The 57,671-nt window shown below is 61.0% G+C and carries 42 protein-coding genes and 1 other RNA gene (1 of these 43 running past the window's edge); 26 read left to right on the forward strand and 17 right to left on the reverse strand.

The window, feature by feature from the left end; translation table 11 throughout:
- Positions 1-423: 423 nt before the first annotated feature.
- Positions 424-1,242 carry a posphoenolpyruvate synthetase regulatory kinase/phosphorylase PpsR gene (ppsR, locus tag AC4IHP_RS21270; RefSeq protein WP_016773826.1) on the reverse strand — a complete coding sequence of 273 codons (819 nt, stop codon included), beginning with the start codon at positions 1,240-1,242 and terminating at the stop codon, positions 424-426.
- 174 nt (positions 1,243-1,416) lie between these two features.
- Between ppsR and ppsA the strand changes: the two genes are divergently transcribed.
- The 8 genes from ppsA to AC4IHP_RS21310 all read left to right on the forward strand — a co-directional run bounded on the left by ppsA (position 1,417) and on the right by AC4IHP_RS21310 (position 9,649).
- Positions 1,417-3,792 carry a phosphoenolpyruvate synthase gene (gene ppsA / locus AC4IHP_RS21275; RefSeq protein WP_042608450.1) on the forward strand — a complete coding sequence of 792 codons (2,376 nt, stop codon included), beginning with the start codon at positions 1,417-1,419 and terminating at the stop codon, positions 3,790-3,792.
- A gap of 185 nt (positions 3,793-3,977) precedes the next feature.
- On the forward strand, positions 3,978-4,967 hold the full coding sequence (locus tag AC4IHP_RS21280; RefSeq protein WP_460117770.1) for an alpha/beta fold hydrolase: 990 nt from the start codon (positions 3,978-3,980) through the stop codon (positions 4,965-4,967).
- Between the two features lie 211 nt (positions 4,968-5,178).
- Positions 5,179-5,670: a ribonuclease E activity regulator RraA gene (gene rraA / locus AC4IHP_RS21285; protein ID WP_460117772.1), complete on the forward strand. Its 492-nt coding sequence runs from the start codon at positions 5,179-5,181 to the stop codon at positions 5,668-5,670.
- A gap of 21 nt (positions 5,671-5,691) precedes the next feature.
- Positions 5,692-6,687, forward strand: coding sequence for a zinc transporter ZntB (locus AC4IHP_RS21290; protein ID WP_460117774.1), 996 nt, complete (start codon positions 5,692-5,694; stop codon positions 6,685-6,687).
- Between the two features lie 63 nt (positions 6,688-6,750).
- Positions 6,751-6,999 carry a hypothetical protein gene (locus tag AC4IHP_RS21295; protein WP_003223293.1) on the forward strand — a complete coding sequence of 83 codons (249 nt, stop codon included), beginning with the start codon at positions 6,751-6,753 and terminating at the stop codon, positions 6,997-6,999.
- 2 nt (positions 7,000-7,001) lie between these two features.
- Complete coding sequence (locus AC4IHP_RS21300; protein WP_016773831.1) at positions 7,002-7,826, forward strand: mechanosensitive ion channel family protein; 825 nt, start codon at positions 7,002-7,004, stop codon at positions 7,824-7,826.
- A 90-nt stretch (positions 7,827-7,916) separates the two neighbouring features.
- Complete coding sequence (sigX, locus tag AC4IHP_RS21305; protein ID WP_016773832.1) at positions 7,917-8,507, forward strand: RNA polymerase sigma factor SigX; 591 nt, start codon at positions 7,917-7,919, stop codon at positions 8,505-8,507.
- Positions 8,508-8,614: 107 nt separating this feature from the next.
- A complete protein-coding gene (locus tag AC4IHP_RS21310; protein WP_016773833.1) occupies positions 8,615-9,649 on the forward strand; it encodes an OmpA family protein in 1,035 nt (344 codons plus the stop codon).
- Positions 9,650-9,736: 87 nt separating this feature from the next.
- Here the strand turns inward: AC4IHP_RS21310 and cobA are convergent, their stop codons facing one another.
- The 8 genes from cobA to AC4IHP_RS21350 all read right to left on the reverse strand — a co-directional run bounded on the left by cobA (position 9,737) and on the right by AC4IHP_RS21350 (position 21,413).
- Entirely contained in the window at positions 9,737-10,489 is a 753-nt protein-coding gene (gene cobA, locus AC4IHP_RS21315; RefSeq protein WP_490832676.1) for a uroporphyrinogen-III C-methyltransferase, read from the reverse strand.
- A 13-nt stretch (positions 10,490-10,502) separates the two neighbouring features.
- The gene (locus tag AC4IHP_RS21320) at positions 10,503-13,214 is read right to left on the reverse strand and encodes a nitrate reductase (RefSeq protein WP_490832677.1); all 2,712 of its coding nucleotides are present in this window, start codon (positions 13,212-13,214) and stop codon (positions 10,503-10,505) included.
- Positions 13,214-13,531, reverse strand: coding sequence for a nitrite reductase small subunit NirD (nirD, locus tag AC4IHP_RS21325; protein WP_016773836.1), 318 nt, complete (start codon positions 13,529-13,531; stop codon positions 13,214-13,216). The genes AC4IHP_RS21320 and nirD overlap by 1 nt, the downstream gene beginning before the upstream one ends.
- Positions 13,528-15,981 (reverse strand): nitrite reductase large subunit NirB, encoded by a 2,454-nt coding sequence (gene nirB / locus AC4IHP_RS21330; RefSeq protein WP_490832678.1) that lies wholly within the window; start codon positions 15,979-15,981, stop codon positions 13,528-13,530. The genes nirD and nirB overlap by 4 nt, the downstream gene beginning before the upstream one ends.
- 418 nt (positions 15,982-16,399) lie before the next feature.
- On the reverse strand, positions 16,400-18,070 hold the full coding sequence (locus AC4IHP_RS21335) for a bifunctional protein-serine/threonine kinase/phosphatase (protein WP_490832679.1): 1,671 nt from the start codon (positions 18,068-18,070) through the stop codon (positions 16,400-16,402).
- A 7-nt stretch (positions 18,071-18,077) separates the two neighbouring features.
- On the reverse strand, positions 18,078-19,289 hold the full coding sequence (locus AC4IHP_RS21340; RefSeq protein WP_490817408.1) for a nitrate/nitrite transporter: 1,212 nt from the start codon (positions 19,287-19,289) through the stop codon (positions 18,078-18,080).
- Between the two features lie 321 nt (positions 19,290-19,610).
- Entirely contained in the window at positions 19,611-20,186 is a 576-nt protein-coding gene (locus AC4IHP_RS21345; RefSeq protein ID WP_460117785.1) for an ANTAR domain-containing response regulator, read from the reverse strand.
- A 15-nt stretch (positions 20,187-20,201) separates the two neighbouring features.
- Positions 20,202-21,413: a CmpA/NrtA family ABC transporter substrate-binding protein gene (locus AC4IHP_RS21350; RefSeq protein WP_490832680.1), complete on the reverse strand. Its 1,212-nt coding sequence runs from the start codon at positions 21,411-21,413 to the stop codon at positions 20,202-20,204.
- A 218-nt stretch (positions 21,414-21,631) separates the two neighbouring features.
- Here AC4IHP_RS21350 and AC4IHP_RS21355 point away from each other — a divergent pair, with 218 nt between their 5' ends.
- Positions 21,632-22,654 carry a quinone-dependent dihydroorotate dehydrogenase gene (locus tag AC4IHP_RS21355; RefSeq protein ID WP_490832681.1) on the forward strand — a complete coding sequence of 341 codons (1,023 nt, stop codon included), beginning with the start codon at positions 21,632-21,634 and terminating at the stop codon, positions 22,652-22,654.
- Between the two features lie 239 nt (positions 22,655-22,893).
- Here AC4IHP_RS21355 and rmf read toward each other — a convergent pair whose 3' ends face one another.
- Entirely contained in the window at positions 22,894-23,109 is a 216-nt protein-coding gene (gene rmf / locus AC4IHP_RS21360) for a ribosome modulation factor (RefSeq protein WP_003223300.1), read from the reverse strand.
- Between the two features lie 530 nt (positions 23,110-23,639).
- Between rmf and rlmKL the strand changes: the two genes are divergently transcribed.
- Both rlmKL and AC4IHP_RS21370 read left to right on the forward strand, forming a co-directional pair.
- Positions 23,640-25,910: a bifunctional 23S rRNA (guanine(2069)-N(7))-methyltransferase RlmK/23S rRNA (guanine(2445)-N(2))-methyltransferase RlmL gene (rlmKL, locus tag AC4IHP_RS21365; RefSeq protein WP_039763005.1), complete on the forward strand. Its 2,271-nt coding sequence runs from the start codon at positions 23,640-23,642 to the stop codon at positions 25,908-25,910.
- A gap of 145 nt (positions 25,911-26,055) precedes the next feature.
- A complete protein-coding gene (locus tag AC4IHP_RS21370; protein ID WP_490832682.1) occupies positions 26,056-28,440 on the forward strand; it encodes a sensor domain-containing diguanylate cyclase in 2,385 nt (794 codons plus the stop codon).
- Positions 28,441-28,530: 90 nt separating this feature from the next.
- On the opposite strand, the gene dacB is transcribed toward AC4IHP_RS21370, so the two are convergent.
- Complete coding sequence (dacB, locus tag AC4IHP_RS21375) at positions 28,531-29,991, reverse strand: D-alanyl-D-alanine carboxypeptidase/D-alanyl-D-alanine endopeptidase (RefSeq protein ID WP_073473982.1); 1,461 nt, start codon at positions 29,989-29,991, stop codon at positions 28,531-28,533.
- Positions 29,992-30,225: 234 nt separating this feature from the next.
- On the opposite strand from dacB, the gene AC4IHP_RS21380 reads away from it, so the two are divergent.
- The gene (locus tag AC4IHP_RS21380) at positions 30,226-30,570 is read left to right on the forward strand and encodes a YggL family protein (RefSeq protein WP_016773843.1); all 345 of its coding nucleotides are present in this window, start codon (positions 30,226-30,228) and stop codon (positions 30,568-30,570) included.
- Between the two features lie 134 nt (positions 30,571-30,704).
- Here the strand turns inward: AC4IHP_RS21380 and AC4IHP_RS21385 are convergent, their stop codons facing one another.
- Positions 30,705-31,895 carry a benzoate/H(+) symporter BenE family transporter gene (locus tag AC4IHP_RS21385; RefSeq protein WP_490832683.1) on the reverse strand — a complete coding sequence of 397 codons (1,191 nt, stop codon included), beginning with the start codon at positions 31,893-31,895 and terminating at the stop codon, positions 30,705-30,707.
- A gap of 353 nt (positions 31,896-32,248) precedes the next feature.
- On the opposite strand from AC4IHP_RS21385, the gene AC4IHP_RS21390 reads away from it, so the two are divergent.
- A complete protein-coding gene (locus AC4IHP_RS21390; protein ID WP_007918375.1) occupies positions 32,249-33,013 on the forward strand; it encodes a GntR family transcriptional regulator in 765 nt (254 codons plus the stop codon).
- Between the two features lie 156 nt (positions 33,014-33,169).
- Here AC4IHP_RS21390 and guaD read toward each other — a convergent pair whose 3' ends face one another.
- The 4 genes from guaD to xdhA all read right to left on the reverse strand — a co-directional run bounded on the left by guaD (position 33,170) and on the right by xdhA (position 39,311).
- Positions 33,170-34,474, reverse strand: a complete 1,305-nt coding sequence (guaD, locus tag AC4IHP_RS21395) for a guanine deaminase (protein ID WP_490832684.1) — start codon at positions 34,472-34,474, stop codon at positions 33,170-33,172.
- 13 nt (positions 34,475-34,487) lie between these two features.
- Positions 34,488-35,345 (reverse strand): xanthine dehydrogenase accessory protein XdhC, encoded by an 858-nt coding sequence (gene xdhC / locus AC4IHP_RS21400; RefSeq protein ID WP_073473987.1) that lies wholly within the window; start codon positions 35,343-35,345, stop codon positions 34,488-34,490.
- Between the two features lie 119 nt (positions 35,346-35,464).
- Positions 35,465-37,864: a xanthine dehydrogenase molybdopterin binding subunit gene (gene xdhB, locus AC4IHP_RS21405; RefSeq protein WP_460117803.1), complete on the reverse strand. Its 2,400-nt coding sequence runs from the start codon at positions 37,862-37,864 to the stop codon at positions 35,465-35,467.
- Entirely contained in the window at positions 37,857-39,311 is a 1,455-nt protein-coding gene (gene xdhA, locus AC4IHP_RS21410; RefSeq protein ID WP_490832685.1) for a xanthine dehydrogenase small subunit, read from the reverse strand. Before xdhA ends, xdhB begins: the two co-directional genes overlap by 8 nt.
- 268 nt (positions 39,312-39,579) lie before the next feature.
- On the opposite strand from xdhA, the gene AC4IHP_RS21415 reads away from it, so the two are divergent.
- The 8 genes from AC4IHP_RS21415 (at position 39,580) to AC4IHP_RS21450 (ending at position 51,585) form a co-directional block, all read left to right on the forward strand.
- Entirely contained in the window at positions 39,580-40,239 is a 660-nt protein-coding gene (locus tag AC4IHP_RS21415; protein ID WP_039763015.1) for a GntR family transcriptional regulator, read from the forward strand.
- A gap of 2 nt (positions 40,240-40,241) precedes the next feature.
- Complete coding sequence (gene smc / locus AC4IHP_RS21420) at positions 40,242-43,730, forward strand: chromosome segregation protein SMC (protein WP_460117807.1); 3,489 nt, start codon at positions 40,242-40,244, stop codon at positions 43,728-43,730.
- 225 nt (positions 43,731-43,955) lie between these two features.
- The gene (gene zipA / locus AC4IHP_RS21425) at positions 43,956-44,819 is read left to right on the forward strand and encodes a cell division protein ZipA (protein WP_016773851.1); all 864 of its coding nucleotides are present in this window, start codon (positions 43,956-43,958) and stop codon (positions 44,817-44,819) included.
- Positions 44,820-44,959: 140 nt separating this feature from the next.
- Positions 44,960-47,317 carry an NAD-dependent DNA ligase LigA gene (ligA, locus tag AC4IHP_RS21430; RefSeq protein WP_490832686.1) on the forward strand — a complete coding sequence of 786 codons (2,358 nt, stop codon included), beginning with the start codon at positions 44,960-44,962 and terminating at the stop codon, positions 47,315-47,317.
- 170 nt (positions 47,318-47,487) lie between these two features.
- Positions 47,488-48,651, forward strand: a complete 1,164-nt coding sequence (locus tag AC4IHP_RS21435; protein ID WP_490832687.1) for a zinc-binding metallopeptidase family protein — start codon at positions 47,488-47,490, stop codon at positions 48,649-48,651.
- 146 nt (positions 48,652-48,797) lie between these two features.
- An RNA gene (gene ffs, locus AC4IHP_RS21440) (signal recognition particle sRNA small type) lies at positions 48,798-48,894 on the forward strand.
- Between the two features lie 204 nt (positions 48,895-49,098).
- Positions 49,099-49,587, forward strand: a complete 489-nt coding sequence (locus AC4IHP_RS21445; RefSeq protein ID WP_490832688.1) for a hypothetical protein — start codon at positions 49,099-49,101, stop codon at positions 49,585-49,587.
- A gap of 36 nt (positions 49,588-49,623) precedes the next feature.
- Positions 49,624-51,585 (forward strand): hypothetical protein, encoded by a 1,962-nt coding sequence (locus tag AC4IHP_RS21450; protein ID WP_460117815.1) that lies wholly within the window; start codon positions 49,624-49,626, stop codon positions 51,583-51,585.
- Positions 51,586-51,689: 104 nt separating this feature from the next.
- On the opposite strand, the gene AC4IHP_RS21455 is transcribed toward AC4IHP_RS21450, so the two are convergent.
- The gene (locus tag AC4IHP_RS21455) at positions 51,690-52,439 is read right to left on the reverse strand and encodes a substrate-binding periplasmic protein (protein WP_490832689.1); all 750 of its coding nucleotides are present in this window, start codon (positions 52,437-52,439) and stop codon (positions 51,690-51,692) included.
- A 145-nt stretch (positions 52,440-52,584) separates the two neighbouring features.
- Here AC4IHP_RS21455 and dnaX point away from each other — a divergent pair, with 145 nt between their 5' ends.
- The 5 genes from dnaX to AC4IHP_RS21480 form a co-directional block, all read left to right on the forward strand.
- The gene (gene dnaX / locus AC4IHP_RS21460) at positions 52,585-54,669 is read left to right on the forward strand and encodes a DNA polymerase III subunit gamma/tau (protein ID WP_490832690.1); all 2,085 of its coding nucleotides are present in this window, start codon (positions 52,585-52,587) and stop codon (positions 54,667-54,669) included.
- Positions 54,670-54,735: 66 nt separating this feature from the next.
- Positions 54,736-55,074, forward strand: coding sequence for a YbaB/EbfC family nucleoid-associated protein (locus AC4IHP_RS21465; RefSeq protein ID WP_003223337.1), 339 nt, complete (start codon positions 54,736-54,738; stop codon positions 55,072-55,074).
- A 262-nt stretch (positions 55,075-55,336) separates the two neighbouring features.
- A complete protein-coding gene (locus AC4IHP_RS21470; RefSeq protein ID WP_490832691.1) occupies positions 55,337-56,371 on the forward strand; it encodes an NADP-dependent oxidoreductase in 1,035 nt (344 codons plus the stop codon).
- A 66-nt stretch (positions 56,372-56,437) separates the two neighbouring features.
- The gene (gene recR / locus AC4IHP_RS21475; RefSeq protein ID WP_016773861.1) at positions 56,438-57,040 is read left to right on the forward strand and encodes a recombination mediator RecR; all 603 of its coding nucleotides are present in this window, start codon (positions 56,438-56,440) and stop codon (positions 57,038-57,040) included.
- Between the two features lie 192 nt (positions 57,041-57,232).
- A protein-coding gene (locus AC4IHP_RS21480; protein ID WP_490832692.1) for an acyl-CoA dehydrogenase family protein crosses the window boundary here: on the forward strand, positions 57,233-57,671 show its beginning. It continues 710 nt past the right edge of the window; 439 of the gene's 1,149 nt are visible here — the first part of the coding sequence; its start codon is at positions 57,233-57,235; the stop codon falls past the right edge of the window.

Consider the following 57,671-nt stretch of genomic DNA (forward strand, 5'->3'; position numbering starts at 1 on the left):
CGGTGTGTCAGACACCATTGATGCTGAATGTGCCATCACCTTCGCGGGCAAGCCCGCTCCCACAGGTTTTTCAGGCTGATTGCAATGTTGTATCCACCACCAAACCCTGTGGGAGCGAGCCTGCTCGCGATAGCGGTGTGTCAGACACCATTGATGCTGAATGTGCCATCACCTTCGCGGGCAAGCCCGCTCCCACAGGTTTTTCAGGCTCATTGCAATGTTGTATCCACCACAAAACCCTGTGGGAGCGAGCCTGCTCGCGATAGCGGTGTGTCAGAGACCATTGATGCTGAATGTGCCACCACCTTCGCGTGGGTAAGCCCGCTCCCACAGGTTTTTCAGGCTGATTGCAATGTTGTATCCACCACCAAACCCTGTGGGAGCGGGCTTGCCCGCGAAGGCGTCAGTTCAGGCACCGCAAAACTACTTGAACCGCCGCTCGACGCCTTTTTCCACCAGAATCTTCGCCGAAATCTCTTCCACGGAAAAATGCGTGGAATTGATGTGCGGGATGTTCTCGCGGCGGAACAGGTTTTCCACTTCGCGCACTTCGAATTCGCACTGGGCGTAGCTCGAATAGCGGCTGTTGGGCTTGCGCTCGTTGCGGATCGCGGTCAGGCGATCCGGGTCGATGGTCAGCCCGAACAGCTTGTGCTGATGGGCGCGCAGGGCGGTGGGCAGGGTCAGGCGTTCCATGTCGTCTTCGGTCAGCGGATAGTTGGCCGCGCGGATACCGAACTGCATGGCCATGTACAGACACGTCGGCGTTTTGCCGCATCGCGACACGCCCACTAGTATCAGATCGGCTTTGTCGTAATAGTGGGTGCGTGCGCCGTCATCGTTGTCGAGGGCGAAGTTCACTGCCTCGATGCGCTCCATGTAATTGGAGTTGTGCCCGATGGAATGGGATTTGCCGACGGTGTAGGAAGAATGCTCGGTGAGCTCCTGTTCGAGCGGCGCGAGGAAGGTCGAGAAAATGTCGATCATGAAACCATTGGACGTTGCGAGAATCTCACGGATGTCCTGATTGACGATGGTGTCGAAGATGATCGGGCGAAAGCCGTCGGTTTCAGCGGCTTTGTTGATTTGTTGTACCATGGCCCGCGCTTTTTCCACGCTGTCGATGTAAGGCCGCGTGAATTTGCTGAAGGTAATGTTTTCGAACTGCGCCAGCAGGCTTTGACCCAGGGTTTCGGCGGTAATGCCGGTGCCATCGGAGATGAAGAAAGCAGATCGTTTCATTTGCACCTTGGGCCTTAAGCTGATGAGCATTTCTGGATATGATAGGCGCGATTTGCCGGCCGCCATTGGCCCGCATTCTCACTTATTTTCCAGGTCCAGGCCATACAACCGGCCAAGGCTCCCCCGGGCCGCCGGTTTCTGAGCTTTTCCAACACAGTTAGTGGAGAGATCACCTTGGTAGAGTACGTAGTTTCCCTCGATAAGCTCGGCAAACACGATGTTGAGCATGTGGGGGGCAAGAACGCATCCCTGGGCGAGATGATCAGTAACCTGGCAGGCGCCGGTGTTTCGGTCCCCGGCGGCTTCGCCACGACGGCTCAGGCCTATCGTGACTTCCTCGAACTGAGCGGCCTGAACGAGCAGATCCACAAGGCCCTCGACGCGCTCGACGTCGACGACGTCAATGCCCTGGCCAAGACCGGCGCGCAGATCCGCCAATGGATCATGGACGCCGAATTCCCGGAAAAGCTCAACACCGAGATCCGCACCGCGTTCGCCGCGCTGTCGGCGGGCAATCCTGATGTGGCTGTGGCCGTGCGCTCTTCCGCCACCGCCGAAGACCTGCCGGACGCATCCTTCGCCGGTCAGCAGGAAACCTTCCTGAACATCCGTGGTGTGGAAAACGTAATCCGCGCCGCCAAAGAGGTGTTCGCTTCGCTGTTCAACGACCGTGCAATTTCCTACCGCGTGCACCAGGGCTTCGACCACAAACTGGTCGCCCTGTCGGCTGGCGTGCAGCGCATGGTGCGTTCCGAAACCGGCACCGCCGGCGTGATGTTCACCCTCGATACCGAATCGGGTTTCCGTGACGTGGTGTTCATCACCGGCGCTTATGGCCTGGGCGAAACCGTCGTACAAGGCGCGGTCAACCCGGATGAGTTCTACGTACACAAAGGCACGCTGGAGGCCGGTCGTCCGGCGATCCTGCGGCGCAACCTGGGCAGCAAAGCCATCAAGATGATCTACGGCGACGAGGCCAAGGCTGGTCGTTCGGTCAAGACCGTCGATGTCGACAAAGCCGAACGCGCGCGTTTCTGCCTGACCGACGCCGAAGTCAGCGAACTGGCCAAGCAGGCGATGATCATCGAAAAACACTACGGCTGCCCGATGGACATCGAGTGGGCCAAAGACGGTGACGACGGCAAGCTGTACATCGTCCAGGCGCGTCCGGAAACCGTGAAAAGCCGCACCCAGGCCAACGTCATGGAACGTTACCTGCTGAAAGAAACCGGCACCGTGCTGGTGGAAGGTCGCGCAATCGGCCAGCGCATCGGCGCCGGTAAAGTACGGATCATCAAAGACGTCTCGGAAATGGACAAAGTCCAGCCGGGGGACGTGCTGGTATCCGACATGACCGACCCGGACTGGGAACCGGTCATGAAGCGCGCCAGCGCCATTGTCACCAACCGTGGCGGGCGTACCTGCCACGCGGCGATCATCGCCCGCGAGCTGGGCATTCCGGCAGTCGTCGGGTGCGGCAACGCCACCCAGCTGCTGAAGGATGGCCAGGGCGTGACCGTATCCTGCGCCGAAGGCGACACCGGTTACATCTTCGAAGGCGAACTGGGCTTCGACATCAAGAAGAACTCCGTCGACGCCATGCCGGAGCTGCCGTTCAAGATCATGATGAACGTCGGCAACCCGGATCGCGCCTTCGACTTCGCCCAGTTGCCGAACGCCGGCGTCGGTCTGGCGCGTCTGGAATTCATCATCAACCGCATGATCGGCGTGCACCCGAAAGCGCTGTTGAACTACGACGGTCTGCCGCAGGACATCAAAGACAGCGTCGACAAGCGTATTGCCGGTTACAGCGACCCGGTCGACTTCTACGTCGACAAACTGGTGGAAGGCATCAGCACCCTGGCTGCAGCGTTTACACCGAAGAAAGTCATCGTGCGTTTGTCGGACTTCAAGTCCAACGAATACGCCAACCTGATCGGCGGCAAGCTCTACGAGCCGGAAGAAGAAAACCCGATGCTGGGCTTCCGTGGTGCTTCGCGTTACATCAGCGAATCGTTCCGCGACTGCTTCGAACTCGAATGCCGCGCGCTGAAACGCGTGCGCAACGAGATGGGCCTGACCAACGTCGAAATCATGGTGCCGTTCGTCCGTACTCTTGGCGAAGCCAGCCAAGTGGTCGATCTGCTCGCCGAAAACGGCTTGAAGCGCGGCGAGAACGGTCTGCGCGTGATCATGATGTGCGAACTGCCATCCAACGCGATTCTGGCTGAGGAATTCCTCGAATTTTTCGACGGTTTCTCGATCGGCTCCAACGACCTGACCCAACTGACGCTGGGTCTGGACCGCGACTCGGGGATCATCGCGCACCTGTTTGACGAGCGTAATCCGGCGGTGAAGAAGCTGTTGGCCAACGCCATTCAGGCGTGCAACAAGGCTGGCAAGTACATCGGTATCTGCGGTCAGGGTCCTTCGGACCACCCGGATCTGGCCAAGTGGCTGATGGAACAGGGCATCGAAAGCGTGTCGCTGAACCCGGACACCGTGCTGGAAACCTGGTTCTTCCTCGCCGAAGGCCAGGCGCAGGCTTGATCAACATGTGAACGATGGCCTGACCCTGTGGGAGCGAGCCTGCTCGCGAAGACGGAGCAACATCCGCCATGGATGTTCGCTGACACTCCGCTTTCGCGAGCAGGCTCGCTCCCACATGGGCCGGGCCTTGAGATTGAAGTAGGGCGGGCTCCATCGGATGCCGCCCTTTTTTGTGCAAGAGCATTATGCAAAGCAGCAGCAACCTGTTTCCTGTCGCACTGATCAGCGCCGAGCGGCGCGGCGATCTGAGCGAAGACGTCTATCGATTGAAACCCGGCAACAGCCCGGACTGGTCCGTGGAAATCGCTGTCACCCGCCTGGGCATGGCCGATGACACGGCGCCACGCGGCGTGCCGGTGATTCTGCTGCACGGCAGCTTTTCCAATCGGCGCTTCTGGTTTTCTCCCAAAGGCCTCGGGCTCGGCGCGTATCTGACGCGGCTGGGCTTCGACGTGTGGATTCCGGAAATGCGCGGTCACGGCCTGTCCCAGCGCAATGAGGACTACCGGCGCAACCGCGTCGCCGATTACGCCCGTTACGATCTGCCGGCGATTGCCGCGTTCGTGCGTGAGCAAAGCGGACAGATCCCGCACTGGATCGGCCACTCGTTGGGGGGAATCACCTTGGCGGCGGCGCTCGGCGGCCAATACCTCGGCGAACCGGCCGTGGCCTCGGCGGCGTTTTTCGGCACTCAGGTCAGTCGCACTTACTGGCCGTTGAAAATCCCACCGGTGGAGTGGGGCGGGCGCTTTATTCTCAAGCGTTTCGCGCAATTGTCCGGCTCACGCCTCAAGCGCGGCCCGGAAGACGAGCCGATTGGCCTGGCCATCGAAAGCATGCGCTGGTACGGCTTGTTCGGCCGCTTCGGCGACAAGGACAAGGACTGGTGGGCCGGGCTTGCCGAGGTGCAGGTGCCGGTGTTGGCCGTGACGGCAGCGGGCGATCACCAGGACCCGGCATGGGCCTGCCGCAAGCTGTTCGAGCAGATCGGCTCCGAGCACAAGCAGTTCATCAACCTCGGCCGCGAGCAAGGCTTCTCGGATAATTTCGGTCATGTCGAAATGTTGGTGAGCAAAGCAGCGCAGGCGGAGGTGTGGCCGCTGGTGGCGCGCTGGTTGGACGATCAGCAGACGCCATTGCTGGCGCAGACGGCGGATCTGGCCGCTGCAGGCTGAGGGGCGTTCCGTTCAGCCTGGCTTGCGGCTAAGATATGACGCATTGTGCGGTTCTGGTCATATTTCGTGACTGTTTAGCGATTACGTTTCAGGGTTTGTTCAGGTTGCGTCAGCGACCATGGCATGGACTAAGGTAAACAGCGACCGCCGGAACTCGTCTCATCAGAATGCGGCATCCCTTGATCGTCTTCCTTGTTACAGGAGTTTTTCGATGGAACATTACCTTACGCCTGATCTGTGCGACGCCTACCCGGAGCTGGTGCAGGTGCTGGAACCGATGTTCAGCAATTTCGGCGGCCGTGATTCCTTCGGCGGCGAAATCGTGACCATCAAGTGCTTCGAAGACAACTCGCTGGTCAAGGAACAGGCCGAACTCAACGGCAAAGGCAAAGTGCTGGTCGTCGATGGTGGCGGTTCGCTGCGTCGCGCCCTGCTGGGCGACATGATCGCCGCCAAGGCCGCGCAGAACGGTTGGGAGGGGCTGGTGATCTACGGGTGCATCCGCGACGTTGACGTCATTGCGCAGACCGATCTCGGCGTGCAGGCGCTTGCCAGCCATCCGATGAAAACCGACAAGCGCGGCATTGGCGACCTCAATGTTGCGGTGACTTTCGCCGGCGTGACGTTTCACCCGGGCCAGTACATTTATGCGGACAACAACGGCGTGATCGTTTCGCCGACTCCGCTGAAAATGCCTGAATAAGCTTTTCGACAAGGGATGCGGATGTTCGAGGAAGAAAACGCGCAATGGGGGCTGGTGCATGCCCTGGTGCTGGACGGCAAGGGCGGCGCGCGTTCGATAGTCCGGACTGAACTCGACCAATTGCAGCTGCAGGCCCATGAAAGCCTGTGGCTGCACTGGGACCGCAGCCATCCGCAGACCCAGACCTGGCTGCGTAAATCCAGCGGGCTCAACGAATTCACCTGTGACCTGCTGCTGGAAGAGAACACCCGGCCGCGTCTGTTGCCGTTGCCCGACTCCGAGCTGCTGTTGTTTTTGCGCGGGGTCAATCTCAACCCCGGGGCCGAGCCGGAAGACATGGTCTCGGTGCGGATTTTCGCCTCGGCTCAGCGAGTGATTTCCCTGCGCTTGCGTCCGTTGCGCGCCACTGATGAGCTGATGACGCTGCTCGGCGAGGGCAAAGGACCAAGAACGTCCTCCGAATTGATGCTGTATCTGGCGCAGTTCCTCACCAATAAAGTGCAGGATCTGGTCACATGCCTGTCGGAAGTGGTCGATGAAGAGGAAGAGAAACTCGATGCCGACGAACGGTATACACCCGAGCACGGGGCCATTTTGCACATCCGCCGTCGAGCCGCAGGGCTGAAGCGTTTTCTTGCGCCGCAGCGGGACATTTTCGGACAACTGACGCGGATAAAACTGCCGTGGTTCGTCGAAGACGACGCCGACTACTGGAACGAATTGAACAACAGCCTGACCCGTTATCTGGAAGAGCTCGAATTGACCCGAGAGCGCGTCGGGCTTGTGCTGGAGGCCGAAGACCGGCGTTTGAGCGTGCACATGAATCGCACCATGTACCGCTTCGGCATCATTACCTGCATCTTTTTGCCGATGAGTTTCATCACTGGTCTGCTGGGCATCAATGTCGGTGGGATTCCGTTCGCCGAAAGCCCGTATGGGTTCCTGATTGCCTGCCTGACCGTGCTCGCCCTGGCGTTCGGCCAGTGGTGGTTGTTCCGTCGATTGCGCTGGGTGTGAACATGGCGCATGTGACCCAAGCAAATCTGCCCGCGTCTTTCACAGACATCACGAGAGGTGCGTATGCACGATCCGTTTGAACAGTCTTTGCGCGACATGCTCAACGCTTCGCCGTCCAGCCGCGACGACGATGCGTGTCTTGGCCGCGTACTCAAAACCGCCAACCGCCAGGTTGGCGCCGGTGATCTGTTCAGCCTGCTGGGCCGCTGGCTGCCCGCGCTGATGATCGCCCTGAACAATGGCTCGGCGCATGTCTCGCCGGTTTCCCGTCTTCGTAAAACCACTGCTCGCACTGCTGATAAGGCTGATTGAATATGGAACTTGATCTCTGGACTCAGAGCCTCGTCACTGCAATGACTGCGTTGTGGACCAAAGTCGCTAATTTCATTCCGAACCTGTTCGGCGCACTGGTTGTGCTGCTGTTGGGTTTCGTCGTGGCCAAACTGCTCGACACCTTGCTCTCCAAACTGCTGGCCAAACTGGGCCTCGATCGCCTGATGGGCGGCACCGGGTTGACCAAGTTGATGTCGCGCGCCGGGCTGCAGGTACCGATCTCGACGCTGATCGGTAAAATCGTCTACTGGTTCGTTCTGCTGATTTTTCTGGTTTCTGCAGCAGAATCCCTTGGCCTTGAGCGAGTTTCAGCTACGCTGGACATGCTGGCGTTGTATCTGCCGAAAGTATTCGGTGCCGCGCTGGTGTTGCTGGTCGGTGTCTTGCTGGCGCAATTGGCCAACGGGCTGGTGCGCGGAGCGGCAGAAGGCGTAGGCCTGGACTACGCTTCCGGGTTGGGGCGGATCGCCCAAGGGCTGGTGATCATCATCAGCATCTCGGTTGCGATCAGCCAGCTCGAGGTCAAGACCGACCTGCTGAACCATGTGATTGTCATCGTATTGATTACCGTTGGTCTGGCAGTTGCGCTGGCCATGGGTTTGGGAAGCCGGGAAATTGCCGGTCAGATTCTTGCGGGAATCTATGTGCGTGAGCTGTATGAGGTTGGGCAACAAGTGCGTGTTGGCGAGGTCGAAGGCCAGATCGAAGAGATCGGCACGGTTAAAACCACATTGCTGACCGATGAGGGTGAGCTAGTCTCACTCTCCAATCGGATCCTGCTGGAACAGCATGTGAGTAGCCGCTAAACCGGCAAACCCTGCTAATGTATGCCGCCGCAAAATGCCAGCCGAGGCTGGTTGTGGCGGACATTGACCTGACTGTCGGCACGACTTGTTTTGAATAAAGCCCAACCGCTATCCACGCGCTACGACCCCCGCGAGCTCTCTGATGAGGAGTTGGTCGCGCGCTCGCATACCGAGCTGTTTCACGTAACGCGCGCCTACGAAGAGTTGATGCGGCGTTACCAGCGAACATTATTTAACGTCTGCGCGAGATATCTTGGGAACGATCGCGACGCAGACGATGTCTGTCAGGAAGTGATGCTGAAGGTGCTGTACGGCCTGAAGAACTTCGAGGGGAAATCGAAGTTCAAAACCTGGCTTTACAGCATCACTTACAACGAATGCATCACGCAGTATCGGAAGGAACGGCGTAAGCGTCGCTTGATGGACGCTCTCAGTCTGGACCCTCTTGAAGAAGCGTCTGAAGAAAAGGCGCCGAAGCCGGAGGAGAAGGGTGGGCTTGATCGCTGGCTGGTGTATGTGAATCCGATTGACCGCGAAATTCTGGTGCTACGATTTGTCGCAGAGCTGGAGTTTCAGGAGATCGCAGACATCATGCACATGGGTTTGAGTGCGACAAAAATGCGTTACAAACGCGCTCTAGATAAATTGCGTGAGAAATTTGCAGGCATTGCTGAAACTTAGTTCAGCGCAAATATCTCTTACGTGTAGGCAAGTTCTGATAGACTTGCCGCCGAGTTGTCCCCCGGTTTGCGGGACTGCTTCACAATCACCAGATGGGGATTTAACGGATGAAACTGAAAAACACCTTGGGCTTGGCCATTGGTTCTCTGATTGCCGCCACTTCGTTCGGCGCTCTGGCACAAGGCCAAGGCGCAGTTGAAATCGAAGGCTTCGCTAAGAAAGAACAATTCGACAGCGCTCGTAACTTCAAGAACAACGGCAACCTGTTCGGCGGTTCGATCGGTTACTTCCTGACCGACGACGTTGAACTGCGTCTGGGCTACGACGAAGTGCACAACGTACGTGCCGACGATGGCAAGAACGTCAAAGGCGCTAACACCGCTCTGGACGCTCTGTACCACTTCAACAACCCAGGCGACATGATTCGTCCATACGTTTCGGCCGGTTTCTCTGACCAGAGCATCGACCAGAACGGTTCGAACGGTCGTAACCGTTCCACCTTCGCCAACGTTGGCGGCGGTGCCAAGCTGTACTTCACCGAGAACTTCTACGCCCGTGCCGGCGTTGAAGCTCAGTACAACATCGACCAGGGCGACACCGAGTGGGCTCCTAGCGTCGGTATCGGTGTGAACTTCGGTGGCGGCTCCAAGCCAGCTGCTGCTCCAGTTCCAGCACCTGCTGAAGTCTGCTCCGACAGCGACAACGATGGCGTTTGCGACAACGTTGACAAGTGCCCGGACACCCCAGCCAACGTAACCGTTGACGCTGATGGCTGCCCAGCAGTTGCTGAAGTTGTTCGTGTTGAGCTGGACGTGAAATTCGACTTCGACAAGTCGGTAGTCAAGCCAAACAGCTACGGCGACATCAAAAACCTGGCTGACTTCATGAAGCAGTACCCATCCACCACCACTACTGTTGAAGGTCACACTGACTCCGTCGGTCCTGACGCTTACAACCAGAAACTGTCCGAGCGTCGTGCAAACGCCGTTAAGCAAGTTCTGACCAACCAGTACGGTGTTGAATCGTCCCGCGTTCAGTCTGTTGGCTACGGCGAATCCCGCCCAGTTGCTGACAACAAAACTGACGCTGGCCGTGCTGTAAACCGTCGCGTAGAAGCGCAGGTTGAAGCTCAAGCTAAGTAATTAGCTGCCGCTGATGGAAAAGCCCGGCTCAGGCCGGGCTTTTCTTTGTCTGCGATTTGGCTACGGTGCTTAAAGCGCTTGCAGGCCTTACGCCGTGCAGGAGCTGCCGAAGGCTGCGATCTTTTGCTCTTCAACAACAGCCGCCACCGCACCAATCACCAGAATCGCCGGGCTTTTCAACTCAAACGCGGATGCATCCTCAGCCATCCCGCTCAAATCACTGCGACACTCACGCTGATGCGCCAAAGAGGCGTTTTCGATCATTGCCACTGGCGTATCCGCCGCCATCCCTCCAGCCAACAGCTGATCACGAATCTCGCTCAGTTTTGCCACGCCCATGTAGATCACCAGCGTCGTCCCGCCTTGCGCCAACGCCTGCCAGTTCAGCTGACTGTCATCCTGAGTGTGCGCAGTCACCAACGTCACCCCGCGCGCGACGCCACGCAACGTCAGCGGAATATCGCATTGCGTCGCCCCGGCGAGCCCGGCGGTGATGCCATTGACCAATTCCACCTCAACGCCACGCTCGCGCAACCACTGCGCTTCTTCGCCTCCGCGCCCGAAAATGCACGGATCGCCGCCCTTTAGCCGCACCACGCATTTGCCCTGGCGCGCATAACGCAGCATCAGGCGATGAATGAACGCCTGCGGCGTCGAACGGCAGCCGCCGCGCTTGCCGACAGGAATGATCCGCGCATCGGGGCAGTGCTCCAGCACTGCGTCATTGACCAGATCATCGATCATCACCACATCGGCCTCGCGCAACGCCCGCACCGCTTTGAGCGTCAGCAACTCCGGATCGCCAGGGCCTGCGCCCACCAGCCAGACTTTCGCATTCATGGTGTTGTCCTCGTTAAATGACCGCGGCCGGCCGCGCTTCGGCAGCCAGCAGACGCTTGATTTCCGGCACGCAGGAACCGCATTGCGTGCCGCAGCGGAGAGTGTTTTTCAGACCTTGCAGATCCAGGCCCTGGCGAATGCCGGCGCAGACTGCGTTGAGGCTGACGTTTTCGCAATTGCACAAGGTCTTGTCGGTCGCAATGGCGCCGACAGCGCCCGGCGGCGCGCTCATCGGCGCGAGCAGCCAGCGCCGCAGTTGTTGGTCGGCGCGGCCCTCGAGCCACAGGCTCTGCAACCAGTGTTGCGCAAGGGTTTCGCCGGCCAGGCGAATCGCGGTGATACGGCCGTTTTCGATGCGCACCCGCTTGCCAATGGCGCGACGCGGATCGTCGTAGGCCAGAACCGGGCCATCCAGCAGTGACAGGCACAGGTCGATCTCACCCAGCAGCTGTGGATCCGGCGCCTCGGCGTGTGCAGCGCGTATCAGCAACGCTGGCCGCTCACGACCGACGAGGCTGAGGCTGACGTAGGAAAATGCCTCGCATAGCGGTCGTAGCGTCTCGAAATGCCGTTGAACATCACCCTCGATCAAGGCGAACAGCTGCCACGGCAGGTTGACTGCTTCCAGACGCACGCCGCTGTGCTTGAGCTCCGGTTGCCTGGACAGCGGATCAAACGCCGGCAAGGTCAGCGTGTTAACGCCGCCCTTGAGATAGCGATCGCCCCAGTGCATCGGCAGAAACGCCTGGCCCGGACGCACGCTGTCGTCGCTGCCGACCGCAACAATCAGGGCACCACGGCGGCTTTTCAGATTGACCAGATCGCCGGGCTGCAAGCGCTGCCGACGCATTTCGTCAGGGTGCAGGCTCAGCACGGCTTCGCTGACGTGGCCGAACAATTGCGCGGCGGTGCCGGTGCGGCTCATGCCGTGCCACTGATCACGCAGGCGACCGGTGATCAAGGTCAGCGGGAAGCGCGCGTCGCGTTGTTCCTTGGCGGCGCGATACGGATCGGCAATGAACTGCGCGCGGCCATTGGCTGTAGGAAAAATGCCGTCGCCGTACAAGCGTGGCGTGCCTTGCCGGGCGCCGGTAGGGAAGGGCCATTGCTGCGGGCCGATCTCGTCGATCAAGGCATGGCTGATACCGGACAAGTCCAGATCTCGCCCACGGGTCAGCGCTTTGAATTCATCAAACAACTGCGAAGGTTGATCGAAAGCGAACAGGCTTGGCTGTTTGGGGCGCAGACGTTTCTCCAGACGCTGTGCGAAATCCACCGTGATGGCCCAGTCCGGCCGCGCTTCGCCCGGTGCGACAACCGCTTTGCGCACGTGGGAAATGCGCCGCTCGGAGTTGGTCGCCGAACCTTCCTTCTCGCCCCAACTGGCGGCCGGCAACAGCAGGTCGGCAAATACAGCGGTTTCGGTGGTGCGAAAAGCTTCCTGCAATACCACAAAAGGGCAGGCCTCAAGCGCTGCGCGGACTGCGCTCTGGTCTGGCATCGATTGCGCAGGGTTGGTACAGGCGATCCACAGCGCTTTGATCTTGCCGCTGCGCAGGTTTTCGAACAGTTCGATGGCGCTCAGGCCCGGCGCCTCGGGCAAGCTCTCCACGCCCCAGTGCGCCGCCACCTCGGCGCGATGTTCCGCATTGCCGGCATCGCGGTGACCGGGCAGCAGATTGGACAGACTGCCGGTTTCCCGCCCGCCCATGGCGTTCGGCTGACCGGTAAGTGAGAAAGGTCCTGCACCGGGACGGCCAATTTGCCCGGTGGCCAGGTGCAGATTGATCAGCGCGCTGTTCTTTGCGCTGCCGGCGGTGGATTGATTCAGGCCCATGCACCACAGCGACAGGAAGCTCGGCGCCGTGCCGACCCATTCTGCGCATTGCTGCAGTTGTTCGATGCTGATGCCGCACAGTTGCGAAACCATCTGCGGGGTGTAATCGCGTACCAGGGTTTTGAGTTCGGCGAGGCCTTCGGTGTGCGCCTTGATGAAATCGCGATCGACCCAGTCTTCCCACAGCAGCAGGTGCAAAATTCCATGGAACAAGGCGACATCGGTGCCGGGAAGAATCGCCAGATGCAGGTCGGCCAAATCGCAGGTGTCGGTGCGACGCGGGTCGATAACGATGACTTTCATCTGCGGACGACGAGATTTGGCTTCTTCAAGTCGACGGAAAAGTACCGGATGGGCGTAGGCCATATTACTGCCGACGATCATCACGCAGTCGCTCAGCTCCAGGTCTTCGTAACTGCACGGCGGTGCGTCGGCACCGAGGCTGCGCTTGTAGCCGACCACCGCTGAGGACATGCACAGCCGCGAATTGCTGTCGATGTTGTTGGTGCCGACCAGCGCCCGCGCCAGTTTGTTGAAAGCGTAGTAGTCCTCGGTGAGCAACTGCCCGGAGATGTAGAACGCGACGCTGTCCGGGCCGTGTTCGGCGATGGTCTCGGCAAACACGTTGGCGGCGTGTTCCAGCGCTGTATCCCAGTCAGTGCGGCCGCGCGCCAGGCCTTTGCCCAGACGCAGTTCCGGGTACAAGGCGCGGGCGGCGAGGTCGCCGGTCAGGTGCAGGGTCGAGCCTTTGCTGCATAGTTTGCCGAAGTTGGCCGGGTGCGCCGGATCGCCGCTGACGCCGAGGATGCGCTCGCCGTCATGCTCGATCAGTACGCCGCAGCCGACCCCGCAGTAACAGCAGGTCGAGGCGGTCGTCTGGCGGTTCATCAGATGGCGTCCCGCAGGGCCAGTTGCACCCGGCCATTCTCGACCCGCGCCGGATGATGGTGCGCACAGCCGATGTCCGGCGCCTGAGCTTCGCCGGTTTCGAGGTCGATCTGCCAGTTGTGCAGCGGGCAGGCCACGCGCTTGCCGTAGATCAGGCCTTGCGACAGCGGCCCGCCCTTGTGCGGGCAACGGTCATCGAGGGCGAAAACCTCGTCGTCGCTTGTACGAAAAATCGCGATGTCACCTTTCGGCCCGGCAATGATCCGCGAACCGAGGGCGTTGATTTCTTCCAGCGCACAGATATCCAGCCAATTCATGCCGGCACCTCCAGATTTTTCACGGGGATCACGTCGAATTCTTTCTTCAGTTGCGGCTGCGCCAGACGTTCTTTCCATGGGTCCTGTTCGAACGACAGGGAGAATTGCAGGCGCTCGTTCAAGGCCTTGCGCCGCTCGGCGTCTTCGAGCACGTTCTTCTTGATGTGCTCCATGCCGACCCGTTGCAGGTAATGCACGGTGCGTTCGAGGTAGAAGGCTTCTTCGCGGTAGAGCTGCAGGAACGCGCCGTTGTATTCGCGGACTTCCTCGGCAGTTTTCAGTTTGACGAAGAACTCGGCGACTTCGGTCTTGATCCCGCCGTTGCCACCGATGTACATCTCCCAGCCGGAGTCGACGCCGATGATTCCCACGTCCTTGATGCCCGCTTCCGAGCAGTTGCGTGGGCAACCGGACACGGCCAGCTTGACCTTGTGCGGCGACCACATGTTGAACAGGTCGTGCTCGAGTTCGATGCCCAGTTGCGTCGAATTCTGTGTGCCGAAGCGGCAGAACTCGCTGCCGACACAGGTTTTCACCGTGCGGATGGATTTGCCGTAGGCGTGGCCGGACGGCATGTCGAGGTCTTTCCAGACGCCGGGCAGGTCCTGCTTCCTGATCCCCAGCAAGTCGATGCGCTGACCACCGGTGACCTTGACCATCGGCACGTTGTACTTGTCGGCCACATCGGCGATCCGCCGCAGTTCCGACGGGTTGGTTACGCCGCCCCACATGCGCGGTACTACCGAGTAGGTGCCGTCCTTCTGGATATTGGCGTGGGCGCGTTCGTTGATCAGACGCGATTGCGGGTCATCCTTGGCCTCGCCGGGCCAAGTGGAAATCAGGTAGTAGTTGAGCGCCGGGCGGCAGGTCGCGCAGCCATTGGGTGTGCGCCAGTTGAGGTAGCTCATGGTCTCGGCGATGGTCAGCAGGTGTTCCTGGCGGATCGCCTGGCGAATCTGCCCGTGGTTGAGGTCGCTGCAACCGCAGATGGCTTTTTCGCTTTTCGGTTTGACGTCGGCCGCGCCACCCACGGTATTGATGAGGATCTGCTCGACCAGACCGGCGCAGGAACCGCAGGAACTGGCCGCTTTGGTGTGTTTCTTCACTTCGTCGACGCTGAACAGGCCGTGTTCCTGAATCGCCTTGACGATGGTACCCTTGCACACGCCGTTGCAGCCGCAGACTTCGGCGCTGTCGGCCATGACCATGGCTTTGTCCTGGCCCTGATGTCCTACGTCGCCTAAGGCGTTTTCGCCGAACATGAGGTGATCGCGGATCTCGCCGATGGCGTGATTCTCACGAATCTGCCGGAAATACCAACCGCCATCTGCCGTATCGCCGTACAGACAGGCGCCAACCAGCACGTCATCCTTGATCACCAGTTTCTTGTACACACCGCCGATCGGGTCGGAGAGGGTGATGGTTTCGGTGCCTTCGCCGCCCATGAAGTCGCCGGCGGAGAACAGGTCGATGCCGGTGACTTTCAATTTGGTCGAAGTCACCGAGCCTTGATAGCGAGCGAAACCCAGTTGCGCGAGGTGATTGGCGCAGACCTTGGCTTGTTCGAACAGCGGCGCAACCAGACCGTAGGCGATGCCGCGATGGCTGGCGCATTCGCCGATCGCGTAGATGCGCGGATCGTAGGTTTGCAGGGTGTCGTTGACCAGAATCCCGCGATTGCACGGGATGCCGGCCTTTTCCGCCAGTTCGGTGTTAGGGCGGATGCCGGCGGCCATCACCACTAGGTCGGCAGGGATGATGTCGCCGTTCTTGAACTGCACCGAGCCGACCCGGCCATTGCCGGCGTCGTGCAGGGCTTGGGTCTGTTCGCACAGGCGAAAGTGCAGGCCACGGGATTCCAGCGCCGATTGCAGCAACTGGCCGCTGGTCTTGTCCAGTTGCCGCTCCAGCAGCCACTCACCCAGATGCACCACGGTGACGTGCATGCCGCGCAGCATCAGGCCATTGGCCGCTTCGAGGCCGAGCAGACCGCCACCGATGACCACGGCGTGCTTGTGGGTCCTGGCGGTGTCGATCATGGCTTGGGTGTCGGCGATGTCGCGATAGCCGATCACTCCCTGCAAAGTGTTGCCGGGGATTGGCAGGATGAACGGGGTCGAGCCGGTGGCGATCAGCAGGCGGTCGTACTCGGCTTCGGTACCGTCCTCGGCAATCACTCGGCGTTTGACCCGGTCGATCTCCACCACTTTGCGGTTGAGCAGCAACTTGATGTTGTTTTCCAGGTACCAGTCGAGGTCGTTGAGGACGATTTCTTCGAAAGTCTGCTCACCGGCCAGCACCGGCGACAGCAGGATGCGGTTGTAGTTGGTGTGCGGTTCGGCGCCGAAGACGGTGATGTCGTAGAGCTCGTCGCTCAGCTTGAGCAGTTCCTCAAGGGTACGCACCCCGGCCATGCCATTGCCGATCATCACCAGTTTGAGTTTTTTCATCAGGTTCTCCGGGAGCTGCGGCTGGCCTCTGGTGGGCCGTCGGGCCTTGCTCGACAAATTTTGCGCAAACAAAAAAAGGCGTCCCGCTAGTTGCCTAGCGAGGACGCCTTTGTCCTGGTCCCGTTCTCTCGGGAAGCGCAGCCTTCGTCGTTGAAGGTTGGGCTTTATGTATGGTGAAAAGGGTAATGCAGTGGTTGTGCCAACTTGGGTGGACGCGGTTTTATTGGGTGTTCGGGGTGTGACAGGAGGTTTTTTGCACCGAATCGAGGCGTGTTGCTCGTTCGTGGCGCGTTAATTCTTGGAGTTATGCGGGGTGACACCGAATGCCTTCGCGAGCAGGCTCGCTCCCACAAGGTGTCTGCGAACGACACAAATCCCCTGTGGGAGCGAGCCTGCTCGCGCATGGTGCAACTCAATCTCAGCCATGAAACAACAAAACCAGCAGCACGACATTCCCCAGCAGCGCCGCCAACGCCATGGTCCGCCAGACCTTCAACGGCTCCCGCTCCAGTAAAGGCCGGGGCCGCACACTCAAACTTTGCCGCTCACCCTGTTCCAGCACCAGCAACCATTCTTCTGCCGTCTCAAAGCGGTGTTGCGGGTCGGCTGCGACGCCGCGTTCCAGACTTTGCGCCAGCCATTCCGGCAGGTCCGGGCGATAGCGACTGGCGTTCACCGGCACGCCAAATCGGGGACGCTGGAACGCTTCGATTTCGCCATAGGGAAAATGCCCGGTGAGGAGCAAATACAGGGTGACGCCCACCGAATACAAATCCTGTTGGGCGCTCGGCGATTCCCCGCGAAAAGCTTCTGGCGCAATGAAGCTAGGTGTTCCCGGCAAGGTCGACGGCGCGTCCTCCGACAGTCCCGGGCAGTAAGCCAGACCGAAATCCAGCAGACGCAGCTCGCCGTCATCACCCAGCAGCAGATTTTCCGGTTTGATGTCGCGATGCAGAATCTGCCGCCGATGCAGCAGCCCGACCGCGCGCAACAGCCGCTCGGCGATGTCCTGCCACTGCGCCAATGGCAATGGGCCGCTGTGTTGCAACCCTTCGGCCAGCGTCGTCCCGGCATATTCGCGCATGACGTAATACAAATGCTGACGCTGAGTGCAGGCATGGATTTGCGGAAAATGCCGGCCGGCCACGCGCTTGAGAAACCATTCTTCCGACAGCAGCGCTTGCCCGGCCTGCGGGTCGTCGGCCAGCCGCGCCGGCAAGGTCTTCAACAACCAAGGCTGGCCCTGACCATCGAGCACGCGATACAGCAGCGATTGCTGGCTCTGGCCGACGATGCACTGCACTTGCCAGCCTTCGAACGCTTGCCCGGCTTTCAGCGTTGGCGGCAGTGGCCATTGCTGTAGTTGCACCAGCGCATCGCCGATGCTCGATTCGCCCAGCGCATCCACGCGCACCAGCAGGGCACTGGCGTTGTCCTGACTGCCGGCCAGATGCGCGGCGTTGACCAAGGTTTGCGCGGCGCTGGGCAGATCCGCTTGATCGCGCAGAATTGCCGCGATCGCGGTATCGCCCAAAGTCGACCAGACGCCGTCGCTGAGCAGCACGAAGCTTTCGCCCTCACGTAGTTCGCCGTCGAGGAAATCCAGGACCAGATGCTGATCGAGCCCGAGCGCACGTTTGAGCACGTGTTGCATGCCCGGTTGCTCCCAGACGTGATCCTCGCTGATGCGCTGCAAGCGCTCGGCGTGCCAGCGATAGACCCGGCAATCGCCGACGTGGGCGAGGGTGAAGCGTCGACCGCGCATCACCAGCGCGCTGACCGTGGTCAGCAGCGGTTGCCCGCCGCCGTTGGCCTGCAGCCAGCGATTTTGCGCGAGCAGCAGGCGATCCAGCGCCTGGGCCACGCTCCAGGTTTCCGGCGTCGCGTAGTAGTCCAGCGCCAGCGCCTGCAAGGTCGAACGCGCGGCGAGGCCGCCATCGGCGCACTGGCTGACGCCGTCGGCGATGGCGAACAGATAACCCTTGCTCACCGCCAGTGCCGGCGCCGGTGTCACCGAGCGCAGGGCGTCCTGATTCTCCGCGCGCGGGCCGGTAGCGCTGGCTTCGGCGAACCTCAGTTGCAGAGCCATTGAGGCCTCAGACCCGCGCCGCTGTCACCGCCGCCGAACCCCAGGTGGTTCTCCAGCGACGCTTGACGCCGTGCAGGCCAAACCATGCCAGCACACCGAGGCTGGCGAACAACCACAGCGCCAGTTGATAACTGCCGGTGCTTTGCTTGATCGCGCCCATGCCGGCCGCGAGGGCGAAGCCACCGATACCGCCGGCCATGCCGATCAGTCCGGTCATCACGCCGATCTCCAGACGAAAACGCTGCGGCACCAGTTGGAAAACCGCACCATTGCCTGCGCCCAAGCCGAGCATGGTGCAGACGAAAAGCGCCAGCGCCGCGTAGGAACTTGGCAGATTGAAGCCGACGGCAGCGATGCAGATGGCAGCCACGGTGTACATCGCCAGCAAGGTGCGGATGCCGCCGAAGCGATCGGCCAGCGCGCCACCCAATGGCCGCATCAGGCTACCGCCGAACACGCAGGCAGCGGTGTAGTAGCCGGCTGTCACCGGGCTCAGACCGTATTGATCGTTGAAGTAACCGGGCAGGGCGCTGGCCAGGCCGATGAAGCCGCCGAAGGTGACGCTGTAGAAAAACATGAACCACCAACTGTCGCGATCACCGAGGGCCTTGAAGTAGTCGGCCATGGCTTTCGCTTTCGGCCGCTGCGGGGCGTTTTTTGCCAACAGGGCGAACAGCACCAAAGTCAGAACCAGCGGGATCAGGGCGAAACCGAAAACATTGCTCCAGCCGAAAGCAGCAGCAATCACTGGCGCCAGCAGCGCGGCGAATACGGTGCCGGAGTTGCCCGCACCGGCGATGCCCATGGCTTTGCCTTGATGTTCTGGCGGGTACCACTGCGAGGCCAGCGGCAGGGCCACGGCGAACGACGCGCCGGCCATGCCGAGGAACAGGCCGAGGATCAGCGCCTGTTCGTAACTGTGAATACCCAGTTTCCAGGCACCGAACAACGCGCAGATGACGATGACCTGGCCGATCAGCCCGGCGGTCTTCGGCGACAAGCGATCAGCGAGCATGCCCATGGCGAAGCGCAACACCGCGCCGGCGAGAATCGGCGTGGCGACGACGAGGCCGCGTTGCTGGGTGGTCAGGTGCAGGTCGGCGGCAATCTGCACCGCCAGCGGGCCGAGCAGGTACCAGACCATGAAGCTCAGGTCGAAATACAGAAAGGCCGCGAACAGGGTCGGGGTATGGCCGGATTTCCAGAAGCTTGAATTCATCGCGCACCTCGGCTGAAAAGAGTCTCGAAAGGAGTCATGCACAGCAGGTGGAGCGCCTCACGGCCGCACCACCGGCCCCGCTCTGTGGGGCCAAAACGCAAAAACGCCGCTACCTGATTCGCCGAGGGGCGAACGGGGTGAGCGACGTCTTTGTCGTAGGTGGGGCAACCGCCGTTGGTTACCTGTGCGGTTTACTTAGCGAGATTTGTGCCAAGGCTTGAAAAGATCGCAGCCTCGTTGCACTCGTCAGCTCCTACAGGAGGGGGCGGTCATTTGTAGGAGCTGACGAGTGCAACGAGGCTGCGATCTTTTGATCTTCAATCAGCCCAGCAACTCACTCATGGCAATGATCTGCTCCGCCACTTGAATCAGCTTCTGCTGGCGGCTCATGGCCTGGCGGCGCATCAGGGTGTAGGCCTCCTCTTCGTTGCAGTCCTTCATCTTCATCAGCAAACCCTTGGCCAGTTCAATGCGCTTGCGCTCGGCCAGTTGCTGGTCACGGGCCTGCAATTGCGCGCGCAAAGCCTGGTCACTCTCGAAGCGCGCCATCGCCACGTCGAGAATCGGCTGCAGCCGCTGTGCGTGGATGCCCTCGACGATGTAGGCACTGACCCCGGACTTGATCGCCTGACGCATCACTCCCGGGTCATGTTCGTCGGTGAACATCACGATCGGCCGGGGCTGGTCGCGGCTGACCAGCACCACTTGCTCCATGACATCGCGGCTCGGTGACTCGGTATCGATCAGGATCACGTCCGGGCGCACCGTTTCGACGCGCGCCGGCAGGTCGATGGTCAGGCCGGATTCGTCGATCACTTCGAAGCCGGCCTCGCTCAGCGCCGCTTTCAGGCGTCCGACTTTTTTCGCGGTATCGTTGATCAGCAGAATGCGCAACATGTTCGCGGTCTCCTGTCAGCGCTGGGCGAGAAGGGGGGCGGCGTCGTTCAGGGCATGCAGTTTGAAACTGCGTGCATAGCCCGCCGGGTCGCTGCCGTCCCAGACCCTGCCGTCGAGCAACTGGCTGCTGCGCAGGTCTGCGCAGGAAGTCGCGACACCGACAGCACTCGCTGCCTCGCGGTACAGATCCAGACGTTGAACCTGACGGGCGACGGCCAGATAGTCCGGATCCTCGCGCAACAGACCCCAGCGACGGAATTGGGTCATGAACCACATGCCGTCGGAAAGGTAGGGAAGATTGACCTCGCCCTCGCCATGAAAACGCAGCGCATGCGGATCCTGCCAGCGATTGCCGAGGCCATCGGCGTAGTCGCCCATAAAGCGCGGTTCGATGCACGCGGCGGGAGTGTCGAGGTATTCCGCAGCGCTGAGCAATTGTGCGGTGCTGCGGCGGTTTTCCGGGCTTTCTTCGATGAAGCGGCTGGCCTCAAGAATGGCCATGACCAAGGCGCGCGCGGTGTTGGGATACTGCTCGACGAATTCACGGGTGCAGCCGAGGATTTTTTCCGGGTGGTCGGGCCAGATGCTCTGGCTGGTCGCCAAGGTGAAGCCGAGATCCTGTTGCACGGCGCTGGCCGCCCACGGCTCGCCGACGCAAAAGCCGTCGATGCGCCCGGCTTGCAGGTGCGCCACCATTTGTGGCGGCGGCACCACCACGCTGTCGACGTCCTGCAACGGATGAATGCCCTGGCTCGCGAGCCAGTAATACAGCCACATCGCGTGAGTGCCGGTGGGAAAGGTCTGGGCGAAGGTCAGTTTTGCGCGGCTTTGGTGCACATGCCGATCAAGCGCTTCAGGACTGTTCACGCCAGCCTGTTGCAAGCCATGGGACAGATTCAGGCTCTGGCCATTCTGGTTCAGGCCCATCAGCACCGCCATGTCGGTCGGGGCGACGCCGCCGATGCCCAGGTGCACCGCATAAATCAGCCCGTACAGGCTGTGCGCGGCATCCAGCTCGCCGCTGACCAGTTTGTCGCGCAGGTTGGCCCATGACGCCTGGCGCTTGAGGTTCAGGGTCAGGCCGTAGGGCTGGGCGAAGCCCTGGGTGGCGGCGACCACCACCGAGGCGCAGTCGCTCAGCGCCATGAAGCCGAGATTGATCGCACTTTTTTCCGGCGCATCGCTGCCGTTGACCCAGGCCAGAGGCCCCAAGGACGTTTCGTTCATACGCTACCTCAAAAAAAACGCCGTCCCGGATTCTGCGCAGGCAAAACCCGGGGACGACGCCATTGTCCTGGCCTGCGCGCCGTCATTGGTCGGCAGACTGATGAGCAGGGCGGTGCAAGGCATATGCCAGTCGCCTGATTCGCGCAGGCGCCTCGCGCCGGGGGACGATGCCCGGCTATAATCGCCGCCTCTTTTCGCCGCCCGAGTCATTGCCGCCCATGTACACCCTGGCCCGTCAGCTGTTGTTCAAACTTTCCCCGGAAACCTCCCACGATCTGTCGCTGGATCTGATCGGCGCGGGTGGACGTTTGGGCCTCAACGGCTTGCTGTGCAAGGCGCCGGCGAAAATGCCGGTGACCGTCATGGGGCTGGAGTTTCCGAACCCGGTAGGGCTGGCGGCAGGTCTGGACAAGAACGGCGCGGCCATCGACGGCTTTGCGCAACTGGGTTTCGGCTTTGTCGAAATCGGCACCGTGACCCCGCGTCCGCAGCCGGGCAACCCGAAACCACGGATCTTCCGCCTGCCGGAAGCCGAGGCGATCATCAACCGCATGGGCTTCAACAACCTTGGCGTGGATAACCTGCTGGCGCGGGTCGCTGCGGCAAAATACAAAGGCGTGCTGGGCATCAATATCGGCAAGAACTTCGACACCCCGGTCGAGCGTGCGGTCGACGATTACCTGATCTGCCTGGACAAGGTTTACGCCCACGCCAGCTACGTCACCGTCAATGTCAGCTCGCCAAACACCCCGGGCCTGCGCAGCCTGCAGTTCGGTGATTCGCTCAAGCAATTGCTCGCTGATCTGGCCACACGCCGCGCCGAACTGGCGTTGCGTCACGGCAAGCATGTGCCGCTGGCGATCAAGATCGCGCCGGACATGACCGACGAAGAAACTGCGCAGGTTGCCCAGGCGTTGATCGAAACCGGCATGGACGCGGTCATCGCCACCAACACTACCCTGAGCCGTGTCGGTGTCGAAGGCATGGAGCATGGCGACGAGGCGGGCGGTCTGTCCGGCGCGCCGGTGCGCGAGAAGAGCACCAATACCGTGAAGGTCCTGGCGCGCGAATTGGCCGGGCGTTTGCCGATCATTGCTGCGGGCGGGATTACCGAAGGCAAACATGCAGCGGAGAAGATCACCGCCGGTGCAAGCCTGGTGCAGATCTATTCGGGCTTCATCTACAAAGGCCCGGCGCTGATTCGTGAATCGGTAGACGCCATCGCTGCGTTGCGCAAATAACCCGGTCCCCGTAGGAGCTGCCGAAGGCTGCGATCTTTTGATCTTGCTTTTGATTCTAAAAAAACAAGATCAAAAGATCGCAGCCTTCGGCAGCTCCTACACGAGATATGTGTCAGCCACACCGGCAATAAAAAGGGCTCCTCGAAGGAGCCCCTGGGCCGTAGCCCGCCGTCCGGGAAGGACGTGCGTGGTTAATTCAATGCAGATTCAGATTGTCGTGTCGGAATAAATGCCCTGTGTCAGCCGACGGCGTGAAGTTCGTTGAGTCTGTGGATTCCCGCAGTGCCGGTCATACCGTCCCAGTTGTCGCCGCGTCCTTCTCGCCAGCCGTTGATCCAGGCTTGACGTACCGACGGTAGAGTAAATGGGCAAAGCTCACGGGATTTGCCACCAACGCCATATTGATATCCGCGCAAAAATGCTCTTTCCAACGGATCACGCTTAAGTCTTCTCATAGGGTGTTTCCCTCACTTGTTGACTGTAGTGTCGCGTTGACCTCAATTGAGGTCTGGCAGAAAAAACCTGCCATCGTGCGGCTCGCTGCCGGCGTGGCGAGCCAAGGTGTTGACGCCGTTGCGACGTCAACCTGTGCTCAGTTCTAACCAATGAGTCACATCGAGGGAATGATCGTTTTGTCATAAGCACGTAACGGAAAGGATGCTATGGCGATAAGTAACCGCGTATTTATTCAACGTTCAATGCGCAAACCCCGGTATGATCGGCGCCCCGCTGACTCAGGGGGTTAATCCTTTAGTGAGAATGACCCACGTTTGCGCTTGGGTAATATTCGACGAAGGGTCGCTTTCAGTCTTTTTGTTGCACCAACTTTTTTATCTGTCCCGGCATCTAAGCTCTTTTAACCCGAGCAGCGGGGATGGAACGGCACACCTTCGTGCCACGCGGGCGCTCTTTCAGAAAAGCGCCTGATTGAAAACCGGGTCGGCAATGCGTTGTCGGCCCACTAGCCAAAGGCTCTGGAATTACCATGTCCGATCGTTTCGAACTCTTCCTCACTTGCCCCAAAGGCCTTGAAGGCCTGCTCATCGAGGAAGCCGTCGGGCTTGGCCTTGAAGAAGCGCGCGAGCACACCTCCGCCGTGCGTGGCATGGCGACCATGGAAACCGCCTATCGCCTGTGCCTCTGGTCGCGTCTGGCCAACCGCGTGTTGCTGGTGCTCAAGCGTTTCCCGATGAAGGACGCCGAAGACCTTTACCACGGCGTGCTCGACATAGACTGGCAGGATCACATGCTCAGCGACGGCACCCTGGCCGTGGAATTCAGCGGCCACGGCTCGGGCATCGACAACACCCACTTCGGCGCGCTGAAAGTCAAAGACGCCATCGTCGACAAACTGCGCACGCCGCAGGGCGATCGTCCATCCATCGACAAACTCAACCCGGACCTGCGCATTCACCTGCGTCTGGATCGCGGCGAAGCGATTCTGTCCCTCGACCTCTCCGGCCACAGCCTGCACCAGCGCGGCTACCGCCTGCAGCAGGGCGCGGCGCCGCTGAAGGAAAACCTCGCCGCCGCCATCCTGATTCGTTCCGGCTGGCCGCGTATTGCCGCCGAGGGCGGCGCGCTGGCTGACCCGATGTGCGGTGTCGGTACGTTTCTCGTTGAAGCGGCGATGATCGCCGCCGACATGGCGCCGAACCTGCGTCGCGAGCAATGGGGCTTTACCGCGTGGCTCGGTCACGTGCCGGCGCTGTGGAAAAAACTCCATGAAGAAGCCGTTGAACGTGCCGCCGCCGGTCTGGCCAAGCCACCGCTGTGGATTCGTGGTTATGAAGCTGACCCACGTCTGATTCAGCCAGGCCGCAACAACGTTGAACGTGCCGGCCTCAGCGAGTGGATCAAGATCTATCAGGGCGAAGTGGCGACCTTCGAGCCGCGCCCGGATCAGAACCAGAAAGGCCTGGTGATCTGTAACCCGCCGTATGGCGAGCGTCTCGGTGACGAAGCGAGCCTGCTGTATCTCTACCAGAATCTGGGCGAGCGTCTGCGTCAGGCCTGCCTGAACTGGGAAGCGGCGGTGTTCACCGGCGCGCCGGATCTGGGCAAGCGCATGGGTATCCGCAGCCACAAACAGTATTCGTTCTGGAACGGCGCGCTGCCGTGCAAACTGCTGCTGATCAAGGTTCTGCCCGATCAGTTCGTCACTGGCGAACGTCGCACTCCGGAACAGCGTCAGGCCGAGCGCGAGCAAGCGGCTTACGATCAGACTCCGGACGAGCCGCAAGAGCGCAAGTTCAACAAGAACGGCAACCCGATCAAACCGACGCCAGCACCGGCGCCAGTGATCGAACAACCGCGCCTGAGCGAAGGAGGGCAGATGTTTGCCAATCGCTTGCAGAAAAATCTCAAGGCGATGGGCAAGTGGGTCAAGCGTGAAGGTATCGATTGCTACCGCGTCTACGATGCCGACATGCCGGAATACGCGATGGCCATCGACCTGTACCACGACTGGGTGCACGTTCAGGAATACGCCGCGCCGAAATCCATCGACCCGGAAAAGGCTTCGGCGCGTATGTTCGACGCCTTGGCGGCAATCCCACAGGCGTTGAATGTCGACAAGAACCGTGTCGTCGTCAAGCGCCGCGAGCGGCAGAGCGGCACCAAGCAGTACGAGCGTCAGGCTGCGCAGGGCAAGTTCGTCGAGGTCAATGAGGGTGGCGTGAAGTTGCTGGTCAACCTCACCGACTATCTCGACACCGGCCTGTTCCTCGATCACCGTCCGATGCGCATGCGTATCCAGAAAGAGGCGGCCGGCAAGCGCTTCCTCAATCTGTTCTGCTACACCGCGACCGCCAGCGTGCACGCGGCCAAGGGCGGCGCGCGCAGCACCACCAGCGTCGACCTGTCGAAAACCTATCTGGACTGGGCGCGGCGCAACCTGTCGCTGAACGGTTTCTCGGACAAGAACCGTCTGGAGCAGGGCGACGTCATGGCGTGGCTGGAAAGCAGCCGCGACGAGTACGACTTGATCTTCATCGACCCGCCGACGTTCTCCAATTCCAAGCGCATGGAAGGCATCTTTGATGTGCAGCGCGACCAGGTGCAGTTGATCGACCTGGCAATGGCGCGGCTGGCACCGGGTGGTGTGCTGTATTTCTCCAACAACTTCCGCAAGTTCCAGTTGGAGGAGAATCTCGCCGAGCGTTACGCGGTCGAGGAAATCAGTGCGCAGACCATTGATCCGGATTTCGCCCGCAATACCAAGATCCACCGCGCCTGGAAAATCACGGCTCGTTGACGCTTACGCCGCTTGGATCCACAGAGCGTTGATTTTTAAAGGCTCGGTGGATCCAGCGGTGCTAGCTAAATTAGTGGCTAATAGCTATAACTCACACACCGCCAATGGGGTTTTTCCCGGGAATCTGGCGGAGTGAGTCGTGCTTATGCCGTTGCACCCCGTGCGCCCGAAAATCCTCGGTTTCATCAGCGAAGACGTCTCAGCCTGGCTGGTCGCTTTGCTGGTATTGCTTGCCGGCGGGATTCTCACCGGGCTGCTCGCATGGGGCACCTTCAACCAGTTTCAGCAACAATCGCGTCAGCGCTTTCAACTGCTGGCCAATGAACGCTACAGCCGCATCGCCGAACGTTTTCAGGACCAGGAGCAACGTCTCGATGGTCTGCGCCGGTTCTTCGCCAACTCCGAATCGGTGTCCCGCGCCGAATTCGACGGTTACTCCCGCCCCTTGTTACTGCGCACCCAAGCCTATACCTACGCGCCGCGAGTCAGCGGTGCCGAACGGGCCGCGTTCGAACAGCAGGTGCGTGATGAAGGCCTGAGCAATTTCACCATTCGCGAACTGGACGCCAAAGGCGAATTGCAACTGGCGCCGCCGCGCGACGAATACGTGCCGGTGCTCTACACGCAAACCCAAAGCCGACTGGCGCCACCGCTGGGCTACGATCTACTCGCCCAACCCTTGCGCCGCGAAACCCTGCAACGCGCCGACCAGCTCGGCAGCATGGCGGTGTCGCAACCGATGCATCTGGTCGGCATCGAGTCCTCCTACGCGCGTGGGGTTTTGCTGCTGGCACCGGTCATTCGCGCTGGCGAGTCGCAGCCGTTCGGTTACGTGATGGCGGTGATCAGCATGCGCCAGCTGCTCGCCGACGGTCTGCCCGATGCCCTGCACGATTATCTGTCGGTGCGGATTCTCGACTTGTCGACCCAGGGGCAGCACGAGGCGTTGTTCGAATCGACCAACGAGGCGGTGCCCGGTGATCTGGCGGCGACGCGTTTGCTGCGCATGGCCGATCACGACTATCAGGTCGATATCCTGCCAAGCTACGCGTTCATGCAGGCTAACCATTCTTCGGTGGGCAGTGTGATCATTCTGGGCGGCTTGCTCAGCGCGCTGCTCAGTGCCTTGCTTTACGTGCTCGTCAGTCAGCGCCAGCGCGCGGTGCGGCTGGTCGAGGTGCGCACCCAGGAACTGCACGAGCGCGAGCAGGAACTGCGCGGCACCCACGGCCAATTGCGCGGTGTGCTGAATGCCGCCACTCAGGTCGCGATCATCGCCACCGACCTGCGCGGGGTGATCAACACCTTCAACCCCGGCGCTGAGCAAATGCTCGGCTACAGCAGCGCCAAAGTCGTGGGGCGGATGACCCTGGAAAACCTGCATTTGCCCCGCGAGCTGGCGGCGCGTTCCGCCGAGTTGAGCGCGCGCTACGGCAAAAGTATTCCGACCTGCCACGCGATGCTGGTCGAGGGCGGCGAGGTCGGCGGCCATGAAGCGCGCGAGTGGACGCTGGTGCGCAGCGACGGCAGTCATCTGCCGGTGAACATGCTTGCTACGCCGGTACTCGACGAGCAGGACCTGTGGGTCGGGCATCTGGCGATCTGCATCGACATCACCGAACGCAAGCGCGTTCACGAAGTACTGGCGGCGCGGGACATTCTGCTAAAGAAGCTCAGCGCCCATGTTCCCGGTGGCATCTATCAGTTCAAGATGGAGTTCGACGGACGTTTCAGCGTGATCTACGCCAGCGACGGCATCCGCGAGATCTACGAGCTGGAGCCGGACGCGTTGCTGTTCGACGCCGAGGCGATCTTCAGCCGCATCCATCCGCAGGACGCCATTCGCGTGCGCTCATCGATCCGCGAGTCGGCGGAAAATCTCAGCCCCTGGCGCGAGGAGTACCGCGTGCAACTGCCCGAGCGCGGCCTGCGCTGGGTGCGCGGCGAGGCGACACCGGAAGAGCTGCCGGGCGGCGGGGTGCTGTGGCACGGCTACATCTCCGATATCTCCGATCTCAAACGCGTGGAAGAAGAATTGCGTGCGTTGTCGATCACCGATTCGCTGACCGGCATTCACAATCGTCGCTATTTCCAGGAACGCCTGACCACCGAAATGGCCCGGGTCGAGCGTGGCGGCGGCGAGTTGTCGGTGATCATGCTCGACATCGACCACTTCAAACGCATCAACGATCAGTTCGGCCACGCCGTCGGCGACCGCGTGCTGCAGGCAGTCTGCGAGCGGATCGGCCATCGCCTGCGCCGCACCGACGTGTTCTGCCGTTTGGGCGGTGAAGAGTTCATGGTGCTGTGCCCGGACATCGACGGCGAGCACGCGTACATGCTGGCGATGGAGTTGTGGGAAGGCCTGCGCAGCGCGCCGGTGGACGTAGTTGGCGTGGTCACCGCCAGCTTCGGCATCGCCAGCTGGCGCCCGGGTGAGGGCGCGGATGCGTTGTTGCTGCGCGCGGACTCAGGGGTTTACGCAGCGAAGCAGAATGGCCGGGATCGGGTTGAGCGGGAGTTAGGTTAGATCAAAAGATCGCAGCCTTCGGCAGCTCCTACAGGGTTATGCGGACACCTGTAGGAGCTGCCGAAGGCTGCGATCTTTTGCTTTTGAGGGTTACAGCACCGAAGCGGTCTGCGGCAGTTTCGGCTGTTTGTACAGATCCAGCAGCACCTGATCGAGCACCGACGAGGCGCCGAACGGGGCTTTGTCGTTGAGGATCGCTACCACCGCCCAGGTATTGCCGTTCACGTCACGGCTGAAGCCAGCGATGGCGCGCACGGTGTTCAGGGTGCCGGTCTTGACGTGGGCTTCACCGCGCATTGCCGTGGTTTTCAGGCGTTTGCGCATGGTCCCGTCGGTACCGGCAATTGGCAGCGAGCTGATGTACTCGGCGGCGTACGGGCTGTGCCAGGCGGCCTGCAGCATGTTGGCCATCTCACGCGCGCTGACCCGCTCGGCCCGCGACAGACCGGAGCCATTCTCCATCACCAGATGCGGCGCGGTGATGCCTTTCTTTGCCAGCCATTGGCGGACCACGCGCTGCGCAGCCCGGGCGTCGTCACCGTCGGCATCGTTGCGGAAACGCTGGCCAAGGCTGAGGAACAGCTGCTGGGCCATGGTGTTGTTACTGTATTTGTTGATGTCGCGGATTATCTCGGCCAGATCCGGCGAATACGCGCGGGCGAGCAGTTTGGCGCCGCTCGGCGTTGGCGCCAGACGATCCTTGCCCTGAATGCTGCCACCCAGTTCCTTCCAGATCGCCCGAACGGCGCCGGCGGTGTAAGTCGCGTGGTCGAGCAGCGACAGGTAAGTCTGCGAGCTGCAGCCTTCGCCCAACTGGCCGCCAACGGTCACGGTCACGCTGCCATCGGCCTGCGGCACCGGGTTGTAGCGCACGCCGCCGGTGCATTGCTTGGACGGCAGCGCCTTGACGGTGTTTTCGATACGAATGCTGGCAATCGGCGGCTCCACCGAAATCAACACGCGGCCACCGTCATTGCGCGCGACGAAGCGCAGGGCCTTGAGGTTGACCAGCAGCGAATCGGGCTTGACCAGGAACGGCTTGTTGTCGTCGTTGCCGTCATCGTTGAATTCCGGCAATTGCGGCTGCACGAAGAAGTTGCGGTCGAGGATCAGGTCGCCGGTGATTTGGGTCACGCCATTCGCGCGCAGGTCGCGCATCAGCAGCCAGAGTTTCTCCATGTTCAGCTTCGGGTCACCGCCACCCTTGAGGTAAAGGTTGCCGTTGAGAATGCCGCCGTTCAGGTCGCCATCGGTGTAGAACTCGGTTTTCCACTGATGGTTGGGGCCGAGCATTTCCAGCGCCGCGTAAGTGGTGACCAGTTTCATTGTCGAGGCCGGATTGACCGAGACGTCGGCGTTGAACACGGTCGGTGTGCCCGGACCGTCGAGCGGCACCATCACCAGCGACAGCGCAGTGGGCTGCAGCTTGCTGGCCTTGAGGGCTTTTTCGACGTTCGGGGTGAGGGAAGTGTTGATGGTGGCAGCGGAGACAGGCAGGGCCAGAGGCAGAAGAAGGCCGGCGAGAAACAGTGGACGCAACGATTTGATCATATGCAATAAAACCCTGCAAAAGAGGGGGAAAAAGACGAGGACATGGATGAAAAGGCCCTCAGTGGTAACGAAAGTGTCGGCATTATGCCCCAAGCTGTAACAGCTTGTGCCGTGTCGGGGCCGGCCAAAGGGTTATTTTTTTACAGGCGGTCGGCCGCAGCGGCCAGAGAGTCGGGCAATCGCTGGCTTAAACTGGTAAAGTGCCGGCCGTTATTACTTAAGAGGATTGTTCCAATGGCGACTAACCGTTCCCAGCGTCTGCGCAAAAAACTGTGCGTTGATGAATTTCAAGAGCTGGGTTTCGAACTGAACCTGGACTTCAAAGAAGACTTGTCCGAAGAAGCCATTGACGCTTTCCTCGAAGCATTCATCAAAGAAGCCATGGAAGCCAACGGTCTGGGTTATGTTGGCGGCGACGACTTCGGTCTGGTATGCCTGCAGAAGCGTGGCTCGGTCAACGAAGAGCAGCGCGCTGCCGTTGAAGCCTGGCTGAAAAACCGCTCCGAGCTGACCAAGTACGAAGTCAGCCCGCTGCTGGACGTTTGGTATCCGGAAAAGCCGATCAACGCGGCTAAGTGATACTGAAAAAACGGCGACCTTAGGGTCGCCGTTTTTTTTCGTGGATCAAAAGATCGCAGCCTCGTTTTACTCGTCAGCTCCTACAGGGGAACGCGATCTCCTGTAGGAGCTGCCGAAGGCTGCGATCTTTGCTTCTAGGCTTTACGCCAATTCAAGATCACCAGCGTCAAAACCCCCGCAACAATCCCCCAGAACGCCGAACCAATGGAAAACAGCGTCAACCCCGACGCCGTGACCATAAAGGTGATCAACGCCGCTTCACGTTCTTTCACCTCAGTCATGGCAATGCTCAAGCCATTGATGATCGAGCCGAACAACGCCAGCGCGGCAATCGACAGCACCAGTTCTTTCGGCAACGCCGCAAACAATGCCGCCAACGTGGCGCCGAACACCCCGGCGATCCCGTAAAACACCCCGCACCACACCGCTGCGGTGTAGCGCTTGTTGCGATCTTCGTGGGCATGCGGGCCGGTGCAGATGGCCGCGCTGATGGCCGCGAGGTTGATGCCGTGGGAGCCGAACGGCGCCAGCAACAGCGAGGCGATGCCGGTGGTAGTGATCAGTGGCGAGGCCGGGACGTTGTAGCCATCGGCACGGAGCACGGCGATGCCGGGCATGTTCTGCGAGGTCATCGCCACCACGAACAGCGGAATGCCGATGCTGATGGTAGCGGCCAGGGAGAAGTGCGGCGTGGTCCAGACCGGGGTCGCCACTTCCAGATGAAAGCCGCTGAAATCCAGCAACCCCATAAAGCCCGACAGCGCAGTGCCGAGCAGCAGCGCCGCGAGCACGGCATAGCGTGGTGACAGGCGCTTGACTACCAGATAGGTGAAGAACATCCCCAGCACCAGCCCGGTACGGTGTTGCGCGGCGACGAAGATTTCGCTGCCGATCTTGAACAGAATCCCTGCCAGCAGAGCTGCCGCCAAAGAGGCCGGGATCTTTTTCACCAGCCGTTCGAAGCTGCCGGTCAGGCCGCAGATCGTCACCAGTACCGCGCACGTGATGTAGGCGCCGATCGCCTCGCCGTAACTGACGCCGCCCAGGCTGGTGATCAGCAACGCTGCGCCGGGTGTCGACCAGGCGATGGTGATCGGCGTGCGATAGCGCAGCGACAGGCCAATCGAACACACCGCCATGCCGATCGAAATCGCCCAGATCCACGAGGAAATCTGCCCGCTGCTCAGGCCGGCGGCTTGCCCGGCCTGGAACATCAGCACCAGAGAGCTGGTGTAGCCAGTCATCATCGCGATGAAACCGGCAACGATGGCGGAAGGCGAAGTATCGGCCAGCGGGCGCAGGCGCGAGTGGGTGGCGTCGGTCATGACGGCGGTGTTCCTTATACCAATGGAGATGTCCGCCACAACACATCCCCTGTAGGAGCTGCCGAAGGCTGCGATCTTTTGACTTTGATTTTAAGAAGCAAGATCAAAAGATCGCAGCCTTCGGCAGCTCCTACAGGGTGGGTGGTGTTAAAGCAGCGGATTCTGCGATCAAGCCTAAACTCAAACGTAACCCACCGTTGCAATACAGCCGAAGTCGCAAACAGCCGTACAGTCGTGTTGCCACCATTCATTGTGTACAATCGCGCTGTTTTTTACGCGATACTTGCCAGCGACCTACTGTGCCGTATTACAGTCACGGTCTATTCGCCGCAGTTTTCCCGACTCGAGTGCCCATGAACGAACAGTTGCAACCCCTCAAGAAACAACCGCGAGCAGGCAAAGCCGGCCGCAGCGGAACCCAGGACGATATTGTCTACGCGCATATCTTCGAGGCCATCCTCGAACAGCGTCTGGCGCCCGGCACCAAGTTGAGCGAAGAAGCGCTGGGGGAAATCTTCGGGGTCAGCCGCACCATCATTCGCCGCGCGCTGTCGCGTCTGGCCCATGAAGGCGTGGTGCTGTTGCGGCCGAATCGTGGCGCCGTCGTCGCCAGCCCGAGTGTTGAAGAAGCGCGTCAGGTGTTTCTCGCCCGGCGTCTGGTCGAGCGGGCGATCACTGAATTGGCGGTGCAGCATGCCACGGCCGAGCAGATCGCCGAACTGCGGCAGATGGTCAATGACGAACGCGACAGCTTCTCCCGTGGCGATCGCGGCGCCGGTATTCGGCTGTCGGGCGAATTCCACCTGAAACTGGCGGAAGCGGCCATGAACGCGCCGTTGATCAGCTTCCAGCGCAGCCTGGTGTCGCAGACTTCATTGATCATCGCCCAGTACGAAAGCGGCAACCGCTCGCATTGCTCGTACGATGAACACACGCAGTTGATCGACGCAATCGAGAAACGCGACGGCGAGCTGGCGGTGAACCTGATGATGCATCACATGGATCACATCGACAGCAAGCTCAACCTCGACGAGGAAGGCGCGTCGGATGATCTGCATGCGGTGTTTTCGCATTTGTTGCAGACCAAAAAGCCGGGGCGTCCAGCGGCCAAGCTCTGATCTGAAACCGAGTCGCGGCTTTCGCGAGCAGGCTCGCTCCCACAGGGGAATGCATTTCAAAGGTGGGAGCGAGCCTGCTCGCGAAGACAACCTGACCGGCAACAAAAATCCCCCGGGGTACACACCACCGGGGGATTTTTTATGCCTTGGAAAAGCTTAGCGCTGATGCACCAAAGCACCTGCCGCATACGTCTGCTGCACCGTGCGGTCATCGCCCAGCGTCATCAGAACAAACAACGTTTCGGCAATGTTGTTGGCTTGCTTCAAGCGATAGCTCAGCAGCGGCGTAGCGTTGTAATCCAGCACCAGGAAGTCAGCATCCGAACCCGGTTGCAGGTTGCCGATCTTGTCTTCCAGGCGCAGCGCCCGCGCGCCCCCGAGGGTTGCCAGATACAGCGACTTGAACGGGCTCAACCGCGCGCCCTGCAGTTGCATGACCTTGTAGGCTTCGTTGAGGGTTTGCAGCAGCGAGAAACTGGTACCGCCGCCGACGTCGGTACCGAGGCCGACATTGAGCTTGTGCTTCTCGGCCATCGGCAGGTTGAACAGGCCGCTGCCGAGAAACAGGTTCGAGGTCGGGCAGAACGAGATCGCCGAGCCGGTTTCTGCCAGTCGCGCGCATTCTTCGTCACACAGGTGCACGCCGTGGGCGAATACCGAGCGTTCGCCGAGCAACTGGTAGTGATCGTAGACGTCGAGGTAGCCCTTGCGCTCCGGGAACAGTTCCTTGACCCACTCGATTTCCTTGAGGTTTTCGCTGATGTGGGTCTGCATGTACAGATCCGGATATTCCGTCAGCAATTGCCCGGCCAGGGTCAGTTGTTCCGGGGTGCTGGTCGGTGCGAAACGCGGCGTCACCGCATAGTGCAAGCGACCCTTGCCGTGCCAGCGCTCGATCAACGCCTTGCTGTCGACATAGCTGGATTCAGCGGTGTCGACCAGATAGTCCGGGGCATTGCGGTCCATCATCACCTTGCCGGCGATCATGCGCAGGTCGAGCTTCTCGGCCGCTTCGAAGAACGAATTGACTGACTGCGGATGCACACTGCCGAACACCAGCGCCGTGGTGGTGCCGTTGCGCAGCAGTTCCTTGATGAAAATATCCGCCACTTCGTCGGCGTGGGCCTTGTCGCCAAACTGGCTTTCGCAGGGGAAGGTGTAGGTGTTCAGCCAGTCGAGCAGTTGCTCGCCATAGGAGCCGACCATGCCGGTCTGCGGCAGGTGAATGTGTGTGTCGATGAAGCCCGGGGTGATCAGCGCGTCCTGATAATGGTTGATCTCGATATCCGCCGGCAGGGTTGGCAGCAGTTCGCTGGCGTGGCCGAGGGCACTGATCTTGCCGTCGTCGACTACCAGCAGGCCGTCCTCGAAATATTCATAGGAGGCTTCAATGCCGACTTCGGCAGGGTCGGCGATGCTGTGCAGGATGGCGGCGCGGTAGGCTTTGCGAGTCAGAGGCATGAGGGTTCTCTAATCAGTTTGAGGCTTTGAGTTTGGCGGACTGGCTGCGGCGCGAGGCGGGCAGCAATCGGGCAATCGGTTCGGCGCGGGCGCTGTGCTGGCCGAAGTTGGCGTTATAGGTAGCGATGATTTCACCGGCGATGGAGATGGCGATTTCCACAGGCAGTTTGCCTTTGACTTCGCCGATGCCCATCGGGCAGCGCATGCGCTGCACCACGCTCGGGTCGAAACCGCGATCACGCAAACGGTGTTCGAATTTGGCGCGTTTGGTTTTCGAGCCGATCAGGCCGAACCAGGTGAAATCGTTGCGCTTGAGAATCGCGGCGGTCAGCTCCAGATCGAGCTGATGATTGTGGGTCATGACGATGCAGTAGCTGCCGGCAGGCAGGTCATCGACTTCATCCACCGGCTCTTCGCTGACGATTTTACGCACGCCGTGGGGGATGTGTTCAGGGAACTCGGCCTCGCGCGAATCGATCCAGCGCACCCGGCAGGGCAGGCTGGCCAGCAGCGGCACGAGCGCGCGACCGACGTGGCCGGCACCGAACACGGCAATCTGCGCCTGGACCTGGCCCATCGGTTCGAACAGCAACACCGTGGCGCCGCCGCAGCACTGGCCGAGGCTGGCGCCGAGGCTGAAGCGCTCCAGATGGGTGTCCTGCTTGCCGCTGGCGAGCATCTCGCGGGCGATCTGCATGGCTTTGAATTCCAGATGTCCACCACCGATGGTGTCGAACAGGCGGTCGGCGCTGACGACCATTTTCGAGCCGGCGTTGCGTGGCGTCGAGCCAAGTTCTTCGATGATCGTCACCAGCACACAGGGCTCGCCCTGGTTCTGCAGGTCGGCGAGGGCGTCGATCCAGTTGTACATGTTTCACCTCGACATCTTCGTTGTCTGTGCCGGCCTCTTCGCGAGCAGGCTCGCTCCCACATTGGCAATGCATTCCAAATGTGGGAGCGAGCCTGCTCGCGAATGGCCGCGCCTCGGTCCTAGAGCGGAGCCAGCTCGGTTTCAGCTTCAACGGCTTTCACCGCTTTGAGCTGACGCATCTGCTCGCAGCCCCACAACACCCGCTCCGGCGTGGCCGGGGCGTCGATCTTCGGCTGGTGCTGATAATCACCGAGGCTCGCCACAGCGTCCTTGATCGCACACCACGCGGCGATGCCGAGCATGAATGGTGGTTCACCGACGGCTTTGGAGTGGAACACCGTGTCTTCCGGGTTCTTGCGGTTTTCCACCAGTTTCACCCGCAGATCCAGCGGCATGTCCGCCACGGCCGGGATCTTGTAGCTGGCCGGGCCATTGGTCATCAGCTTGCCCTTGTTGTTCCAGACCAGCTCTTCCATGGTCAGCCAGCCCATGCCCTGGACGAAACCGCCCTCGACCTGACCGATGTCGATCGACGGGTTCAGCGAGGCGCCGACGTCATGCAGGATGTCGGTGCGCAGCATCTTGTACTCGCCGGTCAGGGTGTCGACGATCACTTCGCAGCAGGCCGCGCCGAAAGCGAAGTAATAGAACGGACGGCCCCGCGCCTGACTGCGGTCGTAATAGATTTTCGGGGTCTTGTAGAAGCCAGTGCTCGACAGCGAGACCTGATTGAAATACGCCTGCTGGATCAGCGCTTCGAACGTCAGGATCTGCTCGCGGACCCGCACGTGGCCATTGCGGAATTCGACGTCTTCTTCGCTGACCTTGTAGTGCCGCGCGGCGAATTCGACCAAACGTTGCTTGATCGTCTGTGCTGCGTTCTGCGCGGCTTTGCCGTTCAGGTCGGCGCCGCTGGAGGCCGCAGTCGGCGAGGTGTTCGGTACTTTGTCGGTGTTGGTCGCAGTGATCTGCACACGGTCGATTTCCACCTGGAACACTTCCGCCACGACCTGCGCGACTTTGGTGTTCAGGCCCTGACCCATTTCCGTACCGCCGTGGTTCAGGTGGATGCTGCCGTCGGTGTAGATGTGGATCAGCGCACCGGCCTGGTTCAAGAAGCTCGCGGTGAAGGAAATGCCGAATTTCACCGGAGTCAGCGCCAGGCCTTTTTTCAGGATCGGGCTATTGGCGTTGTAGCGGCGGATCGCTTCGCGGCGCTCGGCGTACTGGCTGCTTTCTTCCAGTTCGGCGGTCATCTCTTCGAGCATGTTGTGCTCGACGGTCTGGTAGTAGTGGGTGACGTTGCGCTCGGTCTTGCCGTAGTAGTTGGCCTTGCGCACCGCCAGCGGATCGAGCTTGAGATGCCGGGCGATCGCATCCATCACTTCTTCGATGGCCACCATGCCTTGCGGGCCACCGAAGCCACGGTAAGCGGTGTTCGAGGCGGTGTTGGTCTTGCAGCGGTGACCGTTGATGGTCGCATCGCCGAGATAGTAGGAGTTGTCCGAGTGGAACATCGCCCGATCAACGATCGAGGCGGACAAGTCCGGCGAGCAGCCGCAGTTGCCAGCCAGCTCCATGTTGATCCCGTGCAGACGGCCGCTGCTGTCGAAACCGACGTCGTATTCAACGTAGAACGGGTGGCGCTTGCCGGTCATCAGCATGTCTTCGACGCGCGGCAGGCGCATCTTGGTCGGCTGGCCGGTCAGGTGCGCGACCACCGCGCACAGGCACGCCGGGCTCGCGGCCTGGGTTTCCTTGCCACCGAAACCACCGCCCATGCGGCGCATGTCGACGACGATCTTGTTCATCGACACGTCGAGCACTTCGGCGACCAGTTTCTGCACTTCGGTCGGGTTCTGCGTCGAGCAGTAGACGATCATCCCGCCATCTTCGGTGGGCATCACCGAGGAGATCTGCGTCTCCAGATAGAAGTGCTCCTGGCCGCCGATGTGCAGCGTGCCCTGAATGCGGTGTTCAGCCGTGGCCAGTGCCGAAGCCGAATCGCCGCGTTGATGGGTGTGGCTGTCGAGTACGAAATGGCGTTTGCGCAGGGCTTCGACGACGTCGAGCACCGGTTCGAGATCTTCGTATTCGATGATCGCCGCCATCGCTGCTTTGCGCGCGGTTTCCAGGTCTTTCGCCGCGACCGCCAGCACCGGTTGGCCGACAAACTGCACGTCATCGATGGCCAGCAGCGGATCGCCCGGCATCAGCGGGCCGATGTCTTTCAGGCCCGGCACGTCTTCGTGGGTGATGACGATGCGCACGCCTTCGAAGGCGTAGCACGGCTGCGTGTCGATGCTGAGGATTTTCGCGTGGGCGCGGTCCGACAGGCGCGCATACAGATGCAATTGGTTAGGGAATTCCAAACGGTCATCGATGTACTGCGCTTCACCGGACACGTGCTTGGCGGCGCTGTCGTGCTTGACGCTGCGGCCGACACCGGTGGTCAGGTCCTGGGCGAACAGTTCGGCCAATTCAGCTTGAGTCTTCTCTACGGCGTGATGGTTAGACATAAGCGGTCACCCGAGTCTCGATGTGCGGTGTTTGCAGTTCGATGAAGTATTTGCGCAGCAGGTTCTGCGCGCTGAGCAGGCGATATTCCTTGCTGGCGCGGAAGTCCGAGAGCGGTGTGAAATCCTCGGCCAGCGCGGCACAGGCGCGTTCGATCACGGCGTTGGTGAACGGCGCGCCTTGCAGCACGGCTTCGCAGTGCGCAGCGCGTTTCGGAATCGCCGCCATGCCGCCGAAGGCCACCCGGGCGTCGGCGATCACGCCGTTTTCCACGCGCAGATTGAAGGCAGCGCAGACGGCAGAGATGTCGTCGTCCAGGCGCTTCGACACTTTATAGGCGCGGAACAACTGCTCGGCGCTGGCGCGCGGGACGATGATTTTTTCGATGAATTCGCTTTCCTGGCGCGCGGTGACGCGATAGTCGATGAAGTAATCTTCCAGGTTCAAGGTGCGTCGGGCCTCGCCTTTGCACAACACGATCTGCGCGCCGAGGGCGATCAGCAGCGGTGGCGAGTCTCCGATCGGCGAGGCGTTGCCGATGTTGCCGCCGAGGGTGCCCTGGTTGCGGATTTGCAGCGAAGCGAAGCGGTGCAGCAGTTCGCCGAAGTCCGGATATTCGGCATTCAACGCCTCGTAACAGTCGGAGAGAGCGGTGGCGGCGCCGATTTCGATGCGGTCTGCAAAGGTTTCGATGCGCTTCATTTCGGCGACGTTGCCGACGTAGATCATCACCGGCAGAGTGCGGTGGAACTGGGTGACTTCCAGCGCCAGATCGGTGCCGCCGGCGAGCAGCCGCGCTTGTGGATAAGCGTCGTAGAGATCGGCCAGGTCAGCGACGGTCAGCGGCACCAGGCAGCGCTTGTCGCCGCTGTTGAGTTCACCGATATCGGTCGGCGCGATAGCCTTGAGGCGGGCAATGGTCTCGGCTTCGCGGGCGTCGAACTGATCCGCTGGTTTGCCGCAGCAGGATTGTTCGGCAGCGGCGAGAATAGGCCGGTAGCCAGTGCAGCGGCAGAGGTTGCCGGCGAGCGCTTCGTGAGCCTTGGCCTGATCCGGCGCATCGCTGTTCTTTTGCAGGGCGAACAACGACATCACGAAACCGGGGGTGCAGAAGCCGCACTGCGAACCGTGGCACTCGACCATGGCTTTCTGCACGCTGTGCAGTTCGCCCTTGTGCTTGAGGTCTTCGACGCTGATCAGTTGTTTGCCGTGCAAGGACGAGACGAAGGTCAGGCACGAATTGAGGCTGCGATAGCGAATGTGTTCACGGCCCGTGTCATCGGTCTGCAACTCGCCTACTACCACAGTGCAGGCGCCGCAGTCGCCGCTGGCGCAACCTTCTTTGGTGCCGGGCTTGCCCACGTGTTCGCGCAGGTAATTGAGCACAGTCAGATTCGGGTCCAGGGCGTGCTCGCTACGGAGTTCCTGGTTAAGTAAAAACTGGATCACGGAAGGCCTCGCAGACTCATTATTGTTGTTAACCGACGTGAACCGAATTTAGCAGGTCTGACTTTTCGGTCAATGGTTTTCTGACTTAAAGGTCAGGAAAATCCGTTTCGTCGATCAACAGCGTGTCTATTCAGTATTGACCTTCATCGGTCACTGCGCTTTTTTGCGGGATTCGTGCCAAAAACCGCTGAGTGGGCACTCCGCCATGACCGTGCATTTGCGCTACACTGCGCCGCTTGTGCAGATCGATAGAGTTTGAAGGACAACCATGACGTTCAAGGCGCCGGACAGCCTCGCCGAGCAAATCGCTCACCACCTCGCCGAACGCATCATTCGTGGCGAAATGAAGCCGGGAGAGCGCATCCAGGAACAGAAGGTCACGCTGGCGCTCAACGTCAGCCGCGGTTCGGTTCGCGAAGCCTTGCTGATCCTCGAGCGCCGTCACCTGATCGCGATCCTGCCGCGTCGTGGCGCCCACGTTACCGAGCTGACGCCGCACAAGGTGCAGAGCCTGTGCACGTTGATGAGCGAGCTGTACATCCTGCTCGGCAATTCCGTGGCCAACGGCTGGCAAGTGCAGTCGGACATGGCGCCGTTCGTGCAGATCCAGCAGCGCCTGACCGCCAATTACGAGCGCGGCGATATCCGCAGCTTCGTCGATGACAGCTTCGCGGTGATGCGTGCCGCCTATCCGTTCGCCAACAACCCGTACCTGCAAGAAACCGTCGAGAACCTCCAGCCGGCGATGAGCCGCGCCTACTTTCTGGCCCTCGAACAGCGCAAGGCGGAAATGAGCGAATTCCTCGAACTGTTCGAACGCTTGCTCGCCGCCGTACTCGCCCGTGATTTGCCGCAGATCCGCATCGTGCTCACGGCGTATGCCCAGCGCAGCTGCGATCTGGTGGTGTCTGCGCTGACGGTTGCCTGAGCGTGCGGCTGAAGTGCATCAAACTGGCGGGGTTCAAATCCTTCGTCGACCCGACCACGGTGAACTTCCCCAGTAACATGGCGGCGGTCGTCGGGCCGAACGGTTGCGGCAAGTCGAACATCATCGACGCCGTGCGCTGGGTGATGGGCGAAAGTTCGGCGAAGAACCTCCGTGGCGAGTCGATGACCGACGTCATCTTCAATGGCTCGACCAGCCGCAAACCGGTAAGCCAGGCGAGCATCGAACTGGTCTTCGACAACTCCGATGGCACGCTGCTAGGCGAATACGCCGCCTACGCGGAAATTTCCATCCGCCGCAAAGTCACCCGCGACAGCCAGACCACTTATTACCTCAACGGCACCAAATGCCGTCGGCGCGACATCACCGATATCTTCCTCGGCACCGGCCTCGGCCCGCGCAGCTACTCGATCATCGAACAGGGGATGATCTCCAAGCTGATCGAGTCCAAGCCCGAAGACTTGCGTAACTTCATCGAAGAAGCCGCCGGCATCTCGAAATATAAAGAGCGTCGCCGCGAGACTGAAAACCGTATCCGCCGCACCCACGAAAACCTCGCCCGCCTGACCGACTTGCGCGAAGAGCTGGAGCGCCAGCTCGAACGTCTGCACCGTCAGGCCGAGGCGGCGAAAAAGTATCAGGAACTCAAGGCCGAAGAGCGTCAGCTCAAGGCGCAACTGTCGGCGCTGCGCTGGCAGGATCTCAACGAGCAGGTTGGCCAGCGCGAGTCGATCATCGGCAACCAGGAAGTCAGTTTCGAAGCGTTGGTCGCTGAACAGCGTAACGCTGATGCGGCCATCGAACGCCTGCGCGACGGCCACCACGACCTGTCCGAGCGCTTCAATCTGGTGCAGGGCCGCTTCTATTCGGTCGGCGGTGACATCGCCCGGGTCGAGCAGAGTATTCAGCACGGCCAGCAGCGTTTGCGCCAGTTGCAGGACGATCTGAAAGAAGCCGAGCGCGCGCGTCTGGAAACCGAGTCGCACCTGGGCCACGACCGCACGTTGCTGCTGACCCTTGGCGAAGAGCTGGACATGCTCACGCCAGAACAGGAAGTCACCAGCGCCGCCGCCGAGGAAGCCGCTGCGGCCCTCGAAGAAGCCGAAACCACCATGCACGGCTGGCAGGAGCAGTGGGACGCTTTCAACCTGACCGCTGCCGAACCTCGCCGTCAGGCTGAAGTGCAACAGTCGCGGATCCAGCAGCTGGAAAGCAGCATGGAGCGCCTGGCCGACCGGCAGAAACGTCTCGCCGAAGAACGCGCGTTGCTCTCCGCCGACCCGGAAGACGCGGCAATCATGGCGCTCAACGAGCAGCTCGCCGAATCCGAAGCGACCCTGGAAGATTTGCAGACCAGCGAAGAAGCACAGGTCGAAAAACTCGAACAACTGCGTCAGGAATTACAGCAAGCGTTGACCGCGCAGCAGCAGGCGCAGGGCGATCTGCAGCGGCTCAATGGGCGTTTGGCGTCTCTGGAGGCCTTGCAGCAGGCCGCGCTCGATCCGGGCACCGGCACCGCCGAATGGTTGAAGGAACACAACCTCGCAGAGCGTCCGCGCCTGGCCGAGGGCCTTAAGGTCGAGGCCGGTTGGGAGCTGGCGGTGGAAACCGTGCTCGGCGCCGATCTGCAAGCGGTGCTGGTCGACGATTTCAGTGGCTTTGATTTGTCCGGTTTCACCCAGGGCGATCTGCGCCTGCTCAGCCCGGCCAGCGATGGCGTGCGAGTGGCGGGCAGTTTGCTGGACAAAGTCGAGGCGCAGATCGATCTGTCGCCGTGGCTTGGTCAGGTCAAACCGGTCGACAGCCTTGAGCAGGCACTGGCCTTGCGCGGCCAGTTGAGCGCCGGGCAAAGCCTGATCAGTCGCGATGGCTATTGGGTCGGTCGGCACTTCTTGCGCGTACGTCGCGCCAGCGAAGCGGAAAGCGGCATGCTCGCCCGTGGCCAGGAAATCGAAGACCTGCAACTGGAACGCGAAGAGCGCGAAGCCACGGTCGAGGCCATGGAAACCCGCCTGCAAACCTTGCGCGCGCAACAGCGCCAGCAGGAAAACGGCCGCGAACATCTGCGCCGCTTGCTGCAGGACGAAGCGCGCCAGCAAGGCGAACTGAAAGCGCAGTTGTCCGCTGGCAAAGCCAAGGCCGAACAGCTGACCTTACGCCGCACCCGTCTCGATGAAGAACTGGTCGAACTCGGCGAGCAGCGTGAGCTTGAGCACGAACAGGTCGGCGAAGCACGCATGCATTTGCAGGAAGCGCTGGACGCCATGGCGCTCGACACCGAGCAACGCGAGTTGCTGCTGGCCCAGCGCGACAGCCTGCGCGAACGTCTTGATCGCGTGCGCCAGGAAGCGCGGCAGCACAAGGATCACGCCCACCAACTGGCGGTGCGTCTCGGCTCATTGCGCGCCCAGCATGACTCCACGCGTCAGGCGTTGGAGCGTCTGGAAATGCAGGCCGAGCGTCTGACTGAAAAGCGCGAACAGTTGAGTCTGAATCTGGAGGAGGGCGAGGCGCCGCTGGAAGAGCTGCGCCTCAAGCTCGAGGAGTTGCTCGACAAGCGCATGACTGTCGATGAGGAACTCAAGACTGCGCAGATCGCCCTGGAAGACGCCGATCGGGAATTGCGCGACGCGGAAAAACGCCGCACCCAGGCCGAACAGCAATCGCAGCTGATTCGCGGCCAGCTCGAACAGCAACGCATGGAATGGCAAGCCCTGACCGTGCGCCGCAAGGCTTTGCAGGATCAATTGCTTGAGGACGGCTACGATCTCAACGGCGTGCTCGCGACATTGACTGCCCAAGCCAGTGAACGCGAAGCCGAAGAAGAACTCGAACGCATCAACGCGCGCATTCAGCGCCTGGGTGCGATCAACCTCGCGGCCATCGACGAATACACGCAACAATCGGAGCGTAAACGTTATCTGGATGCGCAGGACGCCGATCTGGTCGAAGCGCTGGAGACTCTGGAAAACGTCATCCGCAAGATCGACAAGGAAACCCGCAACCGTTTCAAAGATACCTTTGATCAGATCAACGGCGGATTACAGGCACTTTTTCCGAAAGTTTTCGGTGGCGGGCGCGCGTATTTGGAACTGACGGGCGAAGATCTACTCGATACAGGGGTAACGATCATGGCGCAGCCGCCCGGGAAGAAGAACAGCACCATCCATTTGCTCTCCGGCGGCGAAAAAGCCCTGACTGCTCTGGCCCTGGTTTTTGCCATCTTCAAGTTGAACCCGGCGCCGTTCTGCATGCTCGATGAGGTTGACGCGCCACTGGATGACGCTAACGTTGGACGCTACGCACGCCTGGTCAAAGAGATGTCGCAGACCGTGCAGTTCATCTACATCACCCACAACAAGATCGCCATGGAAATGGCCGAGCAGTTGATGGGCGTGACCATGCATGAACCGGGTTGTTCGCGATTGGTGGCGGTGGATGTCGAGGAGGCGATGGCGATGGTGGACGCCTAGCGGCGCAGCTGCAAGTGACAAGCTCCAAGCTGCAAGTGGACGGCTTGTGGCTTGGAGCTTAAAGCTTGTAGCTGCGAAGCCTTTGATCGTGCTAGTTTAATGTCAATTTTTCGTATACGTGGGCAAAACGCCTGTCAGAACATAGAGTTGGCGCCACGTTTTAAAGCGGTTTACGCAGTGTAAACCCCTTATTTTTCAGCATTTTTTATAGAGGCACGGGATTACATGGAAATCGGTCTGCGCGAGTGGCTGATCGTCATCGGCATCATTGTGATAGCCGGTATTCTTTTCGATGGCTGGCGCCGTATGCGCGGCGGCAAGGGAAAGCTGAAATTCCGTCTCGACCGGAGCCTGTCCAATCTGCCGGACGAGGACACCAGCGCCGAGCTGTTGGGCCCGGCCCGCGTTCTGGATACGCACAAAGAGCCGCAACTGGACGAGCACGATCTGCCGTCGGTGAGCATGCCCAACCGCGAAGCCCGCGAGCCGCGTGAATCCGGTTCGAAGCGTGGCAAGCGTGGCAGCAACGGCCCGGCGCAGGGCGACTTGAACCTCGATCTGGATCTGGACGGCGGCCCGAGCTTCAGCAGCCGCGATGACGATTTCGCCGAAGACAGCAAGCCTGCAGCGGCCGTGGCGGAAAAAGATCAGCCGCAAGCCGAAGAAGTCCTGGTGATCAGCGTGATCTGCCGCGACCCGGCCGGCTTCAAGGGCCCGGCGCTGCTGCAGAACATTCTCGAAAGCGGCCTGCGTTTCGGCGAGATGGATATTTTCCACCGCCACGAAAGCATGGCTGGCAACGGCGAAGTGCTGTTCTCCATGGCCAACGCGGTCAAGCCGGGTATCTTTGATCTGGACGATATCGACCATTTCAGCACCCCAGCGGTGAGCTTCTTCCTCGGTCTGCCTGGCCCGCGTCATCCGAAGCAGGCCTTCGACGTGATGGTCGCGGCAGCGCGCAAGCTGTCCCAGGAACTGAACGGCGAACTGAAAGACGATCAGCGCAGCGTGCTGACCGCGCAGACGATCGAGCACTACCGTCAGCGTATCGTCGAATTCGAACGCCGCGCCCTGACCCAGAAGCGCTAAGGGCAAGATCAAAAAATCGCAGCCTTCGGCCTGTAGGGGCTGACGAGTGCAACGAGGCTGCGATCTTTTGGCCGCACCGCCGATAATGGAATAAAACTGGAGCAGCCTCGGCTGCTCTTTTGCTTTATGAGAGAACACCCATGACCGCCGCCAAAAACCGCATTCTAGAGCTGCGCGCTGAGCTGGATCAGCACAACTATCGCTATCACGTTCTCGACGAGCCGAGCATTCCGGATGCCGAGTACGACCGCTTGTTTCATGAGCTCAAGGCACTGGAAGCGGCCAACCCGGAACTGATCACCAGCGATTCGCCGACCCAGCGCGTCGGCAGCATGGCGCTGACTGCGTTCACTCAGGTGCGGCATGAAATCCCCATGCTCAGCCTCGGCAACGCCTTCGAAGAATCCGACATGCGCGAATTCGATCGCCGCGTCAACGAAGGCCTCGACGTGCCGGCCGGCGATCTGTTTGGTGGCGGCGCGGCGGTGGAATACAGCTGCGAGCCGAAGCTCGATGGCCTGGCGGTCAGCCTGCTGTATCAGGATGGTTTGCTGGTGCGCGGCGCCACGCGGGGCGATGGCACCACCGGCGAAGACATCAGCGTCAACGTGCGCACCGTGCGCAATATTCCGCTGAAGCTGCACGGCGAAGGCTGGCCGGCGACGCTGGAAGTGCGCGGTGAAGTGTTCATGTCCAAGGCCGGTTTCGAGCGCCTCAATGCTTCGCAACTGGAAATCGGCGGCAAGACCTTCGCCAACCCGCGCAACGCGGCAGCAGGTAGCCTGCGCCAGCTCGATTCGAAGATCACCGCCAACCGGCCGCTGGAATTCTGTTGCTACGGCATTGGCCAGGTGTCCCACGATATTGCCGACACCCATATCGGCAACCTCAAGCAGTTGCAGAAGTGGGGCATGCCGATCAGTCATGAACTGAAGCTGGCCAAGGGCATTGACGAATGCCTGGAGTATTACCGCGACATCGGCGCGCGCCGTGAGTCGCTGGCCTATGAAATCGACGGTGTGGTGTTCAAGGTCAACAGCATCGCCGACCAGCGTGAACTGGGCTTCCGTGCCCGCGAGCCGCGCTGGGCGATCGCGCACAAATTCCCGGCGATGGAAGAACTCACCGAGCTGCTCGACGTGGAATTCCAGGTCGGCCGCACCGGTGCGGTGACTCCGGTGGCGCGTCTGAAGCCGGTGAAGGTCGCCGGCGTCACCGTGGCCAACGCCACATTGCACAACATGGACGAAGTGGCGCGGCTGGGCCTGATGATCGGCGACACGGTGATCATCCGCCGCGCCGGTGATGTGATTCCGCAAGTGGTGCAGGTAGTCACCGAGCGTCGCCCCGATGACGCGCGCCCGGTGGCCATTCCAGAAAGCTGCCCGGTGTGCGGCTCCCACGTAGAGCGCACGCAACTGGTCAAGCGCAGCAAGGGCAAGGAAACCTTCAGCGAAGGCGCGGTGTACCGCTGCGTCGGCCGACTGGCCTGTGGCGCGCAATTGAAGCAGGCGATCATCCACTTTGTTTCGCGTCGGGCCATGGATATCGAAGGCTTGGGCGACAAGAGCGTCGAGCAGCTGGTTGACGAGGGTCTGGTCAGTTCGCCGGCCGATCTCTATGCGCTGAAGTTCGACGACATCGTCGACCTGGAAGGCTTTGCCGAGGTGTCGAGCAACAAGCTGCTTAAGGCCATCGAAGACAGCAAGCGACCGAGCCTGGCACGCTTCATCTACGCCCTCGGCATTCCCGATGTCGGCGAAGAGACGGCGAAAGTGCTGGCGCGTTCGCTGGGTTCACTGGAGCGCGTGCAACAGGCCTTGCCGCATGTGCTGACCTACCTGCCGGACGTCGGCCTGGAAGTGGCGCACGAGATTCACAGTTTCTTTGAGGATGCGCACAACCAGCAGGTCATCACCGAACTGCTCGGCCATGGTCTGCAGATTCAGGATCAGGGCGAACTGGGTGCCGAATTCGCCGCCAGCACTACGCTGGGCGGCTTGCTCGACAAACTGCACATTCCGTTCGTCGGCCCCGGTGGTGCGCAGAAACTCGCCGACCGCTTTGGCTCGCTGGAAGCGGTGATGAATGCTGACTGGCTGGATATGCGTCAGGCGCTGCCGGAGAAACAGGCCAACTCGGTGCGGGATTTCTTCCAATCTGCTGAAAACCGGAAGCTTGCGGAAGATTCTGAGCGGCAGCTGCGCGATTTCGGCATGCACTGGCAGAGCGAGAAGAAAGTTGTCGAAGGTCTGCCATTGTCCGGCGAAACCTGGGTGCTGACCGGCAAGGTCGAACTGATGAGCCGAGACGTGGCCAAGGATCATCTGGAAAGCCTCGGGGCGAAAGTCGCAGGATCGGTATCGGCGAAGACCCATTGCGTAGTCGCCGGGCCCGGTGCCGGCTCGAAACTGACCAAGGCCAATGAACTGGGTGTGAAGGTCATGGACGAAGAAGCGTTTATCGCCTTCCTCAAAACCCACGGCATCGCCGTTTAAGATCAAAAGATCGCAGCCTGCGGCAGCTCCTACAGGGCTAGTGTCTAGCACATTGATCTCCTGTAGGAGCTGCCGCAGGCTGCGATCTTTTGATTTATCCCAAGCTAAGCGCGGGAACGATGTTGTCATGGGAATGATCTAGTCTTGGCCAGTCCCAGGGAGAGATCGCCATGCACCGTTTTTTCGAGCAGCTCAGTTCCCGCATCATCGCGCCGTTCGTGGCCGGATCCTCGCGCAACAGCAAAGTCTGGCCGTGCCGTTGCGGTCAGTCGCTGTTTTTTCGCAACAGTCAGTGTCTGGCCTGTAACGCCTTGCTTGGCTATCAACCCGAACAAAGTCGCCTGACCTCGCTGCAGCCGGGGCCGGAGGAGGATACCTGGACACTCGACGTCGATCCCGACGCCGGTCTGTTCCGCCGTTGCGCCAACCTCGACATGCCCGCCGCGTGCAACTGGCTGCTGCCGGCCAACGATCACGACACCCTGTGCATCGCTTGCAGCCTCAACCGCACCATTCCCGACCTGTCCGTCGCGGAAAACCCCGAACGCTGGCGCAAGGTCGAAATCGCCAAGCGCAGACTGGTCGCGCAACTGATCACCCTCGGCTTGCCGGTCATCCCGAAAACCAAGGATGAAGAAACCGGGCTGGCGTTCGACTTCATCGGTGTCGACCTTGAAGGCAACGCGCCGATGACCGGCCATGCGAATGGCCTGATCACCCTCGATATCAAAGAGGCCGACGATGCGCATCGTGAGCAGGTCAGGGCGGCGATGCACGAACCTTACCGCACGCTGCTCGGACATTTTCGCCATGAGGTCGGCCACTACTACTGGGATCGCCTTATCGCCAACGGCCCTTGGCTGGACGCGTTCCGTAACCTGTTCGGCGACGAACGCGCGAGTTACGCCGAGGCGCTGGACCGGCATTACCAGCAAGGCGCACCGCTGGACTGGCCGCAGCACTACGTCAGCGCCTACGCGACCATGCACCCGTGGGAAGACTGGGCGGAAACCTGGGCGCATTACCTGCACATGATGGACGCAGTGGATACCGCGCTGGGCTTGGGCATGAGCGCGCGGGAAATGGACTTCGACTATCAGCCGTTTCCGACCAGCAGCCTGTACGACCCGGAGCACCCCGGCGGCACGGCATTCCTGTCGTTCGTCAATGCCTGGATCGAACTGGCCGGCATGCTCAACGAACTGTCGCGCAGCATGGGCCAGCCGGATTTCTACCCGTTCGTACTGCCGGCAGCGGCGATCGCCAAGCTGCACTTCATTCATCTGGTAATCCAACAGGCGGGCGGTCGTGCAGACGAAGTCCTGGCCCTGTAGGAGCTGCCGCAGGCTGCGATCTTTTGCCGTCGCCGCATGTCCTTGAACCTGTTGGTATTTTTTATCTGCAACCAACGGTTGTAACTTCATCTCAGACAGGTACAATGGCGCGGCTCGCCGACAGGCAAGCGTCGTTATGGTGACCCCATCGGTCCCCCCGCAACGATTACCCGTGAACCTGGTCAGATCCGGAAGGAAGCAGCCACAGCGGGAACATTGTGTGCCGGGGTGTGGCTGGTGGGGGCACCACCTTAACGAAACAGCGAAGGCTTCAAAGAGAACTGCATGGGTTTCGCCCACTGCGGTTTTTTTATGCCTGCGATTTGGTTTGGGCGTTGATCCGCCATCAGAAACGCGCGGACCAGCAGCGCCTCGTCCCGGTGCCCGTGCGGCTGTCGACAGCGAACAGTGGCATACTCCTCCGCTTGGCAACGAGAGGTAAGGCAAGTGGGTGAAATTGACGATCTGACCCGGGAAAAGCTGCGCGAATGGCAGTTACGTCGTCTGGAAGTCAAAGCGCAGATGCAGGATCAGCCCGAGCGTACGCTGGAGCTGTCGCGAGTGCTCGACCTGATGGATGAGGAGCACGCCGCGATTCTGGCGGCTTCGACCCTGTTCAACGCGGCGCAAGACACTGCGCAGCCGGTCGCGGTGCAGGACCAGCCCGCAATCGCAGAATCGCTGGCCGGCCAGTACGACCTGCAACTGCATGCCACCGCTCAAAGCCCTGAACACCTGCGCAAACTGCTCGAAATGGCGCTCTACGAAGTGCAGGCGCAGATCGATGCAGGCCCGCTGGCTGGCGGTGCAGATCGACGCGGCATGTCCGGCACGCTGGGCGGCTACTCCTTCGAGCTGCGGATCAGCCCCGAGGCCGGCAGCGAGCGAAACTTGCCGCAGTCCCATGAAATGCACAACGAGAATGACCAGGACTGATCTGGTGATGTGTCAATGCCCAGGCGGCGAGGTTGTATGCACCCGGAACATTTTGATTTGGCCACACCGGTACTTCTGCCGATCACACATGATGCGTGCACGGCGTTGTTGCAGCCCGACGGTGACGCGGCACTGGCCAACCTGAGCGACCCGGAGCTGGCGGCGGTGCTGGTTATCCAGAACCTCGCCCAGGCCACGGAACAGGACTTGAGCGCCAGCGCGGCGGAGAAGATTCTCGCCAGACTCATTGACTGGTCTGTCACCTCTCGGTGCACTGGATCAGCGGGACTGCTTGCAGAGGCGCGGCGCTTGTTCGATTCGCGCAAATTGTACTTCGGCCTCAACACGCTCAAGAGTCTGAACTTGCGGTTTCTCATGGCCGATGAAGTCACAGCGCAGCAATACCTGTTGCCCGATGGGCAATGGGATGTCGATTTCAAGATTCGCCATCAGAAACAGAACAACCCGTTCCGCCAGCAGATGGTCAGTCCCCGCGAGCGCGAGCACTGGTTGAGCGCGGCGCAGGACAAGCTGCTGCGGACCTTCCGCGCCAACCTCGACGAAGACCTGCATGTGCAGGGTTATGCGGGGATCGGCAAGAGCTACATGCTCAGCGCGCTGATCGAGTGCCTGCGCTCGAAACGCACCCTGGTATTGGCGCGCACCCCGGCGAAACTGGCGACGTTGCGCAAGCACATCGTGCAGGTGCATGACACGGAAATTGGCCAGACCTTTTTCGAATTTGCCCAGGCGCAGTTGCTTGGCCCGCGCCTGCATGTGGCCAAGGCCCAGAGTCGGCTTCCGAGCAAGCAGGCGCTGGCGCAGGAACTGAATATGTTCGGCTTTCGCCACCACGACGGGCCGGGCACTCTCGAGGTTTGCCTGCGCGTGCTGGAGCTGTACTGCGCCTCTAGAGATCACACACTTTCCGCCAGGCATTTGCCGCACTTCCAGCAGCCCTTGACCGGTGCAGACTCGCAAGCGCTGCTGGAGTACTCCAGTCGCCTGTGGGTGTATCTGGAGGCCAATCCGGCCTGGGCCAGCCAGAGCGGTTTTCAGACGTTGTTGATGATCAAGCGCGCCAGTCTCGCCGGTTGCCGCGTCCCGCCGCGCTACACCCATGTGATCATCGACGAGAGCCAGGATGTACCGGCGTCGCTGCTGCAAATCATCGAGCGCGGGCAGCAGGTGCTGATCACCCTCGGCGATGAATATCAGCAGGCCAAGGGCGAGCCGCTCAAGCGCAAGCGTGAAGTTCGCCAGAGCGATATCTGCTATTCGGTGCGCTCGGGGCGCAATGTCGAGCGCCTGGTCAATCCGCTGATCTCGCGCCACACGCAAAAGAGCAAAGTGCCGTTCGAAGGTGCTCGTCACGCCGACGTCGATATCGAGTACTACCCGGAAGCTTTCATACCGCCCGAAGGTTGCGTGGTGCTGACCGCGTCACCGTGGGACACGATGATGTGGGCCATCCACCTGCACGACTCCAGTTGCGCCTTCAGTTTTCCCGACAGGGAAGCGCAGGACGACATCAAGCATTTCATGACCACCGCCATTGAGCTGTTCCGTCGTGATTTCTATAACGCCGGGTCCAGCGAGAAAGGACCGCACCCGTATTTCAGCGACATGGCTGATTGGCAGCAGGTGCGCGCCGCCAACCAGTTCGATGAAGCCTTTTTGTGGATCGAAGCACAGTTGCAAAACGGCTTCATGATTGCCGACCTGACGCGACTGAGCCAGAAGATCATCGAGCCGGGCAAGGCCTGTCTGTTGATGATGGCGGAGCAGGCCGGCGGGATGGAGTTCAGGCGCGTGCTGTTGACGCGGGCGTTGCTCAGTAACGAGAAGTTCAAGGACGCCTACGAGTTCGATCAGCGCATCTGTGCCGTATACATCGCCATTTCCCGCGCGCGACAGCAGCTCTACCTGCCTTACGACGTGGTCGAGTGGATCGACTTTCACGATTATCAGAAATTCCGCGAATCGCACGGCTATTGACCGGCCAACCCTGGGGGAGCGAGCCTGCTCGCGAAAACGTCGGCGTGTTCAACAACGGTGTCGCCTGACATACCGCTTTCGCGAGCAGGCTCGCTCCCAGGGGGTTAGGGTGTGGTTGAAGAGGTGCCGGTGTACAACCGGATAATGTCGTCGATCTCGCCCGACATCTTCATCCGCAGCAACGTGCGCAAAATCCGCTGCACCGGCACCTTTGGATCATTCCTCACGTAGCAGCCGATATTCTGTTCCTGCAGCACCGCGACCCTTTGCAGCTGCTGCTCCGGCAACAGGCGCTGGTTGATCCAGTCCAGCGTCCACTGATTGCTCACCGCATAGCGATAGCGTCCGGCGAGGAGCTTTTCCAGCACCTGTTCCTGATTGCGCGCGTCTTCGCGTTGCAACCGGTCGGCGTCGAACAGCGGTTGCAGGGTAGGGTAGCTGTAACCGAGGACGGTGCCGATGGCCTGGCGCGGCAGCTGGGCGGGATTGATCTGCGCCGGTTGTCCCTTGCGGCTGATCAGCAGGTCGCGCTGGAACCACAACGGCACGCTCCAGATGTAATCGCCGGACTGATTCGGCAGCCACGACTGCGCGGCATAGCAGCGCACATCGATGTCGCCATGCTCCATCGCAGTTTGGACCCGCGCGCGCGGCAGGACGATGAATTGCGCCGGTGCGCCAACCTGGGTCGCCAGACTGAGCAAGACGTCGTGCAGGATGCCCTGGGTCGGTCTGCCGCCTTGCAGTTGCACCATCGGCATCGCCCAACTGTCCGGCACGGCGAAGCGCAACGGCGCTTGCGCGGCCATCGCGTTGAGGCTGATACCCAGCAATGCCGCCACGGCCCACCGCATAGACGCTCCGGTAATTCCTCGTCCCGAGCTGATAAAAGCCTCTGCTGATGCAGCTTAGCCATATTAGACGAGGACACCGGATGCAATTTTGCCCTTGCTCCGCTAGCATTAGCCGCTTCTGCTTCCTTCGCTGCGACGGTTTTCGATGAGTTATCAGGTTCTTGCACGTAAATGGCGTCCACGCTCGTTCCGCGAAATGGTCGGCCAGACCCATGTGCTCAAGGCTCTGATCAATGCCTTGGACAGCCAACGGCTGCACCACGCCTACCTGTTCACCGGGACGCGCGGGGTCGGCAAGACCACCATCGCGCGGATCATTGCCAAGTGCCTGAACTGCGAGACAGGTATCACTTCCAGCCCCTGCGGCGAGTGTTCGGTATGCCGCGAGATCGATGAAGGCCGTTTTGTCGACCTGATCGAGATCGACGCCGCCAGCCGCACCAAGGTCGAAGACACCCGCGAACTGCTCGATAACGTGCAGTACGCGCCAAGCCGTGGGCGCTTCAAGGTCTACCTGATCGACGAAGTGCACATGCTTTCCAGCCATTCCTTCAATGCGCTGCTGAAAACCCTCGAAGAGCCGCCGCCCTACGTCAAGTTCATCCTGGCGACCACCGATCCGCAGAAACTTCCGGCAACGATTCTTTCGCGCTGCCTGCAGTTCTCCCTGAAGAACATGACGCCCGAGCGTGTAGTCGAGCATTTGACCCACGTTTTGACGGCTGAAAACGTCCCGTTCGAAGACGATGCACTGTGGCTGCTCGGTCGCGCGGCTGACGGCTCGATGCGTGACGCCATGAGCCTGACCGATCAGGCCATCGCGTTCGGTGAAGGCAAGGTCCTCGCTACCGACGTGCGCGCGATGCTCGGCACGCTGGATCACGGTCAGGTCTATGACGTGCTGCATGCGCTGATCGAAGGCGACGCCAAGGCGCTGCTCGAAGCCGTGCGGCATCTGGCCGAGCAAGGTCCGGACTGGAACGGCGTGCTCTCGGAAATTCTCAACGTGCTGCACCGCGTGGCCATCGCTCAGGCGTTGCCGGAAGGGGTCGACAATGGCCACGGCGACCGTGACCGCGTGTTGGCTTTGGCCCAGGCGCTGCCGGCCGAAGATGTGCAGTTCTATTACCAGATGGGCCTGATTGGTCGTCGCGATTTGCCGCTGGCGCCGGACCCGCGCGGCGGTTTCGAAATGGTCTTGCTGCGGATGCTCGCGTTCCGCCCGGCGGATACGGCGGACGCGCCGAGGCAACCGCTAAAGCCAGTGGGGATCAGCCAGGCCACAGTTGATTCCGTAAACTCAGTGGCTGCCGCGCCGAAGCCTGCGCCGGTGGTCGCTGCCGTTGTTGCGCCCACACCTGCGCCCGCACCGGTAGCGGCGCCGGCTGCCGAGCCAGAACCTGTTGCGCCGGTTGTCGAAGCGCAACCGCAGCCTGAGCCAGTCGCCGTCGAAGCCGTGGTCGATCTGCCGTGGAACGACCCGGTTGAGGCCGAGCCCGAGCCGGCGCCGGTACAGCAACCCGCCGTCGAGCCGGTGCTGGAAACCGCCGGCGAGCAGCCTGAACTGCCGCCGATGCCGCTGCCGACCCCGGACAGCGTGGTGCCGGATGCGCCGGAGTGGGCCGCTGCGCCAATTCCCGAGCCGTCCGTTGCCGACGTCGATGCCGCTACGCCGGGCATGGACATGGACGACGAACCGCCGCTGGATGAAGACTACATCGAGCCGGACATGGATTCGGCCTACAGCTACCTCGACGAACTGGCCAGCGAGCACGCCGCCGATCCCGAACCTGAGCCCGAGCCGGAACCTGCCGCCGCACCGGCCACCGGTCTGGCCCTGCAATGGCTGGAGCTGTTCCCGAAACTGCCGATTTCCGGCATGACCGGCAGTATCGCCGCCAACTGCACATTGATTGCGGTCGATGGTGATCATTGGCTGATGCACCTGGATCCGGCCCACAGCGCCCTGTTCAACGCCACGCAGCAGCGCCGCCTAAACGATGCGTTGAACCAGTTCCACGGGCGCACGCTGACGTTGACCATCGAGCTGATCAAGCCCGAGCAGGAAACCCCGGCTCAGGCTGCCTCGCGCCGCCGCGCCAATCGTCAGCGCGAGGCCGAGGAGTCGATCCACGGTGATCCGTTCATCCAGCAGATGGTTCAGCAGTTCGGCGCGGTGGTGCGAAGCGATACTATTGAACCTGTCGACGCCTTGGTCACCCAAGGCTAATAACTGAAGGTGCTCGGCTTCGATGGCCGGGCGCTGTTTTATCCAAGTACGTTTGAGGTGATTCCCATGATGAAAGGTGGCATGGCCGGCCTGATGAAGCAGGCGCAGCAGATGCAGGAAAAAATGGCCAAGATGCAGGAAGAACTGGCCAACGCCGAAGTCACCGGCAAGGCCGGCGGCGACATGGTCACCGTGGTGATGACCGGTCGTCACGACGTGAAAAGCGTGAGCATCGACCCAAGCCTGGTCGAAGGCCTGAGCGAAGACGACAAAGAGATGCTGGAAGCCGTGGTCGCTGCCGCCGTCAACGACGCCGTGCGCAAGATCGAAGCCAACAGCCAGGAAAAAATGGGCAGCATGACCGCCGGCATGAACCTGCCAGCGGGTATGAAACTGCCATTCTGATTCGCCATTGGGCGGCAGATGAGCTACACAAAATGCCAGGCATCGCGCCTGGCATTTTTGTTTCTGCCTGATGGACATGTGCCGGCTGGACTGACGCCTTCGCGAGCAGGCTCGCTCCCACATTTGGAATGCATTCTCCTGTGGGAGCGAGCCTGCTCGCGAATGAACTCACCTCGGCAAAACTGAAGAAACATCGAACACACCACCGCTACCAAGGTCTGCTCCCTATACACCGAATTCCCCATTCACAGGAGACGCTGACATGTCCGACCCTATTACCCTCAACCAACGCTTCGTCCTCGCCTCGCGCCCGACCGGCGCGCCGACCCCGGAGAACTTCCGTCTGGAGCGCGAGGCGCTGCCGGATCTGCAGGACGGTCAGGTGTTGCTGAAAACCCTGTACCTGTCGCTGGACCCGTACATGCGCGGACGCATGAGCGACGCACCGTCCTACGCTGCGCCAGTGCAAATCGGCGAAGTCATGACTGGCGGCGCGGTCAGCCGGGTCGAGCAGTCCAATCACCCGAAATTCCACACCGGTGATCTGGTGGTTGGCGCCACCGGTTGGCAGAGCCACAGCATCAGCGACGGTCGCAATATCATGCCGATCCCGGCCGGCCTGCCGAGCCCGTCGATGGCCCTCGGCGTACTGGGCATGCCGGGCATGACCGCGTACATGGGCCTGATGGACATCGGCCAGCCGAAAGAAGGCGAAATCCTGGTGGTGGCTGCGGCGTCCGGCGCCGTCGGCTCGGTGGTCGGCCAAGTGGCAAAGATCAAAGGCCTGCGCGCGGTCGGCGTGGCCGGTGGGGCCGAGAAGTGCAAATACGTGGTCGAGGAGTTGGGTTTTGATGCCTGCGTCGACCACAAGGCTGACGACTTCGCCGAGCAACTGGCCAAGGCCTGTCCCAACGGCATCGACATTTACTACGAGAACGTCGGCGGCCATGTCTTTGATGCGGTGGTGCCATTGCTCAACCCCAAGGCACGCGTCCCGTTGTGCGGCCTGATCGCCGGCTACAACACCGCCGAGGCGCCCACTGGCCCGGATCGCCTGCCGATGCTGCAGCGCACATTGCTGACCAAGCGTGTGCGTATTCAGGGCTTCATCGTCTTCGACGATTACGGTGATCGTCAGCCGGAATTCATCAGCCACATGGTGCCGTGGGTACGCGACGGCAAGGTCAAGTTCCGCGAGGACGTGGTCGAAGGCCTGGAGCAGGCACCCGAGGCGTTCATCGGTCTGCTGGAAGGGCGCAACTTCGGCAAACTGGTGGTCCGGGTCGCCCAGGACTGAGGATTTGACGCTGGCCAGAGGCGCGGGTATAAACCGCGTCTCGTTGTTTAGTCGGACTGTTTACCCATGAGCTTCAGCCCTTTGATTCGCCAACTGATCGACGCCCTGCGCACTTTGCCGGGCGTAGGTCAGAAAACCGCTCAGCGCATGGCGTTGCAGTTGCTCGAACGTGATCGCAGCGGTGGCACCCGTCTGGCGCAGGCCTTGAGCCAGGCCATGGAGGGCGTCGGCCATTGCCGCCAGTGCCGCACGCTGACCGAAGACGATCTGTGCCCGCAATGCGCCGACCCGCGCCGCGATGACACGCTGCTTTGCGTGGTCGAAGGGCCGATGGATGTCTATGCGGTGGAGCAGACCGGTTTTCGTGGTCGCTATTTCGTGCTCAAGGGGCATCTGTCGCCGCTCGACGGCCTGGGGCCGGAAGCGATCGGCATTCCGCAATTGATGGCGCGGATTGAAGAGGCGGGGACCTTTACTGAAGTCATCCTCGCCACCAACCCGACCGTGGAAGGCGAGGCGACCGCGCACTACATCGCGCAGTTGCTCAACAACAAAGGTCTGGTCGCCTCGCGGATCGCCCACGGCGTACCGCTGGGCGGTGAGTTGGAGCTGGTCGACGGCGGCACGCTGGCGCATTCGTTTGCCGGGCGTAAACCGATTTCCCTCTGAATTTGCGGCGTCTGAACTGACGCCTTCGCGAGCAGGCTCGCTCCCACATTGGTTTTGTGTCGTTCACAAATCCCCTGTGGGAGCGAGCCTGCTCGCGAATGGCGCGCCGCGGTCCACCTGATTCACACAATTTCATTGATAACCAAGCAAGCGCTCGGTTAACGTCGGCGAACCCTTCCGTGGAGCTCGCCCATGCCTGCCTTTGAGGAATACTTCGACCCCAGCCACCAATTGGTCCGCGACAGCGTCAGACGTTTTGTCGAACGCGAGATCCTGCCGGACATCGATCAGTGGGAAGAAGCCGAAAGCTTTCCCCGTGAGCTGTACCTCAAGGCCGGCGCGGCAGGCATTCTCGGCATCGGTTATCCCGAAGCGCTTGGCGGCAGCCATGAAGGCGATCTGTTCGCCAAGGTCGCCGCCAGTGAGGAACTGATGCGCTGCGGCTCTGGCGGCCTGGTAGCGGGGCTGGGTTCGCTGGATATCGGTTTGCCGCCGATCGTCAAATGGGCGCGGCCTGAAGTGCGAGAGCGGGTCGTTCCCCAAGTGCTCAGCGGCGAAAAAATCAGCGCCTTGGCGGTTACCGAACCCGGCGGCGGTTCAGACGTCGCCAACCTGCAAACCCGCGCCGTGC

This window comes from Pseudomonas sp. UF-293, from assembly GCF_058245595.1.

What these genes read in the sequence shown, in the direction of transcription:
- AC4IHP_RS21335 (WP_490832679.1), bottom strand. Translation starts at nt 18,070, where the DNA reads ATGGCTCTGCAACTGAGGTTCGCCGAAGCCAGCGCTACCGGCCCGCGC.
- AC4IHP_RS21380 (WP_016773843.1), top strand. Translation starts at nt 30,226, where the DNA reads ATGGCGACTAACCGTTCCCAGCGTCTGCGCAAAAAACTGTGCGTTGAT.
- AC4IHP_RS21370 (WP_490832682.1), top strand. Translation starts at nt 26,056, where the DNA reads ATGCCGTTGCACCCCGTGCGCCCGAAAATCCTCGGTTTCATCAGCGAA.
- rlmKL (WP_039763005.1), top strand. Translation starts at nt 23,640, where the DNA reads ATGTCCGATCGTTTCGAACTCTTCCTCACTTGCCCCAAAGGCCTTGAA.
- AC4IHP_RS21355 (WP_490832681.1), top strand. Translation starts at nt 21,632, where the DNA reads ATGTACACCCTGGCCCGTCAGCTGTTGTTCAAACTTTCCCCGGAAACC.
- rraA (WP_460117772.1), top strand. Translation starts at nt 5,179, where the DNA reads ATGGAACATTACCTTACGCCTGATCTGTGCGACGCCTACCCGGAGCTG.
- AC4IHP_RS21300 (WP_016773831.1), top strand. Translation starts at nt 7,002, where the DNA reads ATGGAACTTGATCTCTGGACTCAGAGCCTCGTCACTGCAATGACTGCG.
- AC4IHP_RS21345 (WP_460117785.1), bottom strand. Translation starts at nt 20,186, where the DNA reads ATGTTGCGCATTCTGCTGATCAACGATACCGCGAAAAAAGTCGGACGC.
- AC4IHP_RS21390 (WP_007918375.1), top strand. Translation starts at nt 32,249, where the DNA reads ATGAACGAACAGTTGCAACCCCTCAAGAAACAACCGCGAGCAGGCAAA.
- zipA (WP_016773851.1), top strand. Translation starts at nt 43,956, where the DNA reads ATGGAAATCGGTCTGCGCGAGTGGCTGATCGTCATCGGCATCATTGTG.
- guaD (WP_490832684.1), bottom strand. Translation starts at nt 34,474, where the DNA reads ATGCCTCTGACTCGCAAAGCCTACCGCGCCGCCATCCTGCACAGCATC.
- AC4IHP_RS21320 (WP_490832677.1), bottom strand. Translation starts at nt 13,214, where the DNA reads ATGAACCGCCAGACGACCGCCTCGACCTGCTGTTACTGCGGGGTCGGC.
- dnaX (WP_490832690.1), top strand. Translation starts at nt 52,585, where the DNA reads ATGAGTTATCAGGTTCTTGCACGTAAATGGCGTCCACGCTCGTTCCGC.
- ppsR (WP_016773826.1), bottom strand. Translation starts at nt 1,242, where the DNA reads ATGAAACGATCTGCTTTCTTCATCTCCGATGGCACCGGCATTACCGCC.
- xdhC (WP_073473987.1), bottom strand. Translation starts at nt 35,345, where the DNA reads ATGTACAACTGGATCGACGCCCTCGCCGACCTGCAGAACCAGGGCGAG.
- AC4IHP_RS21385 (WP_490832683.1), bottom strand. Translation starts at nt 31,895, where the DNA reads ATGACCGACGCCACCCACTCGCGCCTGCGCCCGCTGGCCGATACTTCG.
- rmf (WP_003223300.1), bottom strand. Translation starts at nt 23,109, where the DNA reads ATGAGAAGACTTAAGCGTGATCCGTTGGAAAGAGCATTTTTGCGCGGA.
- AC4IHP_RS21340 (WP_490817408.1), bottom strand. Translation starts at nt 19,289, where the DNA reads ATGAATTCAAGCTTCTGGAAATCCGGCCATACCCCGACCCTGTTCGCG.
- ligA (WP_490832686.1), top strand. Translation starts at nt 44,960, where the DNA reads ATGACCGCCGCCAAAAACCGCATTCTAGAGCTGCGCGCTGAGCTGGAT.
- AC4IHP_RS21470 (WP_490832691.1), top strand. Translation starts at nt 55,337, where the DNA reads ATGTCCGACCCTATTACCCTCAACCAACGCTTCGTCCTCGCCTCGCGC.
- AC4IHP_RS21435 (WP_490832687.1), top strand. Translation starts at nt 47,488, where the DNA reads ATGCACCGTTTTTTCGAGCAGCTCAGTTCCCGCATCATCGCGCCGTTC.
- AC4IHP_RS21350 (WP_490832680.1), bottom strand. Translation starts at nt 21,413, where the DNA reads ATGAACGAAACGTCCTTGGGGCCTCTGGCCTGGGTCAACGGCAGCGAT.
- AC4IHP_RS21290 (WP_460117774.1), top strand. Translation starts at nt 5,692, where the DNA reads ATGTTCGAGGAAGAAAACGCGCAATGGGGGCTGGTGCATGCCCTGGTG.
- AC4IHP_RS21465 (WP_003223337.1), top strand. Translation starts at nt 54,736, where the DNA reads ATGATGAAAGGTGGCATGGCCGGCCTGATGAAGCAGGCGCAGCAGATG.
- AC4IHP_RS21415 (WP_039763015.1), top strand. Translation starts at nt 39,580, where the DNA reads ATGACGTTCAAGGCGCCGGACAGCCTCGCCGAGCAAATCGCTCACCAC.
- nirD (WP_016773836.1), bottom strand. Translation starts at nt 13,531, where the DNA reads ATGAATTGGCTGGATATCTGTGCGCTGGAAGAAATCAACGCCCTCGGT.
- AC4IHP_RS21295 (WP_003223293.1), top strand. Translation starts at nt 6,751, where the DNA reads ATGCACGATCCGTTTGAACAGTCTTTGCGCGACATGCTCAACGCTTCG.
- AC4IHP_RS21310 (WP_016773833.1), top strand. Translation starts at nt 8,615, where the DNA reads ATGAAACTGAAAAACACCTTGGGCTTGGCCATTGGTTCTCTGATTGCC.
- dacB (WP_073473982.1), bottom strand. Translation starts at nt 29,991, where the DNA reads ATGATCAAATCGTTGCGTCCACTGTTTCTCGCCGGCCTTCTTCTGCCT.
- AC4IHP_RS21280 (WP_460117770.1), top strand. Translation starts at nt 3,978, where the DNA reads ATGCAAAGCAGCAGCAACCTGTTTCCTGTCGCACTGATCAGCGCCGAG.
- recR (WP_016773861.1), top strand. Translation starts at nt 56,438, where the DNA reads ATGAGCTTCAGCCCTTTGATTCGCCAACTGATCGACGCCCTGCGCACT.
- AC4IHP_RS21450 (WP_460117815.1), top strand. Translation starts at nt 49,624, where the DNA reads ATGCACCCGGAACATTTTGATTTGGCCACACCGGTACTTCTGCCGATC.
- xdhB (WP_460117803.1), bottom strand. Translation starts at nt 37,864, where the DNA reads ATGTCTAACCATCACGCCGTAGAGAAGACTCAAGCTGAATTGGCCGAA.
- nirB (WP_490832678.1), bottom strand. Translation starts at nt 15,981, where the DNA reads ATGAAAAAACTCAAACTGGTGATGATCGGCAATGGCATGGCCGGGGTG.
- AC4IHP_RS21455 (WP_490832689.1), bottom strand. Translation starts at nt 52,439, where the DNA reads ATGCGGTGGGCCGTGGCGGCATTGCTGGGTATCAGCCTCAACGCGATG.
- cobA (WP_490832676.1), bottom strand. Translation starts at nt 10,489, where the DNA reads ATGAATGCGAAAGTCTGGCTGGTGGGCGCAGGCCCTGGCGATCCGGAG.